The sequence below is a fragment of the Yeosuana aromativorans genome, assembly GCF_014646655.1.
Classification (GTDB): Bacteria; Bacteroidota; Bacteroidia; order Flavobacteriales; family Flavobacteriaceae; genus Yeosuana; species Yeosuana aromativorans.
Window position 1 is genome coordinate 460,724 of record NZ_BMNR01000001.1, and the last position, 57,671, is coordinate 518,394.

General features: G+C 36.0%; 49 protein-coding genes (2 of these 49 running past the window's edge). 13 read left to right on the top strand and 36 right to left on the bottom strand.

Annotated elements, in window-relative coordinates:
* On the bottom strand, positions 1 to 20 hold the 5' portion of the coding sequence (locus IEW94_RS01775) for an alpha/beta fold hydrolase (protein WP_188649548.1). Its footprint begins 751 nt before the window's first position; the window shows 20 of its 771 coding nt (coding positions 1-20); it begins with the start codon at positions 18 to 20; its stop codon lies off the left edge, out of view.
* Positions 20 to 733 (bottom strand): pyridoxine 5'-phosphate synthase, encoded by a 714-nt coding sequence (locus IEW94_RS01780; protein WP_188649549.1) that lies wholly within the window; start codon positions 731 to 733, stop codon positions 20 to 22. Before IEW94_RS01780 ends, IEW94_RS01775 begins: the two co-directional genes overlap by 1 nt.
* Before the next feature lie 89 nt (positions 734 to 822).
* Here IEW94_RS01780 and IEW94_RS01785 point away from each other — a divergent pair, with 89 nt between their 5' ends.
* The 8 genes from IEW94_RS01785 (at position 823) to murI (ending at position 9,160) form a co-directional block, all read left to right on the top strand.
* On the top strand, positions 823 to 1,482 hold the full coding sequence (locus IEW94_RS01785) for a CBS domain-containing protein (RefSeq protein WP_188649550.1): 660 nt from the start codon (positions 823 to 825) through the stop codon (positions 1,480 to 1,482).
* A 3-nt stretch (positions 1,483 to 1,485) separates the two neighbouring features.
* On the top strand, positions 1,486 to 2,370 hold the full coding sequence (locus IEW94_RS01790) for an NAD kinase (protein ID WP_188649551.1): 885 nt from the start codon (positions 1,486 to 1,488) through the stop codon (positions 2,368 to 2,370).
* Between the two features lie 100 nt (positions 2,371 to 2,470).
* A complete protein-coding gene (porG, locus tag IEW94_RS01795) occupies positions 2,471 to 3,157 on the top strand; it encodes a type IX secretion system protein PorG (protein WP_188649552.1) in 687 nt (228 codons plus the stop codon).
* Positions 3,158 to 3,160: 3 nt separating this feature from the next.
* Positions 3,161 to 3,901 carry an undecaprenyl pyrophosphate synthase gene (uppS, locus tag IEW94_RS01800; protein ID WP_188649553.1) on the top strand — a complete coding sequence of 247 codons (741 nt, stop codon included), beginning with the start codon at positions 3,161 to 3,163 and terminating at the stop codon, positions 3,899 to 3,901.
* Positions 3,837 to 6,488, top strand: coding sequence for an outer membrane protein assembly factor BamA (gene bamA, locus IEW94_RS01805; protein WP_229669416.1), 2,652 nt, complete (start codon positions 3,837 to 3,839; stop codon positions 6,486 to 6,488). Before uppS ends, bamA begins: the two co-directional genes overlap by 65 nt.
* 261 nt (positions 6,489 to 6,749) lie before the next feature.
* Positions 6,750 to 7,775, top strand: a complete 1,026-nt coding sequence (locus IEW94_RS01810) for an OmpH family outer membrane protein (protein WP_188649554.1) — start codon at positions 6,750 to 6,752, stop codon at positions 7,773 to 7,775.
* 29 nt (positions 7,776 to 7,804) lie between these two features.
* The gene (locus IEW94_RS01815; protein ID WP_188649555.1) at positions 7,805 to 8,311 is read left to right on the top strand and encodes an OmpH/Skp family outer membrane protein; all 507 of its coding nucleotides are present in this window, start codon (positions 7,805 to 7,807) and stop codon (positions 8,309 to 8,311) included.
* A gap of 69 nt (positions 8,312 to 8,380) precedes the next feature.
* Positions 8,381 to 9,160, top strand: coding sequence for a glutamate racemase (murI, locus tag IEW94_RS01820; RefSeq protein WP_188649556.1), 780 nt, complete (start codon positions 8,381 to 8,383; stop codon positions 9,158 to 9,160).
* A 12-nt stretch (positions 9,161 to 9,172) separates the two neighbouring features.
* Here the strand turns inward: murI and IEW94_RS01825 are convergent, their stop codons facing one another.
* From IEW94_RS01825 to IEW94_RS01835, 3 genes are read right to left on the bottom strand one after another with little or no spacing between them, the layout of a single operon-like run.
* Positions 9,173 to 10,261: an esterase-like activity of phytase family protein gene (locus tag IEW94_RS01825; protein ID WP_188649557.1), complete on the bottom strand. Its 1,089-nt coding sequence runs from the start codon at positions 10,259 to 10,261 to the stop codon at positions 9,173 to 9,175.
* Positions 10,254 to 10,766 (bottom strand): gamma carbonic anhydrase family protein, encoded by a 513-nt coding sequence (locus IEW94_RS01830; protein ID WP_188649558.1) that lies wholly within the window; start codon positions 10,764 to 10,766, stop codon positions 10,254 to 10,256. Before IEW94_RS01830 ends, IEW94_RS01825 begins: the two co-directional genes overlap by 8 nt.
* 4 nt (positions 10,767 to 10,770) lie before the next feature.
* Positions 10,771 to 11,772 carry a PorP/SprF family type IX secretion system membrane protein gene (locus IEW94_RS01835; protein WP_188649559.1) on the bottom strand — a complete coding sequence of 334 codons (1,002 nt, stop codon included), beginning with the start codon at positions 11,770 to 11,772 and terminating at the stop codon, positions 10,771 to 10,773.
* Positions 11,773 to 11,947: 175 nt separating this feature from the next.
* On the opposite strand from IEW94_RS01835, the gene IEW94_RS01840 reads away from it, so the two are divergent.
* The 4 genes from IEW94_RS01840 (at position 11,948) to IEW94_RS01855 (ending at position 16,290) form a co-directional block, all read left to right on the top strand.
* On the top strand, positions 11,948 to 12,850 hold the full coding sequence (locus IEW94_RS01840; RefSeq protein WP_188649560.1) for a NifU family protein: 903 nt from the start codon (positions 11,948 to 11,950) through the stop codon (positions 12,848 to 12,850).
* Positions 12,851 to 13,001: 151 nt separating this feature from the next.
* Entirely contained in the window at positions 13,002 to 15,038 is a 2,037-nt protein-coding gene (locus tag IEW94_RS01845) for a thioredoxin domain-containing protein (protein WP_188649561.1), read from the top strand.
* Positions 15,035 to 15,391 carry a DUF1304 domain-containing protein gene (locus tag IEW94_RS01850; RefSeq protein WP_188649562.1) on the top strand — a complete coding sequence of 119 codons (357 nt, stop codon included), beginning with the start codon at positions 15,035 to 15,037 and terminating at the stop codon, positions 15,389 to 15,391. The genes IEW94_RS01845 and IEW94_RS01850 overlap by 4 nt, the downstream gene beginning before the upstream one ends.
* An 89-nt stretch (positions 15,392 to 15,480) precedes the next feature.
* Entirely contained in the window at positions 15,481 to 16,290 is an 810-nt protein-coding gene (locus IEW94_RS01855) for a mechanosensitive ion channel family protein (RefSeq protein ID WP_188649563.1), read from the top strand.
* Here IEW94_RS01855 and tsaB read toward each other — a convergent pair.
* The 15 genes from tsaB to cyoE form a co-directional block, all read right to left on the bottom strand.
* The gene (tsaB, locus tag IEW94_RS01860) at positions 16,287 to 16,961 is read right to left on the bottom strand and encodes a tRNA (adenosine(37)-N6)-threonylcarbamoyltransferase complex dimerization subunit type 1 TsaB (protein ID WP_188649564.1); all 675 of its coding nucleotides are present in this window, start codon (positions 16,959 to 16,961) and stop codon (positions 16,287 to 16,289) included. The two genes, IEW94_RS01855 and tsaB, sit on opposite strands and share 4 nt — an antisense overlap.
* 11 nt (positions 16,962 to 16,972) lie before the next feature.
* Positions 16,973 to 18,250 (bottom strand): efflux RND transporter periplasmic adaptor subunit, encoded by a 1,278-nt coding sequence (locus IEW94_RS01865; protein WP_188649565.1) that lies wholly within the window; start codon positions 18,248 to 18,250, stop codon positions 16,973 to 16,975.
* Positions 18,251 to 18,256: 6 nt separating this feature from the next.
* Positions 18,257 to 19,588, bottom strand: coding sequence for a TolC family protein (locus IEW94_RS01870; RefSeq protein ID WP_188649566.1), 1,332 nt, complete (start codon positions 19,586 to 19,588; stop codon positions 18,257 to 18,259).
* Positions 19,589 to 19,689: 101 nt separating this feature from the next.
* Complete coding sequence (locus IEW94_RS01875) at positions 19,690 to 20,853, bottom strand: efflux RND transporter periplasmic adaptor subunit (RefSeq protein WP_188649567.1); 1,164 nt, start codon at positions 20,851 to 20,853, stop codon at positions 19,690 to 19,692.
* A 22-nt stretch (positions 20,854 to 20,875) separates the two neighbouring features.
* Positions 20,876 to 22,135, bottom strand: coding sequence for an ABC transporter permease (locus tag IEW94_RS01880; protein WP_188649568.1), 1,260 nt, complete (start codon positions 22,133 to 22,135; stop codon positions 20,876 to 20,878).
* Position 22,136: 1 nt separating this feature from the next.
* Positions 22,137 to 23,381 (bottom strand): ABC transporter permease, encoded by a 1,245-nt coding sequence (locus tag IEW94_RS01885; protein ID WP_188649569.1) that lies wholly within the window; start codon positions 23,379 to 23,381, stop codon positions 22,137 to 22,139.
* The gene (locus IEW94_RS01890; RefSeq protein ID WP_188649570.1) at positions 23,374 to 24,075 is read right to left on the bottom strand and encodes an ABC transporter ATP-binding protein; all 702 of its coding nucleotides are present in this window, start codon (positions 24,073 to 24,075) and stop codon (positions 23,374 to 23,376) included. The genes IEW94_RS01885 and IEW94_RS01890 overlap by 8 nt, the downstream gene beginning before the upstream one ends.
* Positions 24,076 to 24,208: 133 nt before the next feature.
* Positions 24,209 to 24,436: a CAMCR motif-containing small membrane protein gene (locus IEW94_RS01895; RefSeq protein WP_188649571.1), complete on the bottom strand. Its 228-nt coding sequence runs from the start codon at positions 24,434 to 24,436 to the stop codon at positions 24,209 to 24,211.
* Positions 24,429 to 24,974, bottom strand: a complete 546-nt coding sequence (locus IEW94_RS01900) for a DUF420 domain-containing protein (protein ID WP_188649572.1) — start codon at positions 24,972 to 24,974, stop codon at positions 24,429 to 24,431. Before IEW94_RS01900 ends, IEW94_RS01895 begins: the two co-directional genes overlap by 8 nt.
* Positions 24,974 to 25,714, bottom strand: a complete 741-nt coding sequence (locus IEW94_RS01905; RefSeq protein WP_188649573.1) for an SCO family protein — start codon at positions 25,712 to 25,714, stop codon at positions 24,974 to 24,976. The genes IEW94_RS01900 and IEW94_RS01905 overlap by 1 nt, the downstream gene beginning before the upstream one ends.
* Positions 25,701 to 26,423 (bottom strand): hypothetical protein, encoded by a 723-nt coding sequence (locus tag IEW94_RS01910; protein ID WP_188649574.1) that lies wholly within the window; start codon positions 26,421 to 26,423, stop codon positions 25,701 to 25,703. Before IEW94_RS01910 ends, IEW94_RS01905 begins: the two co-directional genes overlap by 14 nt.
* Before the next feature lie 105 nt (positions 26,424 to 26,528).
* Positions 26,529 to 26,909: a cytochrome C oxidase subunit IV family protein gene (locus IEW94_RS01915; RefSeq protein ID WP_188649575.1), complete on the bottom strand. Its 381-nt coding sequence runs from the start codon at positions 26,907 to 26,909 to the stop codon at positions 26,529 to 26,531.
* Positions 26,910 to 26,929: 20 nt separating this feature from the next.
* On the bottom strand, positions 26,930 to 27,910 hold the full coding sequence (locus IEW94_RS01920; RefSeq protein ID WP_188649576.1) for a cytochrome c oxidase subunit 3: 981 nt from the start codon (positions 27,908 to 27,910) through the stop codon (positions 26,930 to 26,932).
* A gap of 79 nt (positions 27,911 to 27,989) precedes the next feature.
* A complete protein-coding gene (locus IEW94_RS01925; protein ID WP_188649577.1) occupies positions 27,990 to 28,571 on the bottom strand; it encodes a cytochrome c oxidase subunit 3 in 582 nt (193 codons plus the stop codon).
* Positions 28,572 to 28,578: 7 nt separating this feature from the next.
* Positions 28,579 to 29,469, bottom strand: coding sequence for a heme o synthase (cyoE, locus tag IEW94_RS01930; protein WP_262890487.1), 891 nt, complete (start codon positions 29,467 to 29,469; stop codon positions 28,579 to 28,581).
* 148 nt (positions 29,470 to 29,617) lie between these two features.
* Between cyoE and IEW94_RS01935 the strand changes: the two genes are divergently transcribed.
* A complete protein-coding gene (locus IEW94_RS01935; protein ID WP_188649578.1) occupies positions 29,618 to 30,481 on the top strand; it encodes an MBL fold metallo-hydrolase in 864 nt (287 codons plus the stop codon).
* 2 nt (positions 30,482 to 30,483) lie between these two features.
* On the opposite strand, the gene IEW94_RS01940 is transcribed toward IEW94_RS01935, so the two are convergent.
* The 16 genes from IEW94_RS01940 to IEW94_RS02015 all read right to left on the bottom strand — a co-directional run.
* Positions 30,484 to 30,825 (bottom strand): DUF6970 domain-containing protein, encoded by a 342-nt coding sequence (locus IEW94_RS01940; protein ID WP_188649579.1) that lies wholly within the window; start codon positions 30,823 to 30,825, stop codon positions 30,484 to 30,486.
* A gap of 46 nt (positions 30,826 to 30,871) precedes the next feature.
* Entirely contained in the window at positions 30,872 to 32,971 is a 2,100-nt protein-coding gene (gene remB, locus IEW94_RS01945) for a gliding motility outer membrane protein RemB (protein WP_188649580.1), read from the bottom strand.
* 110 nt (positions 32,972 to 33,081) lie between these two features.
* Complete coding sequence (locus IEW94_RS01950) at positions 33,082 to 33,828, bottom strand: energy transducer TonB (protein ID WP_188649581.1); 747 nt, start codon at positions 33,826 to 33,828, stop codon at positions 33,082 to 33,084.
* Between the two features lie 179 nt (positions 33,829 to 34,007).
* Positions 34,008 to 34,730 carry an energy transducer TonB gene (locus IEW94_RS01955; protein ID WP_188649582.1) on the bottom strand — a complete coding sequence of 241 codons (723 nt, stop codon included), beginning with the start codon at positions 34,728 to 34,730 and terminating at the stop codon, positions 34,008 to 34,010.
* Between the two features lie 58 nt (positions 34,731 to 34,788).
* Positions 34,789 to 35,169 carry a VanZ family protein gene (locus IEW94_RS01960; RefSeq protein WP_229669417.1) on the bottom strand — a complete coding sequence of 127 codons (381 nt, stop codon included), beginning with the start codon at positions 35,167 to 35,169 and terminating at the stop codon, positions 34,789 to 34,791.
* Entirely contained in the window at positions 35,162 to 35,542 is a 381-nt protein-coding gene (gcvH, locus tag IEW94_RS01965; protein ID WP_188649583.1) for a glycine cleavage system protein GcvH, read from the bottom strand. Before gcvH ends, IEW94_RS01960 begins: the two co-directional genes overlap by 8 nt.
* 64 nt (positions 35,543 to 35,606) lie before the next feature.
* The gene (gene sov, locus IEW94_RS01970) at positions 35,607 to 42,881 is read right to left on the bottom strand and encodes a T9SS outer membrane translocon Sov/SprA (RefSeq protein ID WP_188649584.1); all 7,275 of its coding nucleotides are present in this window, start codon (positions 42,879 to 42,881) and stop codon (positions 35,607 to 35,609) included.
* 6 nt (positions 42,882 to 42,887) lie between these two features.
* Entirely contained in the window at positions 42,888 to 43,469 is a 582-nt protein-coding gene (ruvA, locus tag IEW94_RS01975) for a Holliday junction branch migration protein RuvA (RefSeq protein ID WP_188649585.1), read from the bottom strand.
* Between the two features lie 52 nt (positions 43,470 to 43,521).
* Positions 43,522 to 45,822: an NADP-dependent malic enzyme gene (locus IEW94_RS01980; protein WP_188649586.1), complete on the bottom strand. Its 2,301-nt coding sequence runs from the start codon at positions 45,820 to 45,822 to the stop codon at positions 43,522 to 43,524.
* A gap of 58 nt (positions 45,823 to 45,880) precedes the next feature.
* Entirely contained in the window at positions 45,881 to 46,804 is a 924-nt protein-coding gene (queG, locus tag IEW94_RS01985; RefSeq protein WP_188649587.1) for a tRNA epoxyqueuosine(34) reductase QueG, read from the bottom strand.
* A 39-nt stretch (positions 46,805 to 46,843) separates the two neighbouring features.
* Positions 46,844 to 47,866, bottom strand: coding sequence for a Holliday junction branch migration DNA helicase RuvB (gene ruvB / locus IEW94_RS01990; protein WP_188649588.1), 1,023 nt, complete (start codon positions 47,864 to 47,866; stop codon positions 46,844 to 46,846).
* 69 nt (positions 47,867 to 47,935) lie between these two features.
* Positions 47,936 to 49,822: an OmpA family protein gene (locus IEW94_RS01995; RefSeq protein WP_188649589.1), complete on the bottom strand. Its 1,887-nt coding sequence runs from the start codon at positions 49,820 to 49,822 to the stop codon at positions 47,936 to 47,938.
* Between the two features lie 18 nt (positions 49,823 to 49,840).
* Complete coding sequence (locus IEW94_RS02000) at positions 49,841 to 50,797, bottom strand: PorP/SprF family type IX secretion system membrane protein (protein WP_188649590.1); 957 nt, start codon at positions 50,795 to 50,797, stop codon at positions 49,841 to 49,843.
* A 28-nt stretch (positions 50,798 to 50,825) separates the two neighbouring features.
* Positions 50,826 to 55,514 (bottom strand): gliding motility-associated C-terminal domain-containing protein, encoded by a 4,689-nt coding sequence (locus IEW94_RS02005; protein WP_188649591.1) that lies wholly within the window; start codon positions 55,512 to 55,514, stop codon positions 50,826 to 50,828.
* A 211-nt stretch (positions 55,515 to 55,725) separates the two neighbouring features.
* A complete protein-coding gene (locus tag IEW94_RS02010; RefSeq protein ID WP_188649592.1) occupies positions 55,726 to 57,516 on the bottom strand; it encodes a cytochrome c oxidase subunit I in 1,791 nt (596 codons plus the stop codon).
* A gap of 29 nt (positions 57,517 to 57,545) precedes the next feature.
* Positions 57,546 to 57,671, bottom strand: partial view of a cytochrome c oxidase subunit II gene (locus IEW94_RS02015; RefSeq protein ID WP_188649593.1) — the 3' end only. The gene runs 942 nt beyond the window's last position; only the last 126 of its 1,068 coding nucleotides appear in the window; the start codon falls outside the window, past its right edge; its stop codon occupies positions 57,546 to 57,548.

Consider the following 57,671-nt stretch of genomic DNA (forward strand, 5'->3'; position numbering starts at 1 on the left):
ATATTTGACTGTAATACCATTATTTTAGTTTGTGTAAATACATTTGAATAACATTTTCCACACCTAAATACAAGCTTTCGGCAACCAAAGCATGCCCTATGGAGACCTCCAATAAACCTGGAATATGCTCTTTAAAAAACTGTATGTTATCTAAGGACAGATCATGTCCTGCATTAATCCCCAAACCTAGTTCATTGGCCAATTTTGCACATTCGGCATAGGGTTTAACGGCATCTTGGTTTCCTAACCCGTATTGATGAGCAAAGGCTTCGGTATATAACTCAATTCTATCGGTCCCTGTTTCCTTGGCACCATCAATTTGTTTTAAAATAGGATCTACAAAAATGGATGTTCTTATGCCGTTCTGTTTAAATTCCTTGATGACCTCTACCAAAAAATCTTTATGCTTGATGGTATCCCAACCTGCGTTACTGGTAATAGCATCAACGGCATCGGGTACCAAAGTCACTTGGGTTGGTTTAACATTCAAAACCAACTGCACAAAAGAATCAATGGGGTTTCCTTCTATATTGTATTCTGTATAAACCTCTGGCTTTAAATCATAGGCGTCCTGATATCGAATGTGCCGCTCATCGGGTCTTGGGTGTATGGTGACCCCTTGCGCACCAAAACGCTGCACATCTTTTGCAAACTGCACCACGTTAGGAACATCACCGCCTCTTGAATTTCTTAAGGTTGCAATCTTGTTTATGTTTACACTTAACTTTGTCATGAATCACTTTTTAATTCACAAAAATACAAAGTAGAACAGGCTTATGTCCTTTTTTTTTGATTAATTTTGTGTACGCTTAACGCTCAACTATGGATCTTGCATCATATATATTAAATGACATAAAACCGGTAAACATCAACAGTAAGATAAGCAACTTAATGGTGTTGTTTAACCAGTTAACCTTATCGCATATCCCAGTGAAAGATGAGCATGGTGTGTTTTTGGGATCGTTTTCTGAAACCGATGTCCATTGTTTTGAAGCCGATAGTCTTTTAAACGAATACAAATACGCTTTAGAAAATTTTTTTGTAAGGGACGATACCATGTGGCTGGACGTTCTTGAGGCATTTGCCAAAAACTCCACCAATATGATGCCCGTGTTAAATAACAAGAGCAAGTATTTGGGATATTATGAACTTAAAGACGTTATTGGCCTATTTAATGAAACACCTTTCTTTTTTGAAACCGGTGGTGTTTTAGTGGTTGAAAAAGGAATCAATGATTATTCATTTAGTGAAATAAGCCAGATTGTGGAATCCAACAACGGCAAACTATTGGGTGCTTTTGTATCAAAAATCACTACGGATATTGTTCAGGTTACACTTAAAATTGACAACACAGGTTTAAATAATATCATTCAGACATTTAGACGCTACAGCTACAATATCATTTCTGGGCATGAAGAGGATAGCTACATTGAAAGCCTGAAGGAACGTTCAGACTATTTGAACAAATATTTAAACATGTAAAGTATGAAGGTTGCCGTTTTTGGACGTTTTTATAATGAAACTACCACCATATCTGTTGAAACACTTTTCCAATGTTTGGCAGAAAAGCATGTTGATGCATATATTGAAACCGAATTTTACAACCTGATAATAAGCCGGTCTTCCAACAAAGACGCATACAAATCCTATAAAAAATTTGATGATTTAGATGCTTCCTTTGATTTACTGATAAGTGTGGGTGGCGACGGTACCATTTTAAGAGCCATTACTTTTGTAAAAGATTCTGGAATTCCAATCATTGGTATTAATACTGGCAGATTGGGTTTTTTGGCAACCATACAAGTTGATCAAATTGAAAAAGCCATCCAAAACATTATTGATGGCAAATATAGAATATCAGAGCGTAGTTTGTTATCCATAGAAACCACACCTTCAAATGCAGATATCACGTCGTTGAATTTTGCCTTGAATGAAATAGCGGTAAGCAGAAAAAACACCACGTCCATGATTACCGTAGAAACACTTCTTAATGGTGAGTACCTGAATTCTTACTGGAGTGACGGGCTAATCATTTCAACACCCACAGGTTCTACAGGTTATTCCTTGAGCTGTGGTGGCCCCGTGATAACGCCTGACGCCAATAGTTTTGCAATAACTCCTATTGCTCCGCATAATTTAAGTGCACGCCCTTTGATAATACCTGATGATACCGAAATTCAACTTAAGGTTATGGGTAGGGAGGACAGTCATTTAGTGTCCTTAGACTCCAGAATTGCAACTTTAGAAAATGGCACTATCATTAAAATCAAAAAAGCATCATTTAAAATTAAAATGATTGATCTTTTAAACGAAAGCTTTTTGGATACCCTTCGTAAAAAACTCCTTTGGGGAGAAGACAAACGCAATTAGGCAATAATTCACGCGTTTTTTTGTTTTTACACTAATTCAATTAGTTACTAATTGTATTCGCCAAATCTTATTTGTTATATTTGCAAACTTTTAAATATTTATGAGGTATCTAACCATAATTATAGTAAGCGTTTTAAGTGTATGTTCCAGCTACTCTCAAATTAATGAAATTGGGGTTTTTATTGGAGGCAGTAATTTTATAGGAGACGTTGGAGCTACTGATTATATCTCACCCAACCAACTAGCCATAGGTGGTATTTACAAATGGAACAGAAGCCCCAGACATTCTTACAGAGTTTCCTTGATATTTACAGATTTAAAAGGTTTAGACTCCAAATCTGACGATCCTAGACGAATTCAAAGAAATTATGATTTTTCAACCAAAATCACAGAATTTTCTGCTGGTATGGAATTTACATTTTTTGATTTTGACCTACATTCAGGAAAAAAAGTGGCAACACCTTATTTATACTCAGGAATAAGTGTGGCCCATCATGATGATTCCTATTTTTTAAATGGTGTACAAACCTCAGAAAACACCTCTAGTTGGGCCTTTGGAATCCCCATGGCTTTGGGTTTTAAAGCAAATTTTTTAGATAGTTTTGTATTGGGAATTGAAGTGGGTGCTCGCTACACATTTACTGATAATTTAGAAGGCAACTACCCGAAAGATTCAGCAAAACAACCTTACCGCTTTGGAAACCTCAACAACAATGATTGGTATATGTTTACAGGCATTACCTTAACATATACCTTTGGAGAAAACCCTTGTTATTGCGGTAATTAACATATGAGTTTAAAAGAGCACATACAAGAAAACAGGTTACCAAAACACATTGCCATCATTATGGACGGCAATGGCCGCTGGGCAAAAAAACAAGGAATGGCACGAACGTTTGGCCATGAAAACGGAGCTAAAGCCGTGCGTCAAGTTGTAGAAGGTTGTGCTGAAATAGGTATTGAAAACCTCACCTTGTATGCCTTTTCCACTGAAAACTGGAACAGACCAAAATTAGAAGTGCAAACACTTATGAGGCTTTTAATTTCTTCATTAAAAAAAGAAATTGCAACCTTGCACGATAACAATATTAAGCTTTGCACCATTGGGAATTTAGACACCTTACCAAAAAAAGTTCTTAAAGAATTGAATGAGGTAAAAGAAAAAACAAAGCACAATACCAGAATGACTTTGACAATTGCTTTAAGCTATGGTTCTAGAGAAGAATTGATAAACACCTTTAAAGAAATAAGCATTAAAGTTAAAAATAATATAATTTCGCCTGAAAAAATTGATGAATCAATTATTAATGAGCATCTTTACACGCAAAATTTACCAGACGTAGATTTACTTATACGAACCAGTGGGGAACAACGCATAAGTAACTTTTTACTTTGGCAAATTGCTTATGCAGAATTGTATTTTACAAGTACGCTTTGGCCAGATTTTAACAAGGAAGATTTGTATCATGCTATTATTGACTATCAAAAAAGAGAACGACGATTTGGGAAAACAAGTGAACAAATTAGATAATTTAGTACTATTGAAAACATATATTAAACACTGCTTAACCGCTTTAATCATCATCATAAGCAGTATTAATCTTCAAGCTCAAGAAATTACTTATAACACAGGTAAAAAATACGTTTTAGGAGACGTCACGGTCTCGGGAAATTCAAGTTTTAGCGACCAAACAATAGTAACCTATTCCGGTTTGAGCAAAGGAAAGGAAATGACCATTCCTGGTGAAGACATCAGCAATGCCATCAAAAAACTTTGGAATTCTAAATTGTTTAGTGACATAGAGATTTACATCACCAAAATTGAAGGCAATGTTGCATACCTTGAAATAAAACTTTCGGATTTACCAGAACTTAATGAAGTTAAAATCAATGGCGTTAAAAAAGGGAAGAAAGAGAGCATCATTAAGGACAATAAACTTACCAAAGGCACCAAGGTAACAGAAAACCTGATCACCACAACAAAAAACTTTTTGACCACCAAATACAAAAAAGATGGATTTTTAAACACAAAAGTTCATATCAACACCGTTCCAGTAGAAGACTCAATAAAAAAAGCAAGAGTCAATATGGTACTAAATATTGACAAAGGCGAAAAAGTTAAAATAAAGGATATTGACTTTATTGGCAATGACATTTTTAGTGATAAAAAGCTCAGAAAGAGCATGAAAAGCACCAAACAAATCAACCGTTTACGTATTTTTAAGCGCTCAAAATTTATTGATTCTGCTTATCAGGCCGACTTATCTAAAGTCATTGACAAATACAAAGAAAACGGCTATCGGGATGCACGAATATTATCAGATAGCATGATAATTAACAATGACAAGACCATTTCCCTTCAAATTAAAGTAAATGAAGGTGAAAAATATACCTTTGGCGATATTACTTTTATAGGGAATACGGTTTACAGTAACGAGTTTTTAAGTAGGTTGTTGCGTATTAAAAAAGGAGATACCTATAATGGTGTACTGCTTCAAAAACGTATTGCAGACAACACCAAACCAGATGCCGTAGACATTACCAACCTCTATCAAAATAATGGATACTTGTTCTCTCAGATAAATCCAGTTGAAGTCAGCGCGGATAACAATGTGATTGATATGGAAATACGTATTACCGAGGGGAAACCAGCGTATTTCAACAATGTATCTGTAGTTGGAAACGACAAAACCAATGACCATGTTATTTACAGGGAATTACGCACGCGCCCAGGCCAGCTATACAGTAAAGCCAATGTAGTCAGGACTGTACGTGAACTTGGTCAGTTAGGATTTTTTGACGCCCAGGAAATCTCTCCAAATTTCAACAATCCAAACCCTATGGAAGGAACCATAGATATGGAATATTCAGTAAAAGAAACGGGTTCCAGTCAAATAGAACTGCAAGGTGGTTATGGTGGCGGCGGCTTTATAGGTACACTTGGGTTATCATTTAATAACTTTTCCATAAAAAACATCTTCAATAAAGAAGCCTATAAACCAATCCCAATGGGTGATGGCCAAAAATTGGCATTGCGCTTACAGGCCAGCCGTTTTTACCAAACCTATAGTTTCTCGTTTTCTGAACCTTGGTTGGGCGGTAAACGTCCAGTACAGTTTTCAACATCAATTTCGCAAACCAAACAGTTTTTATATAACTACCAAACCAGAAATGCCGATAAATCAAAGAGTTTCAACATTACAGGTATCACAGTTGGTTTGGCAAAACGTTTAACGGTTCCTGATGATTATTTCACGCTTTCGCAAGCAGTAAGTTTCCAGATTTATGATTTAAAAAATTATAATACCGGACTGTTTACGTTTGGTAACGGAACTTCAAAAAACTTGGCTTATACCATTGGTCTTGGCAGGAACAATACCAGTGTAGACCCTATTTACCCTACAGGCGGATCTGACTTTAGTGTAACAGCAAAAATGACAATTCCCTATTCATTATTCAATAATGTTGATTACACCGCATTAAAAAACGAACGTGAGGACTTAGTTATAATCAGAGACGATGCCTCACAAACCAGCATAGACAGAACCAATGCCGCCAACAGAATTGGGGAAATAGACCAAGAGCGTTTTAAATGGCTGGAGTTCTACAAAATAAACTTTAAAGGAGCCTGGTATACACAAGTTGCAAAGAATTTGGTGTTAAGACCCAGTATAGAGTTTGGTTTCTTGGGCGCTTACAATAATGCTAGAGGTATTATTCCGTTTGAGCGATTTTTTGTAGGTGGTGATGGTATGGGAACCTACAGTCTGGATGGACGGGAATCCATTGCATTACGTGGTTACCCTAATCAGTCTTTATCCAGTCAAGATGGTGGAACCATTTACAATAAATTCTCATTAGAATTGCGCTACCCTATTACACTAAAAGCATCAGCTAAAATTTATGGATTGACCTTTTTGGAAGGTGGTAATTCTTATAACAATTTTAGGGATTATAACCCATTTGACATTAAAAGGTCTGCTGGTTTAGGAATTCGTATTTTTATGCCCGCATTTGGATTATTAGGTATTGATTTTGGTTATGGTTTTGACCCGCTTCCTGGCGAAACTGTTAAGCATGGTTGGGAAACACACTTTATTATTGGTCAACAATTTTAATTTTGGCACGATATTTTCTAATGATACATTGATGATTTGAAACCTGAATTGAAATTTTTAAGATTAAAATTCGTTAATTTTGAAATGAGCAATCTAAAGTTTTTCATAACAACAAAAATGTTTATTTTGCGAAAGACTTCTGACAGTCAAAATTAATGTGCTAATCAGATGAAAATACAATTCAAAAAAGGGGCAGAACTAAAAATAAAATCATCTGTCGTTTTAGAATTTATAGATAATAAATTAGAAAAAATTAAACAGATGAAAACGAACGTTCTTTTTTTACTGACAGTGGTATTTCTATCTGGAATTTTTACAACTCAAGCCCAAAGAGGCGTAAGAATTGCCTATATAGATACCGAATATATCTTGGAAAAGGTACCCGAGTATCAAGAAGCTACTGCCCAACTGGAAGATAAAGTTCAAAAATGGAAAAATGAAATTGAAGAACGGTTGGCAGGGATTGAACAAAAACGGAAAGATTTAAGCAACGAAAAAGCATTGTTGACCAAAGAACTTATTGAAGAACGTGAAGAAGATATTGCTTTTGAGGAAAAAGAAATTTTAGATTACCAGCAAAAGCGATTTGGACCCAATGGTGATTTAATGATTCAGAAAAAACAATTGATGCAACCCATTCAAGATCAAATTTTTGCAGCTGTGCAAGATATTGCGTCCAGCAGAAAATATGATTTTATATTTGATAAATCATCTGATGCTACCATGTTGTATTCTGCCAAGCAATACGATTTGAGCGAACAAATCTTAAGAGCTATTACAAGGGCATCAAAACGAAATCAAGTGCAATCAAAAGCAGAAAAGAAAGCTGCAGAAGGTGAAGATTTGATACCAGAGGTCAACGAAGAATTGGATGCACGCGAAAAAGCCTTAGAAGAAAAAAAGACCGAACGTGAAAGCGCTATTGAAAAACGCAGACAAGAAATATTAGCGGCTCGTGAAGCAAAGAAAAAAGAAGCTGAGGAAAAACGCCAACAAATATTGGCAGAACGTGAAAAAGCAAGACAAGAAAAACTAGCAGAACGAAATAAATCAGATGAAAGTCAAGAAGCGGTAACCAAAGAAACGGATTCAACTATAACCACTGCTAAAGAATCCGAAACTAAAACCCGGGAACAACTGATAGAAGAAAACAGGCAAAAAAAATTGGCTGAAAGAGAGGCTAGAAAAAAAGAACTAGAAGACAGAAAAAACAAAATATTGGAAGAGCGCAAAAAAGCGCTTGAAGAAAGACAAAAAGCTAGAGATAGCATAAACAATAACAATTAATAAACAATAACAGTTAATACTATTTAAAAATGAAACAATTAAAAACCATTTTATTAGCAACCGTATTATGCATTGCAACCGTAAGTTTTTCACAAGCGCAAAGTAAAGTTGCCCATATAAACACAGAAGAGCTTATTTCTGCCATGCCAGAATATAAAGCTGCCCAGACGCAACTGGAGACTTTAGGGAAAACCTATCAGGCTGATTTGCAAAACATGAGTTCAGAATTTCAGAAAAAAGTAAAACAATATGAAGCTGAAGCTCCTACAAAAACAGATGAAGAAAATGCAAAACGCGGACAAGAAGTTCAAGACATGCAACAAAACATCCGTGAGTACAACGCCACAGCACAACAAGATATGCAAAAGAAACAAGCAGATCTTTTAAAACCTATTACTGAAAAAGCTAGAGCAGCCATTTTAAAAGTTGGTAGAGCACAAGGCTTTGATTATGTTTTGGATACCGCTCAAGGTGTTACCATTCTTGCTGATGGCAAAAACCTGCTTGATGATGTAAAGAAAGAATTAGGCATCTAATTCATTTCAAAATAATTTAATTGATACAAAGCTGTCTTTTGCAAGACAGCTTTTTTATTTTTGTAGTATATGAGCACAAAACCCATTGGTATTTTTGATTCTGGTATTGGAGGCACTTCCATTTGGAGAGAAATACATAGTTTATTGCCTTATGAAAACACTATCTATTTGGCTGATAGTATCAATGCGCCTTATGGTTCAAAAAGCAAAGATAAAATCATCGATTTAAGCATTAAAAACACAGAATACTTATTACAACAAGATTGTAAGTTGATTGTTGTAGCCTGTAATACAGCCACTACCAATGCCATAAGTGTTCTCAGAAAAAATTATGATATTCCCTTTATTGGCATTGAACCGGCCATCAAACCAGCTGCCTTGAATTCCAAAACAAAAGCTATTGGTATTTTGGCCACCAAAGGCACACTTACCAGTGATTTGTTTTATACCACTACCAGTTTATACGCGCAAGGCCATACCGTAATTGAACAGGTTGGAGATGGTCTTGTTGAATTGATTGAAATGGGTAAGATTGATTCTGAAGAAATGTGTACGCTTTTAAAAACGTACCTAAAACCCATGCTGGAAGCCAATATAGATTATTTGGTATTGGGTTGTACACATTATCCATATTTGATGCCTTTATTGCTTGAATTATTACCTAAACACATCAAGATTATAGATTCTGGTCTGGCGGTAGCAAGACAAACAAAAGCTGTTTTAGAGAAACATAATTTATTGAATACAAGCCATTCTTCTGCAAAACATCAGTTTTATACCAATGGAAACCCTAAAATTCTTAAAGCTATTTTAGGCAATATGTTTGAAGTAGACTATTTAGATTTTTAATCTAATTTGTGGTTACTCTTCAATTTCAAGTAAAATAAATTGGTTTAACTGTTTTCCCAGTTTATTGAAATTGTTGTCAGATACCACAATCAAGGTTTGGTGACCATTTGGAAGTCTTGGTCCAAATGTTATGCCTTCAATGTTGTCAACGCTATGATTGGTCAATAGTGCTCTAATATCTTCAAAATCCAATAACAATTCTTTCTTGGCCGGAATAAAATCAACGTCTTTCAAACTTGCCATTTGCAATGTGTTTGTTGCATTTATGGCATCTGCTTTGAATAATTTAATTGTATTGCCTTGATCACCCAATCCACTGGAATAACTCCGCTCAATAATTAAAAAGATGCCTTTGTCATATTCCAACAAATCTGTGAGCCCATTAACCGAAAAATCCCCTAATGGTTTTTTTGCAACTGGATCCAAATAATAAGCAAACTGTCTTTTGGGTGATTCAGTCTTAGCATCAATAAATGTAATCCTAACGGGTGATTTTGTTTTAGCAACTTGAGGTTCTGGTCCATCTGCCTTAAGTGGCAGTTCCATACCTATCCAATAGCCTTTTTTATTAAAGCTATGGCACAAACCTTCTAGCGTAGCATTATGTCTTGGTTTTTGAAAACTATTAGCTTTAAAGGCTTCTGGTATTTTAAATCTGCTAATAACATTTCCCTGCAAATCAAAGGCTGTGAGTGATGGATCTTTTTGGTTATTTATATCACCTTCACTGGTTATCAACACCTGATTTGTATTAGAATCAAACCGTATGGATTCCATATCCAGAACATCTAAATTGTCATGCACTGTTACAGCTTTATCAATACTGATATTTGAAATTTGATTAGAATTAACCGTGATACTCGCTTCATAAAACCTTGGATTGTCCTCATCATCACAAACCAAATAATAGGTTCCATTATTATAATCAATGCCTGACAAGCCTCCTACTTGTACATTATTTACCGTTGTGTCTTCTGGTAAAATATATTCACTTAAGAATTTAACTTTTAAAGTATTGTGAGTATCTAAATAGCTACTCTTACAACCAAAAAAAGAAATGTTCAGTAAGAGAGCTAATACATATCTGATGGTGTTACTCATACCATTTGGAATATTTAATATAATTATCTGCAATACGATTGATTTCTCCTGAAATTAATTCCGGACTGATATCCTTTATCTTTTTTGCAGGAATTCCGGCGTAAATACTCCCCGATTCAACCCGTGTATTTTTAGTAACCACCGCTCCTGCAGCTATGATACTGTTGCTTTCTACTACACAATCATCCATGATGATACTACCCATACCAATTAAAACATTATCATGAATGGTACAACCATGAACAATGGCATTATGCCCAATGGATACATTATTGCCAATAGTTGTTGGTGAGGTTTTATAAGTTGCGTGAATAACAGCTCCATCTTGAACATTAACTTTATTGCCCATTTTTATATAGTGCACGTCTCCTCTAATAACGGCATTAAACCATACGCTGCATTGATTTCCCATGGTAACATCGCCAACAATAGTGGCATTTTCAGTTATATAACAGTCATCTGGAATTTGAGGAGCTATTCCGTTAATGGATTTTATAATAGGCATGGTATTAATTTACAGCAGGACACTTACAATCATACTTTTCTTTTCTACAATTAAAATTATAGCCAAGCGTTAATTGATGAAATCCGCCATTAGTAAATACAAGAGAGTTCATTTGATACGTGTACGTGTAGGCAAACATAAACTGATTATAGTTAACTCCCAAAAGTGGTGTTATCTGTCTCAATTTTTGGCTACTTACCCCAGAACCATCCAAGTATTGGGCGCCATCAAAACTGTTTCTATAGGAAACACCAGCCCAAATACTGCCAAAATCCATATCCTTATAAACTTTGCCATTTAAATCAATAGATGCTTCTTGTGTACCATCTTTATATTGGAACATTATAGATGGCTCATAGCTCCAATCACTCCCTAATTTTCCAAAAACACCTCCAACAGAAAACAAATACCGTCTTAAGTTACTGGTGATTTCAATATCGTTATTAACTCCAGAATTCTTCAAGAGGTTTTTAACCGTTGCATGGGCATAATAATCTAAATAATGATATGAAAATCCTAAGTCAACATTAAAATTGGTCTCGCTTTGAACTATCCCATCAATTATGGGATCCGACCCATCAAAAGGAAACGTTGTTTCATCCAGTTTATATTGAATAAACCCAGCGCTTATTCCGAAGGACAACATATTTAAATCGACTTCACTTCTAGAAAACATGATATGATGGGCATAGGTTACATAAGCCCCTGTTTGGGAATGATATCCGTTTTTATCAGAATAAACGATAGCACCGTAAGCAGATTGCGATTCCCCGAACCTACCGTTGAGACTCATAGTTAGAAGTTTTGGAGCATCTTCATGCCCAAACCACTGCTGCCTGGCCGTAAGTCTGACCTTGGCACAATTGGCAACACCTGCCATTGAAGGATGGATCAGGTAATAATTATCGGTTAGATAATCGGTATATATTGGTAGTCCTTCTTGCGAAATAGCCGATTGAAAAAACAAAAAGCCTACAACAATAAAAAACGTATTTTTAAAATCCATATACATATTAATCAAGAAAATTTTGTTCTATCAAAACGCCTTGACTCTTAAAAAATTACACATAAAAAAGATAAAGGGTTACTTTATCTTTTTCAACATTAAAATATATTCTACAAAACCCAAATATATGGATTAGTAAAGTTATCTTTTGTATTTTTACAAAAAATTAGCTGAAATGAATACTTTCAAGGTTTCTGTGCAAGAAACATCAAATAATACCATTGTTAAATTTGAAGTCAATCAAATTATAACAAACCATCAGAGTTATGAATTTAACAATATTGATGAAGCAAAATCGTCTCCATTGGCGCAACAATTATTCTATTTGCCATTTGTTAAAAAAGTGTATATTTCCTGGAATTTTATTGCGGTTGAACGTTACAATATTGTTGAATGGTCTGATGTTCAAGATGAAGTAGCAGAGCAGATTGAAGCCTACCTAAATGATGGCGGTTCTGTAATGGAAGCATCCGAAATAAAGAAAAAAACACCCGTAACCATATATGCTGAAAGTACCCCAAACCCAGCTGTCATCAAATTTGTTGCCAATAAAAAATTAGTGACTTCATTATTTGAATTCACGTCTATTGATGAAGCCAAACAATCGCCATTGGCAACAGAATTGTTCCATTTTCCGTTTGTGAAAAGTGTCTTTATTGACGAAAACTACGTATCAATCACAAAATTTGATGTTGCCGATTGGCAAGATATCACCATGGAACTTCGCGAATTCATCAGAAATTATATTGAAAATGGTAAGGATATTGTAACGGTTGATGCCCAACAAACTCTAAAACAAGCCGAGACACAAAAAGACGCCCATTATGAATCTCTTGATGATACGTCCAAAGAAATTGTAAACATTCTTGAGGAATACGTAAAACCAGCTGTAGCCAGTGACGGTGGCAATATTCAATTTATATCATATGACCCTGATAGCAAAAAAGTAAGTGTGATGTTGCAAGGCGCTTGTAGCGGATGCCCATCATCTACCTATACTTTAAAAAGTGGTATTGAAAACATGCTTAAAGAAATGCTCAAGGATAAGGTTGATATGGTTGAAGCTATTAACGGATAATCATTTAAAACTATTATAAATATCAATCAAAGCGTTCATTTTTGGGCGCTTTTTTTATCGCTGTAGTTTTGATTAACTTTGGTATATGAAGTCCTGTCTGTATATTCTACTTATTCTTTTATCAAACTGTATAGGTCATAACAAAAAAACCATGGAACACCAACATACCAACGAGCTTATTAATGAAACAAGCCCTTACCTACTACAACATGCCCATAACCCAGTAGACTGGCATGCTTGGAACCCAAAAACCTTAGAGCTTGCAAAGTCTCAAAATAAATTATTACTCATTAGTGTTGGCTACGCTGCTTGCCATTGGTGCCACGTTATGGAACATGAAAGCTTTGAGGATACGTTGGTAGCACAGGTAATGAACAAACATTTTATAAATGTAAAGGTTGACAGAGAAGAACGTCCCGATATTGACCAAGTGTATATGAATGCCGTGCAACTCATGACCGGTCGTGGCGGATGGCCTATGAACGTGATTGCCTTACCTGATGGTAGACCATTTTGGGGAGGCACCTACTTTAGAAAAGACCAGTGGATAAATGCCCTAAACCAAATTGCCGAATTATATGATAAGTCACCCGAAAAGATTTATGAGTACGCCACTAAATTAGAACAAGGCATTAAGTCTATGGATGTAGTAAGTTTTAATACATATAGTCCACTTTTTAAAACTGAATTTATAACAGAAGCCGTAAAAAATTGGTCCACAAAATTTGATTATAATGAGGGTGGAATGAACCGAACTCCAAAATTTATGATGCCCAACAATTATCATTTTTTGCTAAGGTATGCTTATCAAAATAACGATAAAAAGTTACAGGATTTCGTGAATCTCACGCTTACAAAAATGGCTCATGGCGGTGTGTTTGATCAAATTGGCGGCGGGTTTTCAAGGTATTCGGTAGATACCAAATGGCATGTTCCGCATTTTGAAAAAATGCTATATGATAATGGCCAATTAGTGAGTTTATATTCAGATGCCTACCTGATTACCAAAAACGATTTGTATAAGGATATTGTTACCCAAACATTGGAGTATATTAAACGTGACATGACTGCTGAAAACGGTGCCTTTTATTCGTCACTGGATGCCGATAGCAATAATGCAGAAGGCAAACTAGAGGAAGGCGCCTTTTATGTTTGGCAGAAAGATGAACTCAAAACCCTTTTGAAAGATGATTATAACTTGTTTTCTGATTATTATAATGTAAATGATTATGGCCTTTGGGAACATGATAATTATGTGCTTATTAGAAAAGACAATGACAATACCATTATTAAAAAATATGTACTGACCAAAGAGCAATTGACTGAAAAAATCAATGTCTGTAAAAAATTACTTTTAAAAGAACGCAATAAAAGAGAAAAACCAAGACTTGATGATAAAACCCTCACGTCATGGAATGCTATTATGCTCAAAGGCTATATTGATGCCTACAGAGTGTTTGGCACAAAAGATTATTTAGATACCGCTATAAAAAATGCCTACTTTATAATCACTGTTCAATTACGTGAAGATGGTGGTTTAAACCATAATTTCAAAAATGGGAAAAGCACCATTAATGGCTATCTTGAAGATTATGCAACAACTATTGATGCGTTTATGGCATTGTATGAAAACACCTTAAACGAAACTTGGCTTAAAACGGCAAGAGATTTGGCCAATTATGCCTTTGACCATTTTTTTGATGACACCAACCACATGTTTTACTTTACGTCAAACGAAGACGATACCTTGGTTACCCGAAACATGGAATACAGAGATAATGTCATTCCGGCAAGTAACTCCATCATGGCAAAAAACCTTTTCAAATTATCACATTATTTTGACAACGAGCATTTCAGAAAAACTGCCATGACCATGTTAAACAATGTAAAACCTGAAATTCAAGACTACGGTTCTGGATATTCCAATTGGTTGGATTTAATGCTCAATTACACTAATCCTTTTTATGAAATTGCCGTTGTTGGAACAAATGCTTCAGCAAAAATTTCAGAATTGAACAAAACATATATTCCCAATAAACTCATTGCTGGTAGTGTTTCAGAAAACAACTTACCATTATTGGAAAACAGATACAATCCTGATGAAACGCTTATTTATGTTTGTGAGAATAATGCTTGCAAACTGCCTGTTTCAGAAGTTGATGACGCTATTAAACTAATAACTCCATGATATTTTTAAAGACTTTTTTAATCACTTTGGTAGCTTTTGAGCACCTTTATTTCTTGTTATTGGAAATGTTTTTGTGGACCAAGCCCAAAGGCATCAAGGCTTTTGGTTTAAAATCCAAGGAATTTGCTGAGGAAACTAAAATCTTAGCAGCCAACCAAGGATTATACAATGGTTTTTTAGCGTCCGGATTGATTTATTCAATCGCAGTAAAAGACAATAACATAACTATCTTCTTCTTAATTTGTGTGATTATTGCGGGCATTTATGGTGCTTATTCTACCAAGAAAATACGCTTATTTTATGTACAGGCGCTTCCCGCAATTGTAGCATTGACAGTTACAATTCTATTCTAAAAGCCTATATTTTATTGAATTTATGCGGATTGCCTTTTGATACTGCCATATAGTTTTTAATTTTACAATTAATCAAAAAAATAAATAATATGAATTTAGAAAATTTTGACATACAAAAATGGATTGACCTAGCTATACAATACGGACTCAAAATTATTGGCGCCATTATAATTTGGATTATTGGCTCTTGGGTTATAGGCAGATTACTAAAGGCTGCAAAGAAAGTCATGAATAAAGGCAATTATGATGTAAGTCTTCAAAAGTTTTTGTTGAACTTAATAAAATGGACTTTAAAAGTTGTTTTAGTAATCGTAGTTCTTGGTACTGTAGGTGTTCAAACCACGTCGTTTGCAGCTATACTGGCATCGGTAGGTTTGGCAATAGGTTTAGCACTTCAAGGGTCTTTAGGTAATTTTGCCGGTGGGGTTTTGATTATGATATTCAAGCCGATAAAAATTGGCGACTACATTGAAGCCCAGGGTGAAAGCGGAACGGTAAAAGAAATAGGAATTTTTACAACAAAACTTACCACGCCCGATAATAAAGAAATTATTATCCCAAATGGCGCTCTTTCAAATGGCAATATTACCAATTACAGTGTAGAAGATACGCGACGTGTAGATTTTACGTTTGGCGTTGGTTATGATTCTGATATTAAGAAAACAAAAGAGGTTATCTTGAGCGTTATTGATGCGCATCCTTTGATTTTGAAAGATCCAGCAGCTGCCGTAAATGTATCAGAATTAGCAGATAGTTCCATCAACTTTTTTACGCGCGTTTGGGTTAAAAAAGAAGATTACTGGGCTGTAAAATTTGATGTTACCGAACAAACAAAAGAAGCGCTTGATAAGGCTGGTATTGAAATTCCATATCCTCATATTCAGCTTAAACAAGATTAGGATTTTGACTTTAAAGCAATAAAATCCTTTAAATAATACGGTTCAAAATAAGCGACATCTTCAAAGTCGCTTGTTTTGTATTTATGGGTTGCCAATATGCCCATTTCATTGGCTGATGGTAATTTGTCTTCAATAAATATGGCATTTGGGTGCGAGATTAAAGTTTTGGTTTTTTCAACACCATTACCAATAAAATACACCTTACCTTGGTCTAAATAGGAACTGTATGAAGACTCATTTAAAACCTCTGCTTCAGTTGTTCGTATGCAATTATAATTCTTAGAGTCAAAAATAGACGAATACACTTCCATGCGTCTGGCATCAAGCATAGCTACTATCACGCCATCATTTTGGTTTACTTGATGTGCCAAAGCTTCTAAAGTAGGAATGGAAATCAAAGGCTTATTTAAAGCAAAACAAAGCCCTTTTGCCGCTGATACGCCAATACGTAGACCTGTGTAAGATCCTGGTCCTTTACTCACGGCAATGGCATCCAATTGTGTTGGAGCTACAGTTGCTTCTTTTAAAACAGCATCTATGTATGCATGCAACCTTTCAGCATGTGAGTAATTTTTATCGTAATCTTCTTTTAAAACAATGGTTTTACCGTCTTTTGAAAGAGATACAGAACAATTGGTAGTTGCTGTTTCTATATTGAGTATTAAAGCCAAAATTTATTTTTCTACTTATTATCTTCTTGTTTCTTTATTTCAACTTTATCACCATCTTTTAACGTTTTGGTGATAACATTATAGGGCCCTGTAATAACTTCTTCTCCTTCTTTAAGCCCTGAAACAATTTCAATATTACTATCATCTTGAATACCTGTTTTTACAACACGCAGTTTGGCAACATCATTGTCTTTTACAAAAACGCATTCAAATTTTTCGTCATCAATTGAAGATGTTGTTGCAACATCCTTGGTTTTTGTTTTTGTAGTTGTTGTGTCTGTTTTGATTGTAATGGCACTGATTGGAACATTTATGGCATCTTTTCTAACATCAGTAAAAATATCAACGGTAGCGGTCATACCGGGTCTGAATGGTGAATAGCCATCAGGTTTTCCTTGCAATAAATCTTGGAATGAACTTTCTAAAATTCTGATTTTCACCTTAAAATTAGTAACCTGGTCTGCAGAACTTACTTGATCGGCAGAATTGGAAATCTCTGTAACCACGCCTTTAAATTCCTTTTTCAAATAGGCATCAACCTCAACTCTTGTTGAATCTCCAATGTGTACTTTAACAATATCGTTTTCATTGACGTCTACTTCAACTTCCATATTGGTGAGGTCTGCAACACGCATTATTTCAGTTCCAGCCATTTGCTGAGTTCCAACAACACGTTCTCCCAGTTCAACATCCAATTTAGAAATTGTTCCGGCCATTGGTGCATAAATAGTGGTTCTATTAAAATTATCAATAGCCTCGTTAACTGTTGCACTGGCACTTTTAACATTATAATATGCTGATTCTTTGTTAGCCAAGGCAATTTCATAACTTGATACAGCTTTATCCCAATCTGCCTTAGAAATAATGCCTTTTTCAAAAAGCTGCTTATTTCTTTCATAACTTGCTTTAGCTTCTTTTAACGTAGCTTCTGCTTGGCTTAAATTTGCTTTTACGTTTTGTAAAGTTGCTTGTGAGCGGTTAAGACTGGACTGATAGATGTCTGGATTGATACGAACCAGTAAATCGCCTTTCTTGACCTGTTGTCCTTCAATAATTGGTAATTCTATTATTTCTCCAGAGACTTCACTAGAAATTTTCACCTCAACCTCTGGTTGGATTTTTCCAGTTGCCGATACGGTTTCAATAATATCTGATCGTTCAATTTTTTGGGCTTCAATCTCTTTGTAATTACCACTCTTTCCAAACCATCCTGCTTTTTTTCCACCAATTAAAACAACCAGCAGAACAACTGTAATTGAGATGATGATAATAAGTGATTTTTTACTCATTTTAAATTAATTTAGTTCTGTAATGGGAATTCCAAAATAAAATTCCAAGACCTTAAGTTTAAATATATAATCATATTTAGTCCGTATCACATCACTCTGGGCAGCCTCATACCTGTTTTGTGACTGTCCGTAATCAAAAGCATTTAATAACCCAACATTATAGCGTTCTTTTGAATAACTAAAGGCTTCTTCCCTAGCACTTAATGTTTTTTGAGCAGCTTCATAAGCTTTTAAAGCGCCTCTTGCATCATTATAGGCTTGATAAACTTTGGTTTCTAAATCTAAATTGGCTTGTTCTTGCTGTGTTTTGGCACGTTCTAAATTTACTTTGTTTCGTTTAACATCATTTCGTAATGAAAAGCCATTAAAAATAGGAATGTTTAATCGCAAAGAAATATTATGTCTTTTGTTATCTGATATCTGTGTTTCAAAATCAGGTGTATCAAATAATCCTGATGTGAAATAATTTGAACTAAAACTGTAAGAACCTGTTAACGTTGGTTGCAAAGCTCCTTTAGCTATTTTTAAATTATCCTCTGCTATTTTTGTATTGGTTTCGGCTATTTTCACCTCATAGCGGGTCTCTTTGGCTTTTTCTATAATTGTACTGGGTGACTCTTTAAGAATATTGGTAAGTGGCACATCATAATTTAAATCCACAATATCAAAATGCTCATAATCTTCAATTAATAAGGTTTGTGCCAATTCAATTTTTGATATCAAAAGTGCATTTTCACTATCCACAATTTGTTGTTCTTGTGTAGCCAGTGTTGCTTGAATTTCAAGCACATCTCCTTTTGGTAAGGATCCGGCATCAACTAACTCCTGCGTACGCTTCAAGTCTTGTTTGGTAATTTCCAATTGTGATTTTAAAACCTTAAGCTGTTCTTTATTGAACAATATTTGTAAAAACGAATTGGCAACAAACAATGAAATATCATCTTTCATGTTGTCCAATTTATATTGATCTGCCAATATTTGCAAATTAGACCTATGTAACTGGTGCAAATTACGTTGCCCTTTATAAAGATCAAGGCTTGAACTTATGCCTCCTGAAAGATTTCTACTTTTTGAGGTTACGGTTATTGGCCCAGATGGACTTGTAATTTGATCTAAACCAATACTCCATGAATGGGACGCCGATGCATTTAAAGACGGCAGAAAATTACCAATTGCATCCTTTTTGTTGATTTCTGAAGTTTTCAAATCCATTTCACTTTGCTTGATGGAAATGTTATTCTCCAACGCATAATCCACACAAGCCCTAAGTGTCCATTTATGATCTTGGGCATATAGGCTAACTGTTGAAAGTAATAGTATAAAGATTGTTTTTTTCATCCGTTTGTATTCATTGTTTTTTATTGTCACATAAAATTCGCCAAGGCTTATTTCGTATGTAAAATATTGGTCTATGTAACCGTTAAAGTGTTACAGATAAATTAATTATTTTGTGCATAACTTGGAATTCCCTTGATTTGATTCCACACTTTTATCTTATCAGATTTAGAAATACCACCTTTAACTTCTACAAAGATACCATCACTTATGCCAAGTTGTAAATCACGACGTTCAAATTTTTGGTCACCTACCTCAACCTCAACATAAGGTTGTTTGGTCTTACGATCATATTGAACCAAGGCTTCCCTGATAGCCATGACATTTTCGGCTTTATCAAGAATAATAGATGCATTAGCGCTTAGGCCCGCTCTGATAAATGTAGAATCAATGGATTTAATACTGCCTTTAATTTCAAACTGAATGGCACCATTTTCTGCTTCTCCTTTTGGAGCTATGTAATCCAAAACGGCATCAAACTTTTGGTTTTCAATAGCACCAACCGTGATTTCAAGTGGCAAGCCTTCTTTGATTTTTCCAACCTCACTCTCATCTACTTTTCCTTCAAATATCATTTTTTTCACATCAGCCAAAGATGCAATTGAAGTCCCTTCATTAAAATTATTGGCTTCAATAACTTGGTTTCCTTCTTTTACAGGAACATCCAAAACCATTCCTGAAATGGTTGCCCGTACTTGGGTTTGAGCAATTTTGCCTAATCCGCTGGTTGTCCCTGTTTTTATGATATCATAATTTTGCGTTGCAGAAGTCAGATTGATTTGAGCTTGTTCCACGCTTTGTTTTGCCTGTAAATACGTGTTCTTGATACCCTCAAATTCATTTTCAGAAATAACCCCTTTATCAAAAAGTGCTTTTTGACGATTGTAATTAGACTCTTCTGTTTTAAAATTTATTTTTGCAGTTTCCAGTGCTGTTTTACTACTTGCTATATTATTCTTGGCACTAGTTAAGGATGATACATTTGGAATTACCCTAATTTGAGCTATTAAATCACCTGATTTGATATATTGTCCGGCTTCAATATAAATATCCTGAATAACTCCTGATACGTTTGGTTTTATGAGCACTTCTTCTTTTGGAACAATATTTCCAGTAGCCATGGTTTTTACAACAATAGTTTGCTCACTAGGCGATTCTGTGGCATAGGTTACTGGATCCTCTTGATTTTTTTGCCATAAATAAATTAAAGCCGTAGCAAAACATGCTACAATTACAACTAAAAGGATAACGGTTTTGGTTCTTTTCATTTTTATTCGGTGATTATTATGTTTATTCTATTCTTAATGCGTCAACTGGTTTCATTTTGGTAGCACTATTAGCAGGAATCAACCCTGCCAAAATACCTGAAACAACTAATATAATGAGTGCTGTAAAGACAACGCCCATACTTACACTTGGGTTTGAAAAATTATCAACAGGTCCACTTAAATCCAATAAGTAGTTCATCAGCCATATGATTCCGGCTGCAAATGAAATGCCTACCATGCCAGACATAATGGTCAATATAAGGCTCTCTTGAAGAATCTGTGCTTTTACCACAAAGGGTGTTGCTCCCAAGGCTCTTCTAATACCTATTTCCTTGGTACGTTCTTTAACTACAATTAGCATGATGTTGCTGATACCTATAATTCCAGACATGAGGATTAAGGACCCCACGAAATAGCCTACAAAAGTTAAAATGGCAAACAACCCATTAACCCTAGCATAATCTTCAGAAATATCATGATATCCAAATGCTGCATCGTCATCAGGATTAACCGTATGTCTTGTTTTTAGCACATTTAAAATCCTAGGCTTTAAACTGGTTATATTAACATCATCATAGGCGGTTATAGCCATCCATCCCACTTTATCACCAAAATTAAAAACTTGTCCAAAGGTTGTAAAAGGCGTAACAATGGTATTTACTTCTTCTTGTTGATCACCTCGGCTCTTGCTGTATTTAAAAATACCAATAACCATAAAATTGACGCCATTAATTTTAAGATAAGACCCTATAATCTCCTCGCCTTTTTTATACAGTGATTTTTCAACACCGGTACCTATGACACAAACCTTTCGCTTTTCAGTTAAATCTGATTCATTTATAAATCTTCCTTGGAGGATATCCATAGGATTTTGATTAATAATATCAGGCACGTGTGCCTCCACCTGAAAGGCGCCGGTTTCACTTCCCCTAGTTACGTTATTGGCACCCATATAACCTCCCAATCTATTTTGAGGTGACACATATTTGATTTCAGGAATTTGCTGTTTTATAGCTTCAACATCGTCTAAATCCAAATCAAAACGTCTGTTTTTTGGCAATCCCTTGTAGGGTATAGTGGTTCCTCTTACATACACAAAAGACGAGTTGGCCGCAAAATTACCAAAACTTGAAACCACTCCCTTTTGTAGCCCATTGGTAAGCGCCAACAATAGAACCAAAATAGCTATGCCCCAAAACACGCCAAATGCCGTCAAAAACGTTCTAAACTTATTGGCGTTTAGAGCTTCTAAAATCTCGTCCCATCTCTCTTTGTTAAACATATTATTCGTCTCTTAATGCTACTATAGGTTTAATTTTTGCAGCTCTGTATGCTGGGAAAAAGCCGGCAAAAGCACCTGCAATCACTAAAATAAATACCGTGGTCAATGCCGTATTAAAATCTACTTGTGGATATTTAATGAAATCATTTTTAACAAGTGGGCCAATGACTTCCAGTAAGCCCAACCCAAGAATGAGTCCAAACATACCTGAAAACATGGTTACAAAAATAGCCTCTTGTAAAATCATTCCAACAATTGATAATGGAACGGCTCCCAATGCTTTTCTGATACCAATTTCCTTGGTGCGTTCTTTAACAATAATCAGCATAATATTGCCAACACCCACTACTCCTGCTATGATAGTACCAATCCCAACAAACCAAAATATGAGTTTGATAACATCAACCAATGAAAAAATTTTCTGTGCCTCTTCAAGATTGTTATTAACCCGGATAGCTCCAATATCATTTGGTGCAACCGTATGCATTTGTTTTAATTGGTCTTCAATGGCCAATGTAATATTTTGGGAGAGTTCAACGCCTTTATCAAAGTTTTGAGGCATCTTTACGGTGTAGCTCATATTGTTGATTCTATCGGCACCGTTAAAGGATTTTTGAGCTGTAGTGAGGGGAATATATATTTGGCTTTCTTCATCTTCTCCTCCAGGATCATAATAAACACCTATTACTTTAAAATTTATTCCATAAATAGACACGTGCTTTCCAATAGGGTCTTCGCCTTTAAATAGATCTTGTTTGATCTTATTACCTATAACAGCTACCTTACTTGAATTGTTTAAGTCTGATTCATTTATAAATCGTCCTTCGCCGATGTCTGAATTTTCTATAAACTGATAATCTGGCAAAGAACCCCAAACCCTGTAGTTATTTGATTCTTTTCCATAGTTTACAAGCGCTCTCCAAATCATATAGTTTGCAGATTCATATTCCAGAAAATCTGCATAATCATTGGACAACTTATTAAAATCTTGATTTTTAAGTTGAATACGCCTTCCCGGGTTTAAACCCTTATACCCTTTTGTAGTTCTTCCGGCCCAAATACTGATCTTATTGGTTGCATCTCTTTCAAATTGAGATTTCACACCGTTTTGGATTCCAGAGCTAAAACCCAATAAAATAACCAAAATAAAAATACCAGACGCTACCGAAAGCCCTGTTAAAAACGTTTGTAATTTGTTTTTCCTTAACGTTTCAAATATTTCCTGCCAACGCTCAATATCAAACATATACCGAAGCTCTTACTTGTTGTACCGGGCTATCATCAATGATAACGCCATCTTTAAGGTGCACAATACGTTTGGTCATTTGTGCTATATCATGCTCATGGGTCACCATTAAAATGGTTTTTCCTTCATCATTAATGCCCTGTATTAATTCCATAACCTCTTGTGAGGTTTTAGAATCTAAGGCACCTGTTGGCTCATCGGCCAACAAGACTTTTGGGTTACTTGCTAGTGCCCTAGCTATGGCCACACGTTGTTTTTGTCCACCAGACAATTCGCTTGGCAAGTGATTTAACCAAGGTGTCAACCCAACTTTTTCAAGATAATACTCTGCTTTTTCTATGCGCTCTTTTCGTTTGATTCCTTGATAGTACAAGGGCATGGCGACATTATCCAAAGCCGATTTATAATTAATAAGATTAAAGGACTGGAAAATAAATCCTAAAAACTTGTTCCTGTAGTTTGCTGCAACTTTTTCGTTTAGGTTTTTAATGGGAACACCATCCAATACGTATGACCCTGAATCGGCTTCATCCAAAATACCAATAATGTTAAGCAAGGTTGATTTACCTGAGCCCGAAGAGCCCATGATAGAAACCATTTCGCCTTCTTTTACATTAAAGTTGATTCCTTTTAGAACATGAAGGGAATTGCTTCCCATATGGTAAGATTTATGCAAATCCTTGATTTGTATCATAGATAGATGGTTAATTCAGCAAAAATAGAGAAAACAGCGCCTATTTTATCCTAAGGAATTGTTAAGACTTACTAATTTTTCTTACTTAAGTAAGACTCCTAAAGCTCTAAAATGTTACAAAGAAAGTAATGTTTTAGCCTTTTTTTGTGTAGAAAAATTTCCTGTAAATAATGACACCAATGCCTGCAATAAGTATGTAAGGAATAGCCATTAAGTACACAATGCCATTATTGATACCAGCTGCAGCACTTTGCCCTTCTTCATTTTCAAGGACCGCTCGGCACATAGCACATTGTGCATCAGCAGGGATTGAGATGAACAGAACTAAAATTAATATGATATATACTTTGGTTTTAGACATAGTAAGGCGAAATCATGATGTAAACCACCACGCCAGAAATGGCAACATATAGCCACAATGGGAACGTGATTTTCGCTATTTTTTTATGCTTTTCAATATTGTTGGTAATGCCTCTTACGTAAGTAATCAATACAAAAGGAATGACAACAATAGACATTAAAATATGCGTTATTAAAATAGCAAAATACATGTACTTTAACAAGCCATCTCCTCCATATTTGGTAGAATCACTTGTCATATGGTACGCTACGTACATGACCAAAAAGGCTAATGACAATACAATGGCAAACTGCATCAAGCGTTTATGAAGATTGATTTTTTTATTTTTGATAGCCATAAAGGCCATTACCAAAACCAAAGCCGTAACGGCATTGATACAAGCATATATGGGTGGCAAAAAAGTCAATGGTTGAATATCAAACCCTAGCTCACGTAAGTTTACCCCAAACAAGATAGCTACTACAACGGGGATAGCTATGGATAGGATAAGTATCCATGTATTGTATTTCTTTTCGGTGGTTAAATTGGCTTGTGTCATTATTCTTTTAATAATTTAGCAATATCTTCTTTTAACATGGTTATCTCTTGTTCCATGCCTGTTTCATCTACTTGTTCGGCTTCGGAAATCATACCATTATAAAAAATTATGGGATTTCCTCCTACAACTCTTGATCGTATAAATCCTTTTTTATCAATAAGTGCAACATTACCGGAATGCTCAAATCCACCAACAACAGTTGAATCTTGGGCTGTATACAAATTAAATCCTTCGTTTGCCAATTTGTAAATGTCTTCTTGATTTCCTGTCATTAAATTCCAATTGGGATTTGTCACGCCATATTTTTGAGCGTATTCCTTTAAAACCTCTGGTGTATCATGCTCTGGGTTGATTGTAAATGAAGCGACCCCAAAATCATCATTCCCAATGAACTCATTTTGAATTTTAACAAGATTGGTATTCATTCTTGGGCAAATGGTTGGGCAGGTTGTGAAAAAGAATTCTATAACGTATACTTTCCCCTCATAATCCTTGTCCGTTATGGTTTTTCCATCTTGATTTACAAAACTGAAATGTGGCACCTTTTTTTTCTTACCATTGATTTCAATGTAGGCTAAATCTGATGGTGTTGCTTTTTTTCCCTTGACGTAATCCGTTCTGCTTTCATCTCTGGTTATATCATCATGATTGATTCTATCCATGATTTTGGGAATAAAATAGATTCCAAAAACCAAAATAATAAATGAAATGCCTATGTATGAATAATTACTTTTTTTCATCCTGTATATTTATATCGTTGGCTCTTCTTATTTCTGAATTAAAGTCGCCTTTTCTTTTTTGCCTGTACTCTGTAAACAAAATTCGCATGTCTTCACTCATTTTGTTCTGAATGTCATCCACCAAAATGCAATCATAGGAATTCAATCCGTAAACAGGTTTGTTTCTGGCTTTTTCATTGTCTTTTCTATCGTCAATGCGTCCACGTTGATTCAAATCCTTGTCTATGATAAAAACGGCTTTTGTTGCCATATCAGAATCTAGTGGCGTATTGCTCTTCAAACTATTAAAAACAGCTTGAACATCTTGTGGACTTCCATAAACAAAATGCCAAAACCGAGTGTCTTCATACGAACTGATTTCCGTTTTCAATCTTTCTGTTTCTACTTCAGTCCCTTTTGGAACCACCATAACAATTTGAAACTTTTTAAACCCTTTAAACTTATCATACACCAACTCTTTTAAATTTGAAGCGGCCAGATAATTATCCATTGGTTTGGCTCCAAGAAAACCAAGAACGGTTATATGATTCTTAAGGAGAATATCCTCACCTGTATCTGATGAAAACTGCTGCAAATCCATAACGTTTTCATTAACTATATCTATCGGTGTATAATTATGGGTAGCAGGGTACAGAAACAATAAAAACGTGACTGGCAACAAAAATAAAATCCCTAAAACTATATATCGTTTTGTTTTTGTATTATTCACTTACAGGGCTTATTTGTTAACATTAATAGAGTGCAAAAATAAAAAAAGGTGGTTTAATTAACCACCTTCAGTATATCTTTTAACACAGTATTATGGTGTTTGGTATTAAAAATCAAATTTAATGTAACCATTGTGATACACATCATGAATGTATCCGCCTTCTTGCAATAAGATAAATACCAAATATATGATCAAGAATACAGCCGTCCATACTACCATACGCTTTAAACTGGGCACTTCGTCCCTCATGTGCATAAAGTCCCAAGTGATATAGTAAGCCTTAACAATGGTCAAGATGATGAAAATCCAGTTAAGGGCTTTCATGCCTAAAAAGTGACCTGATAAAGATTCTGGTTTGTATATACCCAAGATAACCTCTACCGTTGTTATTATGGATAATAGAATTAAAACACCCCAAATTTTTTGAGTATTGGATTTAAACTTGATTAAACCTCTTAAAATTTCCAATTTATGTGCGTGTGCCATTTCTAATTATTTTATATCAATTAAACAAGGTAGAAGAATGTAAATACAAATACCCAAACTAAATCCACAAAGTGCCAATATAATCCAACTTTCTCAACCATTTCATAGCTTTTGCGTTTTTCATAAGTACCTAAAATAACATTAAAGAAAATAATGATATTGATGACGACCCCAGAAAATACGTGAAATCCATGGAAACCAGTAATGAAAAAGAAAAAGTCTGCAAACAGTGGAGAACCATATTCATTGTGATGCAAATTGGCTCCTTCTACAACTTGTGTTGCCTGAGATTTTAATTTATTTAGAGATTCTTCTCTTGACAAAACTGTTGGATGGCCATGCTCATTTAAAGCTTGTGTTCTCACTAAAATGTTGTCATGGCTTTCCAACCCATGGATAACATTTTCAATAGTGTAAGTAGGTGTTGTACCTTGAGCTTCAGAAACCAGTCCATTAACATCTTCATGCATGACGTTTTCTACAGGTGTGGCAACTACAAAATCTTTTAAGGCAACGCGTTCCCCATTGGTGTCAACAAACTGTAAAATATTACCACCCTTTGTTTGTACTGCTCCATAACTTCCCTTGATGAATGTTGACCATTCCCAAGCTTGAGACCCAACAAATATAAGACCACCTATAATGGTCAATAACATATAAATGGTAACTTTTGATTTCTTTAAGTGATGACCTGCATCAACAGCTAATACCATGGTTACAGATGACATAATCAATATAAATGTCATGAACGCCACATAAATCATGGGGTGTTCTTGACCGTGCAAAAATGGCACGTGGGTAAATACTTCATCGGCAATAGGCCAAGAATCTATAAACTTAAATCTTGAAAATCCGTAGGCTGCCAAAAACCCAGAGAATGTTAAGGCATCTGAAACAATGAAAAACCACATCATCATTTTACCATAACTTGCATGCAAAGGCTTGGTGCCTCCTCCCCAAGTTTTACCTTCTGTTCCAGTATTTACAACTGTTGTACTCATATTTATTGGTTGTTATTAAAAAAGTTGCACAAAAATAATCAATTTATTTATCTATGAAAATATCCAAGTCTAAAATTAATTATCTTACAAAATATAAAAATAAAAAGAGATATACCCAAAGTATATCAATAAAATGCCAGAATGTTGTTGCCAGTTCAAAACCAAGCATCTTGCTTCTATTGTATTTCTGCCTAAGGTGATTAAAAATTACTACCAATAAACAAATCAAACCTGCAACAACATGTAAAATATGCACCATGGCTATCAAATAGATATATGACATGGTAACATTACTTGTTGGCCCTGTAAAATTGTATCCTAGGTCAATAATTTGTTTAAATCCCAAAAACTGGCTGTATATAAACACCACTCCTAAAACCAAAGTAGCTAACAACCAAACCGTTGTTAAACTTCTATTATCTTTTTTTAAGGCGCTTTTTGCGAATATAAAAGTCAGGCTACTTACAAAAATAATAACTGTACTTATTACAAATTGATTGGGCAATTGAAAATCCTTTAACCAATCCGTTCTGGTACTGCTCACAATAAAAGCACTGGTCCAGGCCGCAAAAGACATAATAAGTGAGATGATACCAAACCATAGCATCATTTTTTTAGCTCTGATGGTTTTCTCTTTTTCCGTTCCTTGAGTTAAATCCATTTTTAAATTATCTTATAAATTTATCAATCACATAAACTATTTGAACAAGCGTGATGTACGAAACACTTGCCAACATAAGTTGTTTTGCGGCTTTTGTTGTCATTTTTTTAAACAACTGAACAGCGTAAAACAACATGCCCAGCCCCAAAACAAATACAATACAAGCTGATGGTATTGACAGATGTAGTTTCCCCGTAAACCCTAATACCGGCATGATGGATACCAATATGGTCCAAACCGTGTACATAATAACTTGAACAGCGGTACCTTTATCTTGTTTTCCTGTGGGCAACATATAAAATCCACCCTTTTTGTAATCATCAAATAAAAACCACCCAATGGACCAAAAATGGGGGAATTGCCAAAAAAACTGTAAGGCAAACAAGGTTCCTGGCTCAATTCCAAAATCATTAGTGGCCGCCACCCAACCTAACATAAATGGGATGGCCCCGGGGATGGCACCTACAAATACTGACAATGGTGTTTTGGTCTTTAATGGTGTGTAAACACTGGTATATAAAAAAATGGATATGGCCCCAAACATGGCCGTTTGCTTGTTGATGTTGTAAAGAATGATAATTCCCAACAAGGTGAAAACAGAAGCGATAATAAAAGCCGTGTTAACAGACATGCGGCCAGCAGGAATAGGTCTGTTTTTGGTACGATCCATCAAGGCATCCAAATCCTTTTCAATGATTTGGTTAAAAGCGTTGGAAGCGCCTACCATAAAATACCCGCCGAAAGCCAACAATATTAAGGTTTTAAAATCAACGGTGTCTACCCCTAACAAATAGCCAGCTAATGATGAAAACACAACGCTTAATGCCAATCGCATTTTGGTGATTTCCTTAAAATCTGAAATTACGGAACTTGCCGATAATGAATTAGAATAGTTCAATGTTACTTTTAATGGTGGCTTTTACAATGCGAGTGCAAAGATACTTTATTAATGAATTTCAGCAATGTTTTTTAAAGCTAAAATTTTGTTTTAACAATCTGAAATAAAAAGATTTCGTACTTTTAAATATCAATTAAACCAATCAAATATGAAAACCATCACATACTTTTGCTCCATTCTTGCTTTTTCAACGATCATCACTTCCTATTCACAAGATGTTGTTATTGAAACACAACAATTGTCAAAAAATGTGTATATGCTAACAGGGCAAGGTGGAAACATAGGTCTCTCAATAGGCGATGACGGCGTGTTTATGATTGATGATCAATTTGCAAGGTTAACTCCTCAAATTTTAGAAGCCATTAAAAAACTTAGTGATAAGCCCATCCAGTTTTTAGTGAACACCCATTGGCACGGCGATCATACCGGTGGCAATGAAAATATAGGCAAACAAGGTGTGACAATCATTGCGCAAGACAATGTGTATAAACGCCTGAGTGAAGCTACTCCTGAAACCCCAAAAATTGCTTTGCCAACCATTACGTTTAATGACAAGTTGCACATTCACATCAATGGTGAAGATGTGCTTGTTTTTCATGTTGACAATGCCCATACCGATGGTGATGCCTTGCTGTATTTTCCAGACAGCAATGTGTTACATACCGGAGACACGTTTTTTAGCGGACTCTATCCGTTTATCGATTTAGATTCTGGCGGAAGTGTTGACGGTTACATAGCAGCCGTAAAAAGAGCGTTGATGGTAGTGGATGATGATACTAAAATCATTCCCGGTCACGGTAAATTATCAAACAAAAAAGGATACGAATTTTTCTTGGGTATGCTTGAAGATTTGAAATCGAAAGTTTTAGCAGAAATTTCCAAAGGAAAAACCGAAGATGATGTTGCCGCAAACACAAGCTTAACCAAAACATATGATGATTTAGGTTACAGTTGGGCGTTTATAAATAGTGAACGGATACGAAGAACGTTTTATAAAGGCTTAAAACATTAATTTCACCTAGGGTCTACCCAAACGGTTTCAATAAATTTAGCATCCTCAAACTCCTCACAATCATTATATGGGCCGTCAAAACCCCCTAATGAACAAAGGGGCTCACAACTTGTAGAGATTACTGATGATTGTCCGTCTGGAAAGTTTTGAAAATTTAAAACGTAAACATAATCTCCTTTGTAAAGATATTTGTCAACACTGGCGCTTGGCGTTTGCTTATTGTTATTCTCTAAGAAATTGTCAATGTATGATTGAACACATTTTGGGTAATTGTTATTTAAATGATTGCTTTCACAGCCAATAGCTAACAAAACAACAGCAGCTCCAATTATTAATTTTAACATACGTGTTTTTATTTGATAGATGCAAATAAAGACAAATGGTTGCTTGCTAAAAATCAAAATACCAGTTAAACAAATCGGTTCGTAATCCGATGTTGAACCAAACGGTGTTGGACTTAAATGTTGTTGCTGTTTCTACCTCAGGGTTAAAATTCCTAAACGTGATGTCAGTAAATATCTTCAAGTTTGATGCAGGATTTATTAAATAACCGGCTTGCAAATTAGCATAAAAGGTGTTGGTTTTTATGCCTTGACCCACTGTAACGCCTGTATCAAACGGTCTGTCATTATAATTTCTATAAATATCGCCCCCATAACTAAAATTGTCGGTGCCATTATTGTAATCAAAACCTCTGACCCCAAAAATAAACTTGGCATTTCCAAACCAACGTTTGAAATGGTATCTTCCTATCACTATCGCTTCACTAAAATTGGAACCCCACAGGTGTGCCATGGATTGGTTTTCATTTCCATAATTTAGAATAATGGTGTTGTGCGAATAGGTATAAGGCCTCACCCTGTTATATTCAAATTGCAACAACAAATTATCCACTTTAAAGGCATCATAATATTTGATTCCCAATTGATAACCGAATTTGTTTTTCCAGCTTTTATCTCCCGCTTTTACATCACTTAATGAAAACTCATCCAAGATAAACTGACTGTATAGATTAATATTATCATTCCACTTGTATTTAGCAGAAGCACCAACCAGAGCATTGCCGGCTCCTTGCCCAGTTTCAAACTCAATGGCTCGGTAAAATATGATTGGATTCAGGTAGTTGATATCAAATCCTCTGTTATTGCTATTGGTCCATACTACAGATTCAAACAAACCTACATTAACCCGTTTGGAGACGTTCCAACTTAAATAATGATTGGCCATATATTTGGTTAAAAAAGCCCCATCAACCGTAGCTTCTGGCCTTACATCTTTTAACCACATCCAGGTATTTGTATATTTTATTTTCCAAAAGGTGGTATTGAGTTTTAAAAATGGATGCGGACTGGACACATCACTTAAAAACAAGGATCGATAACCATCACCAATAAAATTTTTACCATGACCAAACTGAATATTGATAAACTTGGCTGGCGCATAAGATAGATATGCTTCCGCTACTGGATAATCATACGAATCTGTCTTAAACCGTTTGCCAATTCCCCTACCGGGTACAATTGCAGGATCTGGGCCAAACGCCTTCAAACTTTCGGCGTAGTCATTGATATACTGTGCAAAGCGACCTTGGCTTTCAAAAACAGTTGCGTAAAAATTAAAGTGTTTACCCAAACCACCTTGCACCAACACGCCCCGAGTGTTATTGTAAGTGGTATTAAAATCAGCTTCAGTATCTTTTCCAACCTCTAAATCAAAAATAGGATCTATGGTAAACCAGTAGTCGTTCCCTTCCAATTGTACCAAATGTTCATTCCATAATTTCTTTCCTGCCCACGTATTTGTTTCCTTTTTTAAAGCGTCATTTTGAGCTTCAAAATCGTAATACTTGGAAACTTCATCATATACAAATGGTTTTGATGCTGTATGGCTATTGGTACCAATGAGGTTCATGCTTTTATCAAATCTAGAATAATCGGCATGGGTAAAGGGAATATTCAATTGACTTGAATACGCTTTATTTGTAAAGGTTTTCAGTGATTTGTTAACCTTATTAAATTCTGATTTTGCTTCTTTTTCAAGTATTGAAATTTCATTGTCATTTCTTAGGTCGGTTGTTTTTACCGGTTGATTAACAAAAGGAATTTTGATGGGTATAGAATATTGTTTAAATGTAGGATTTCCGTTGTACGTGCCCGGTTTAATTTTTGGGAACAAAGCAAATACGCGTTTGGCTTCTTCTTTTAGATCGTCATACATAGCATCCACATAAATAACCTTAAATTGACCTGTAGTATCCACTTCAAACAGCACCACCATTTCGCCTTTATAATTGTCATCCAATACCTTTTGGGGCACTTTAAAATTATCTGATACTAACTGAAAGACATGGTTGTCAAAACATTGTTGTTGTGATTCTAAGGACTGACTTTCGCAATCAGGAAAAACAGGTGGCTTTTCATAAAAAGCAACATTTTGCGAAAACAGGCTGTATTGAACTAAAAGTAGGAGTAGTACAATGAATTGCTTCATAGAATGATATAAGAATTGTTATAAAGCTGAAAGATACTATATTTTTGATAATGATATAAAAAAACCATTACCCTTTAAAGATAACGGTTTTACAAAATATTTTTTTAACTCTAATCCTGAACTTTAAAAATAATAGGCAAGGAGTAAATAACCCCAACGGGTTTATCTAGTTGTTTGCCCGGAACCATATCAGGAATTCTATTTATGACCCGCTCTGCCTCTTCATCCAATTTGGGATGTGTAGAACGCGCTCTAATATTTGTTACATGGCCCGTCTTATCAATTTTGAATACAACATTAATCCTTTGAATACCAGACAAACCATATTCTGGCGCAATGCTTCCATCAAAGTTTTTTTGTACTAGTTTCGAGATTTTTTCGGACATGCATTTTCTTCTTTCATCATTGTTTTTGGCTTCCTCACAACCCGGATAAATAGGAACTACTTCAACAAAATTGACTGATATATTTACTTCTTCATCTTTTTTAGGCACATTTACATCTTTAGGGTCGATAGGCTTATCAGAAGTTATATTTTGATCAGAACTTTCAATATCTAATGCATCTTTTATTTTCCAATCATTATCTACTATTTTAGGATTGGTCGTTAATATTACTTTCTTTCCAATTACCTTTTGTTTAATATCTGATTTTGGCTCATAAACCTTGTATTTATCAATTGAAACATCTGTGATGTTATCATCAGGAATTTTCATAACAATTTCCTTTGGAATTGTTGTTTCAACCTTCATCTCTAACAGACCATATACAGTCAATAGACAAACTATTAACCCTACTTGAAAGTAAATGGTTGTGCTTTTTTGTAAATTTGCATCATGCTTTTGCGGTTTTTTCACGATTCTCCCATTTTGCCGAATGGGTTCGTGAGTTTTCTTTGGATTACTCATAATATTTTTAGATTAAATGTTAATATTATGCTAAAATCACAATAAGCATACCAAAAAAGAAATCCCGTTACAAATTTTGTAACGGGATTTTATATTTAAGGTTTCTTTTGTTAAAGGACCTATTATTATTAATCTTGAACCTGGAATATAATAGGTAAAGAATATGGAACAGTTACAGCTTTACCTCGTTGTTTACCAGGCTTCATTTTAGGAAGCAATCCAATAACCCTGGCAGCTTCTTTTTCTAATCCTGGGTGTGGAGCTCTGGCCCTAATACCTGTGATGTTTCCTGTTTTGTCTATTTTAAAAATAACGTTAATACGTTGTCTTCCGCTTAATCCTAATTCTCCTGCCAATTCTGTGTTGAATTTTTTATTGACAAAATCAGAGATTTTTTCAGACATACATTTTTTCTTGGCATCGTTACCTTTTTCGTTTTCACAACCTGGAAAAACAGGTACATTTTCAATAACTGCAAACGGAACTTCAATATCTTCTTCTACTTCTTCCACTTGCACATCCTCTACTTTAGCAATTTCAGTTTCTTGATCAGCCTCAGTTGATTCTATAACGGTTTCCTCCACATCTTGTTCGTCCTCAACAACCTCAATAACTTCTGGTGCTGCTGGTGGCGGTGGCGGTGGTGGCGGTGTTTGTAATTGTTCTGTGATTGGGATTTCCTCGTCATCAAGTTCATCCATATTTACTTGACCTATGTCAATATTTGATTTATCATAGGTTTTGTGGTTAATCGCATAATTTGTAAGAAACAACATTAAAGCTAAACCAATCAAGAAATACAGTGAACTGTTACGTCCAACATCTGCTTTAGGATTTTTCTTAGGTTCCATAATTTATCTGTTTTGTAGATTGCTAAAATAACTATTTATTTATCAAAAAAACAAGTCTTCATATTTTTTTAATAAGATTTCTGTTTTTGAAATATATTATCAGTGATACAAACAATGCTCCTAAAGTGTCTGCAAAAACATCCTTTATATCTGACTGTCTGCTAACTGTAAAACTTCCTTGAAGTATCTCAATAATTATACCAAAGGACACAGAAATCAAAAAAGCATTAATAATACTTTTTGTTTTATTTAACTTGAATTGATATACCAACGTAACATACCATAACAATGCCAAGACTAAAAAAGAAAAAAAATGAAATATTTTATCTGCATTTTTGATATGGACTTCCTCAACAATACCATCAATTTGTATGAGACAAATGGTGGCTAATGCCAGGGAATATAGAATGGTTATAACAAGCGAATAAGTTTTAAGCACCTATCAGGTTTTTATAATCATCAGCTGATAAAAGCACATCCACTTGCGATAGATCTGAGCATTTAACCTTTATCATCCAACCTTCACCATAAGGATCACTGTTTACTTTTTCAGGTTCGTCCTCTAAAGTCTCGTTAAACTCAATGATTTCTCCAGCTAGTGGTAAAAATAAATCTGATACCGTTTTTACGGCTTCAACCGTTCCAAAAATTTCTTCAGCTTCAAGGGTTTCATCAAGAGTTTCAACCTCAACATAAACAATGTCGCCCAATTCACTTTGTGCAAAATCGGTAATGCCAATAGTGGCGATGTCGCCATCAATTTTAACCCACTCGTGGTCTTTTGTGTATTTTAATCCAGCCGGTATATTCATTTTGTTTTTATATTAGTTTTTGCAAATGTATTTATTCAAATTCTCAATTCAAACACTTAATTTGTTAATTCCCGAAATTATATCGAATTGTAAATCCAGACCGTATGGTTGTTTGTGGAAATGCAGTTGAAATAGCATATTTTGAGAACGAATAATCAAAGTAAAAAATACCCGTTAGGTTTTTGCTAAAGGCATAATCAGCTGAATATTTTAAGCCCCAAATGGTTTGCCCAGAGGTAACCTGATTATTTTCTAAATCTAAATATCTTATGATGGTTTTATTATCTCGTACCGAAATATCGGCCTTCATATTTAAGTCACTGACAATTCGTTTCTGTGGCCCTGCCAGTTGAGAGCGTATTCTCAAATCCTTAATTCTATAACCTAATCCAATTGTATATTCTTTGCCTTGAATTTCAGTCATCAAATTATTGTCAAAACTTAATGACAACAGTCTATCTTTTTTAATCTCGGCAAGGATTTTTACAGAGTTTTTCATTTCAAAGTCAACCCGTATAAGCGGACTGAACATTTCCGCTAAGTTGATATTGCTGTATAAATTCTCGTTTTTGTAATTTCCAGATTGGTCAATGACATCATTGGGCTGAGAAGCGTAGTCAACGCTGTAATCAATATCAGAATAATCCAAATTGGATCTAAACTGATTAATCGTGTAAGTTGAACGATAACCATGCGTTAATGAGAAGCGTTTAAAATTCTTTTTAAACCAAGCAAATTTCATTAATCCAGTATATTTAATGTCCCAGTTAGGAATGGGCACATCCCTAAAGGCACTTAGTTTTACTTTATTGACATCAGCACCTGTGTAGGCCGCTAAAAAGGCTGGTATTAGCACAGCTTGGTTGTTTTTCCCAAAGCCTTTTGGGAAACCATCAGCTCCAATATTATCGGGATTGTTTAAATCAACTCCTCTATCTTGTGCCAAGCGTTGGGCTATTTTTAATCGGTTTGCCCTAAACTCGTTAAAAGCATCTGATGTTTTTTCATCACTTTTTCCAAATGCTGTTTTAATCAAAACCGTGGAAATATTGAAATTACCAAATGTATTTGGCGTTAACGATTCATATTCATACTCACCACCAACACTGTTAACCCTATAGTTTTCATTATAGTTTTCATAATAGGCTCTGTTACCAATAAGGTCAATTTTCAAATCATTTACAGGCTCCAAGTTAGCAGATACGTCCAATTGTTTGGTATGCGTTTCAGTATATTGCTGGTTAAATTCAGGGAATACCGTCAACCATCCATTTCTGGCTGCTAAATACCTGATATCACTTTGACTTCCAAAAGTATAACCTAAAGTAGGCTTAAGAGTTCCTATAAAACCAGGTGTTGGCAAATACCCTGGCAAAAAGGTTCCGTTATTTTCTGAATAATTAAACTGGATGCGCTTAATGCTTGTTAGAACATCAATACCCGCATTCAAAATTTTGGTAACACCTTTGCTTTTTCGTTTTACCTGAGCGCTCTTATTTTGATTTGCATCCGAAGGACTTCCTGGAGGCGCTCCTGTAGTTCTTGATCTTACGGTTGTTACTGGTTTTTTGGTAAGGCCAATATATTTGTAGAACCTATTCATGTCCAAGGTGGTGTTCAGATTATGGGTATTGGCATTTTGAATGTTGTTTCCTAAATCATAAGTTTGACCATCCAACTCCAAGTTACCGTATAAATCTGAACCTTTTTGCCATTGGAAATCACTACTGTATTGATAAGTGGCACTTAAGAAATTAAACGTTGGTATTTTATTTATGGGCAGTTCATACGTAACTCCTAGCTGTTGGTTTTGGCGGTTTGGATCTCCAAAATCAAAAAATCCGTTCCAAATGTCCAACGTTGGGTCTTGCTCACCATTGATGATATTATCTTTAAAATAATTACGAACAATATTATTATTAGCTGCTGTAAAGTTTACTTGAAGTGCTTTTGTTAGATTGTAATTAATGGTATACTGAAAATCAAACATGTAATTTCTTCTGAATAATTCCTCAAGCCCAATATTGTTTCCTCCCAACTCAACTTCCCTGAATTTTTGACTATTGAATTGTCTGTTGATATTTGAATTAACCGTAAAACTGGTCGGTAATAAATTAAAATTAAAATCTTTCAAAATTTTCCAGTATTTCCCGGTAAACAGCGAATCGTTTTTCTTGAACGGTTCTACCGTTATTGGGTTAAAATTATAGGCGTAATTGGCCCCAACGCGCACTGTTTTGTTAACAGATTTTTCTATCTCAAAATCCCTGTGTTCTTCCTTGTTGTAAGAATAATTAAGTGTTAGGTTTTCCACATCATAAAAACGAGGTGTTTTTTCAGTTGTGCGGTTTTTTCTAACGCCAATAAAATTAATGCTCTGTCTTTTGGTGTAATCTTCAGACTGTTGCTTTATCTGTTCTTTTTCTGCATTGGAATTAGCTGCGGCTAATCTGGAATCCAAGGTAAGATCTTTATAGTACTGATCATATTTTGGTGTGACCAGCTCTTCACTCTGACCATAATTAAACGGTATTTGTACACCCCATTTTTTTGGCAACAATTGACCAACATTAACATTAGTAACCACGTCATATTGTTGAACATCCTCCAAACTCCGTTGGCTTGGCCCTTGTTCAATAGAACCAAAACCAGAGGTGCTCTGTCTGCCCGTTGCACTGATGTTCATGAAATCGGCCATATTAGCATCCATGCTCAAGATAGCAGCCCAACCGCCTTGATTATCCAAATCGGATAGTCGTAATTCATTAAACCAAACCTTGGCACAAAGATCATTTCTATTGGTTGCATTTTTAACACCAACCATCAATGTTCTAATATCTCCAAAGTTAGGATTCCCTTTAATAGCCACTCGTTGTACCTTTTTATAACCTGCTGAAGTAGGATCTATTGGATAATTTTTAAACCCATCACTAAATCCGTTAGAATCAACTAGAGGTTCTTCATTGAGCACACCATCTATAACATCATAATATGTAGGATCCTCATTATTTAATGACATAGTTGAAATACCCAGAGCTTTAATTTTTCCTAATATTTCTATTGGCAAATTAATCTCATTTATTATTGGCCAAATTTCAGGAGTCTCGGTTTTTGTAACCTGTAAAGGCACCTCAATTTGATAATAATTTTGCGTCAAATCATTTCCCATGCGGATGAAAGCCACCAAATCTCCCTGTCCTAGACTATTCCCTCCATCTTGTTGTTCTGCATGTAAAAACATTCTTAAGCGTTTGTACTGACGCATGTCTACATTTATATTTTTATAAACCCCTCTAGAATCTTTTGTTTCTAAATTACATACGTTAACCACTAAAGATTGTTCATTTTGTCTCACAACCGTGTTATTATTATATAACTGTTCTGGTTTTATACCAGGAGGCGGCTCATAACTACCTTCATTTTCAATAGTTCCTATTACCCCTACAGAAAAATCTGTTAATGGGTCTTTAGCATCAGCTTCTGTTTCCTTATCCAAAGCCTTAGTATAGCGCCTCCAATCACTTCGCACCAAGTCCATGGTTCCAAAACGGAAGACTGTACTTTGGGTAAAGTCTTTCAAGTAAACCCTTGCAAACCGCACCGATCTTAAATCGGTTATTCCCCCAATTGTGTCAGTAGCTTTAGTAACTGGTATTCTAATTTGATACCATCTTACATCTGCTTTGCTTCCGTTAGGCAATGACCTTGGTCTAACTTTAATGTCTGTTATAAACTCTTTCAAAGTACTTCCACTAGGGACATCTTCTACATTATTAATTTCTGGCAAGTTCTGTCTGTTGATATCTAATTCATATTCAAAATAACTATCAATCGTGTTCATGGTATTATCACGGTTGATATCTTCAACGTCTGGCTGCGTATTGGCACCTCTATCGGTATTTGAAAACGTATCAGGGGTGTTGCCTTCTACACCATTATATTTTTTGTAACGTTCAAATATATCGCCATCAGCATTTAAAAAATACGTGTAATCATCATTCGCAGGGTCTGGTCCAAAATTAGATCCAAAGACAGCTATTTCTTCAGCATCACTATAACCATCATACCCAACATCTTGATTTTTTCGCTCTTGTCCAGCGGTATCAAAGGCATACACCAAAGATTGGTTTTGAGGGACAACCGTTCCCCAAGCGGTTACTGGCAATAAATCTTTATTGCCATCTTTTGGCAATCCATTCTCATAGAGTTTTCTACCGTCTTTAATAATATCTTCGGAAATATTCCCTAAATCAAATACCAATTTACCTCCTGGATTGGACGGATTATCTTGAAATGGGTCTTGCAACCAAAATTCAATATACTCTACATTGGCTTGCTCTAAATCGGTTGATGTTAATTGGCGCGTAATCCCCGCCCAACTTTCTTGAGGATTATCTATAATACCATCGGCAGCATCGGGTTGAAAATTATAAGGCCCACGTTCTGAAGGGAAATAGGCTAAATCCAACGTATTAAGCACTGAGTTTTGGCCTTGCACCAAATCGCGTTCGGGAAATAATTCATTAATGAATACACGACTAGTATACAGGTTTGACATATCATCATCTGAAATGCCATTAGGCCGTTGGCTACTGTAAAAAATTGGGTCAATAGTATACCAGTTCAAACGGGCACGTTGATAGCCGTTTTGAATACCATTATCATCCTCATTAGGGTTTCCTGGTGTATTAAGACCAACCGGTCTACTTGACAAAAACCAAGATTGTTGTGATTTTAAATCAATGGCATTTTGTGAGCCTTCAAAATCATCAATATACGAGGTGGCCTCACCATTAAAATTGGTTCCTTTGGGTGCTCCCGGTGCTAGATAGGCAAACTCGCCCCGTAATGATAAATTGGATTCTACATCCGTGTCAATATTAGGAAGTTTGTTGGCCAACCTAGTTAAAAAAGGTACTTTGGTTGAATAGTTACCATTGATTCCGAAGATGGTATTGTTTATGGGTTCTGTTCCGTAATTTGCTTTTTGTGTGATAGGTCGTTCATTCAGGTTCAGCAATGTAGCACCTAAAAGGAAATTATCATTGAATTTATGCTCCACATTAATACCTGTAAAGCGTTTGGTTTGTTGACCAAAAACAGCATTGTTTTCTGTGGATACTTGAATAGGTGTGTTTGACGCTTTTAGTGCCGGATCTAAAATCTGCACACGTCCTAATTGATAGTTGACCGTATAATCCACACCCTCAACCAATACACGTCCTCCAGCCGTTACCTTAACAGAGCCTCTGGGAACATTAAAGGCACCAATGGGAATCCCGTCACCACTCGCTGATTTATAGCGCCCTTTTATTAAGAACTTGTTTTTTTCAACGGCTTCTAAAGCGGCTGTTTTGGTGCTTTTATATAGCACATCATAAACGTATTTCTTCTGGTTGTCATTATAGGTAGCGTCATCATTATAATCCTCACTAGAGTTCAACGATAATTTTTTAAACAGATAATTACCAAATGGTTCCACACTTGTGAAAATGATTTTTCCGTTTTGAGGAATCACGGTAATGCCAGGATAGAAATCAAAGAATCCATCTCCATTGGTTTGTGGATCATTATTAAAATTTAATTTATCTAAATTAAATACTCTCAATAATGGGGTTTCATTTAATGGCTTTTCGTTTGGACCAGGTGTTGGAAACGGTGTACTTCCAACAGGGTTGATATAATTTAACGGCGATGATTCATTATAAAAGATGTTCAATTTGAAATCATCAGGGCTCAACTGATACGCTCCCGTATCGTAAATGTTTTTCATCATCAAATCCCAAACCGGTTGATTGACATTGGTAATGCTGCTTTTTAATAATTTCAAAACCAAATTACTGTTCACCACATTGGTCACTTGGCCTGAGGTGTTAGTTGTTACATTAGTGGCATCAACGCCATCATTTGCAAATTCACCTACTTGATATACTTGCCCACCAACCGTAAATTGAAATGCCACAGCTAATACCTCATCATTGTTTAACCGCTGATTCAAGGAAATATATCCTAAATCTTTGTTTAAGGTATATTCCTGACCTTCAATTAACTTTCTGGCATTTTCCAATTTGGCATAATCAAAACCTTCTTTTACATTAGGTACCGTAATACCAGATTGTACGGTAGCCACATCACGAATAGCATTGGTTAATTGCGAGCCAGAACCGCCAATATTAGTTGGGTCAAAATCATTGTTACCGTTATCTGGATAGGCACCTGGTCCCGTATTAACAAATCCTGGTGGTGGTGTTTGTAATCCTATAACTTGTGACTCACCTAAATCTTGCAACGCAACAACATTCCTAATATTATCGGTTTTATTGCTTCTGTTGGTTACCCAAACTTCAACTCTTGTGATTTGCAACCCGCCATTGTTTAAGAACGGATAGGTAGCTAAGGCTTTATCATAATTATCCCTAAAGTACTGTGATAAAAAGAAATGCCTGTTTTCATCATAATCCCTTATATAGAGTTCAAATTCCTCTACAGTACCACCGCCTTGTGCCACAACCGTATTGGCTTGAGATTTCTGTTCGGAAAACACCCCAGTTACCGTTGTTTTACCAAATTGCAATTGTGCCTTGACACCAAAAAGACTTTGGGCACCAGTTATTAAAGAACTGTTCAATGGCATACTAACGTTACCGACTTCTATTTTTTGAATGATGTCGTCTTCGGTAGGCGTGTACTCTAATTTAATGAGGTTTTGAAAATCAAATGTGGACTGTGTATCATAATTGGCCGTTACTTGAAGCCGTGTTCCTACTTTTCCAAGTAAGCTTAAACTGATTCGCTGGTTAAAATCAAACGTAAAATTACTACGGTTTCTTGGTGAAAATGATGGATTATCTTGTTTTGAAAAAAGCACGCCCAAATCCATTTCAACAGATCCTTGCGGCACAATATCAATATTGTTACCTCCAAAAATAGATTCAAACAAACCCGATTTCACATAAAATCCTGGCAGCAAGTTTTTTTGCTGGTCTTCGGCGCCTTCCTTTTTACCATCAAAGGCATCGATTTTTTGTTTGTAATAGGATCTTAAATTCTCCCTTGCAACCAAATCTTGAAACTCTTTTGGAGTCAATATTATTGGATAATTGATATTGAAACCGCCTACTTTTTCAGTATAAATATATCGGTCTGTAATGGGGTCGTATGTGTATTTAGATTGAATACTATTGGGATTTGGTATTTTTATTTTACCCAAACTAAATCCGGTTGCGGTTGAATCTTGAGCAGGTTCTTGAGACCAGACGGTAACTGTAAAAAGAAAAACAATGACTAAAAATAAGTACTTATTAATTAATTTATAGAATGTTGGTTTATTTGTATTCAAAATCAATTATAAATTTTTTAGAGCTTGCTTAATAATAGTCTCAACAGAAGCATCTGGTTGCGACATCATGATTTTATCCACAACCCGTTCAGCTTGTTTCTTCACAAAACCCAAAACTTCTAATGCAGATAACGCCTCATCTTTATTGGTATTGCCTTTTGAAACAGAAACTTCATCAATATCATAAATCTTCAATATTTTATCTTTCAGATCAATAATGACACGTTGAGCGGTTTTAGCCCCTATCCCTTTTATGGATTGAATTAAAGCGACATCACCAGTTGCAATTCCTTCCCGCACTTGTTTTGGTGTTAATGAAGATAACATGGTACGTGCTATACTGGCTCCAATACCACTAACAGAAATCAGCAATCTAAATATCTCTCGTTCTGCCAATGATGAAAACCCATAAAGTGTATGAGAATCTTCTTTAACTTGAAGATGGGTGTATAATTTTAAATGTTCGTTGTCAGGAATTTGTGAAAACGTATGCAGTGAAATATTAAGCATGTAGCCAACGCCATTACATTCAATAACAACATCTGTTGGATTTTTTTCAATAAGCTTTCCTTGTATATGCGTTATCATCAAACAATATTAGTTAACCCCTCAAAAATAATAAAATAATCGACAAACGGTATTACTTAGCAGCACCCTTTTCTTGTTCCCATTTTTCTTTGTACTGCGCATCAACTACAGCAACAGCTGTCATGTTAACAATTTCATCTACACTGGCTCCTAATTGCAGGATATGAACAGGTTTACGCATACCCATCATAATAGGTCCAATTGATTCTGCTTCATTCAACTCTTTTAAAAGTTTATAGGTAATATTAGCTGAGTCGAGATTAGGGAAAATCAACGCATTGACTTTTCTGCCAACCAATTTTGAAAATGGGAATCGTTCCCGGAGCATTTCATCATTCAGGGCAAAATCCGTTTGCAATTCACCATCAACAATCATATCTGGATAATGTCTATGCAAAAAAGCAACAGCTTCACGCACTTTGGATGCCCGTTCGTTATTTGATGATCCAAAGTTAGAATAGGAAATCATGGCCATAACGGCTTCCATACCAAACATTTTAATCACTTTGGATGTCATTTGAGCTATTTTTGCCAAATCTTTTGCTGTAGGATCAATGTTTATGGATGTATCACTTAAAAACATGGGGCCCCGTTTGGTCATCATAATATTGGTAGTTGCCACTCGGGTAGCACCTTTGGCCAAACCAATTAATTCCAACATAGGTTTTACCACAGACGGATAGTTTCTGGAATACCCAGATATTAAGGCATCGGCATCTCCTTCATTAACCATCATAGCTGCAAAATAGTTACGCTCACGCATCAAACGTTGTGCTGCATAATAAGTCACGCCCCTACGTTTGCGTTGTTGCCAATATACTTTAGCATATTTGTTTTTTCGTCCATCTTCTTTTTCAGATTTAGGATCGATAATGGTAACGTCTGCAGAGTCAAATTCAATTTCTGCCATCAACCTTTTTATGGTTTCTCTTCGGCCTAACAAAATAGGTTTGGCTATACCTTCATCATGCACTATTTGCGCCGCTTTAAGAACCGATAATTGGTCACCTTCAGCAAATACCACGCGTTTTGGATCCATTTTGGCCCTGTTCATCAATAGTCTCACAATTTTATTGTCAGACCCCATGCGCTCAAGTAGAGAATCTTTGTATTTTTCCCAATCAGTTATATGTTCTTTAGCCACACCACTTTCCATAGCTGCTTTAGCTACGGCTGGTGGCACCTCAGCTATCAATCGTGGGTCAAACGGTTTTGGAATGATATAATCCCTACCAAATGTTAACCTTGTTTCACCATAGGCAATATTAACCTGCTCAGGAACAGGTTCTTTGGCTAACTTAGCCAAAGCCCTAACGGCGGCCATTTTCATGGCTTCGTTGATTTTTGTGGCTCTAACATCTAAAGCGCCTCTGAATATATAGGGGAATCCCAAGACATTATTAACTTGATTAGGATGGTCACTGCGCCCTGTTGCCATAATGATGTCCTTACGAGTAGCAATGGCTTTATGATAATCAATTTCTGGATTTGGATTGGCCATAGCAAACACAATCGGGTTTTTGGCCATGGCTTTCAACATCTCTGGAGTTACAACATCAGCTTTTGACAAGCCGATGAACACATCAGCTCCTTTCATGGCCTCTTCCAGCGTGTTTATATTTCTAGCAGTCGAGAATTCGGCTTTTTCATCAGATAGATTTTCGCGGTCATTTCTTATAACACCTTTACTATCCAGCATAACAACATTCTCCCGCTTGGCTCCACAAGCTTGGTACAAACGTGTACATGAAATAGCCGCAGCTCCGGCCCCATTTACCACTATTTTTACTTTTTCAATTTTCTTTTTTGCCAGCTCTAATGCATTGAGCAATGCAGCAGCCGAAATAATGGCCGTTCCATGTTGATCGTCATGCATAACGGGTATGTCCAGTTCTTCTTTTAACCGCTTTTCTATTTCAAAAGCTTCAGGTGCTTTGATGTCTTCTAAGTTAATCCCTCCAAATGTGGGAGAAATATTTTTAACCGTTTGAATAAACTCCTCTACATTCTCAGTACCAACCTCAATATCAAATACATCAATATCAGCAAAAATCTTGAACAACAAACCTTTACCTTCCATCACTGGTTTTCCGGCTTCTGGACCAATATTCCCCAGTCCTAAAACGGCGGTTCCATTTGAAATAACAGCCACTAAATTACCTTTAGCGGTGTATTTATAAACATTATTGATATCTTTTTCAATTTCTAAGCAAGGCTCGGCAACACCCGGGGAATAGGCTAATGATAAATCTCTTTGTGTTGCGTATTTCTTTGTTGGAACAACCTTAATCTTCCCTGGAGTGGGCTTGGCATGATATATTAGTGCCTCTCTCCTTTTGCTTTGCTTACTCATTGTGTATTAATTTAAAAAAATCGTAATAACAAAGATAAGAATCTCGCTACGGAATACACTATTCTTTTAGGAAATTGATGTTTCTTTTTAAGCCAGAAAATTTAGTGCGTTTTACAGCTGAATTTTTGAACACTTTTTTAAATACATCCTCAGTGATTTCTTCCCAATCTTTTTTGGTTATGGACAATAATTCTGGGTGTGGATTAAACAATGGTTCGTTATGTGATTTTGAAAACCGGTTCCATGGGCACACGTCTTGGCACACATCGCAACCAAACATCCAATCATCCATTTTACCTTTGAATTCTGAGGGAATATTGTTTTTTAATTCAATGGTTAAATAGGAAATACATTTACTGCCATCAACCACATAAGGTTCCACAATGGCTTGGGTTGGACATGCATCAATACAGGCAGTGCAGGTTCCACAATGGTCGGTGGTTGGTAAATCATAATCTAGTTCCAAATCCACGATGAGTTCTGCAATAAAATAAAACGAACCGACTTGTTGCGTTAATAAATTACTGTTCTTTCCAATCCAACCCAAACCACTTTTTGCCGCCCAAGCCTTATCCAATACGGGAGCCGAATCAACAAAGGCTCGCCCGTGAACATCTCCTATTTCTTCATTTATGAAATTCAGTAACGTTTTAAGTTTATCCTTAATAACATAATGATAATCGGTTCCGTATGCATACTTGGATAGTTTATAACTATTAGGCGTTTGCTCTTGGCTTGGATAATAATTAAGTAATAAAGAGATCACACTTTTAGAGCCCTCGACCAATTTTGTGGGATCCAAGCGTTTGTCAAAATGGTTTTCCATGTAGCGCATCTCTCCATGCTTGTTTTTATTGAGCCAACTTTCAAGTCTTGGTGCTTCTTCCTCAAGAAACTGCGCCTTACTAATGCCACATGACAAAAAACCGAGGCGTTTGGCTTCGGTTTTGATAAGTTGTGTATGTTTCTGTTTATTTCCCATGTTTATGAGATTCTGAAACAAGTTCAGAATGACAACAGTTTAAAACAAACCCCCTTGAATATTCCCTTTTATCTTGCCCAAGTGCTTATAAGCTAACTCAGTTACTTCACGACCACGAGGGGTTCGCATAATAAATCCTTGCTGAATTAAAAAGGGTTCATACACCTCTTCAATGGTTTCTGAACTTTCACTCACTGCCGTGGCAATGGTGGTAATGCCCACTGGGCCACCTTTAAATTTGTCTATGATGGTCGATAGGATCTTGTTGTCCATTTCATCCAATCCATGGGCATCAACATTGAGAGCCTTTAAGGCAAACTTGGCTATTTTGATGTCAATTTTTCCATCCCCTTTTATTTGGGCAAAATCACGAACACGTCGCAACAGAGCGTTGGCAATTCTTGGTGTCCCTCTACTGCGTCCAGCTATTTCAATAGCAGCTTCCATAGTAATGGGAACATCTAAAATAGAGGCGCTTCTCTGTAAAATGGATGTCAACAATTCGGTGCTGTAATATTGTAATCGGCTTTGAATACCAAATCGTGCACGCATGGGCGATGTTAATAACCCCGAACGTGTTGTGGCACCAATCAATGTAAAGGGATTTAAATTGATTTGAACAGAGCGCGCATTAGGCCCAGATTCTATCATGATATCAATCTTGTAATCTTCCATAGCGGAATACAAATACTCCTCAACAATGGGGCTTAACCGATGGATTTCGTCAATAAACAAAACATCACGCTCTTCAAGATTTGTGAGTAACCCAGCTAAATCGCCTGGTTTGTCCAATACAGGACCTGAGGTAACTTTAATGCCAACATTCAGTTCATTGGCCAGAATATGTGCCAAGGTGGTTTTACCCAGTCCCGGAGGGCCATGAAACAAGGTGTGGTCAAGGGCTTCTTTCCGTAAATTGGCAGCTTGAACAAAAATTTGAAGGTTTTCCAACACTTGATCTTGACCAGTAAAATCATCAAAAGTCAAGGGTCTTAACTTTCTTTCCACATCAATATCTTCTGGAGAAAAATGCTCGTTGGATGGATCTAGGTTTTCATTCATAACAAACAAATATAAAGAAAAAGCCTTTCTAAAAACAGAAAGGCTTTTCAATATTAATAAGATTTGTTTTTAATTTAAAATAGTGAACTCACAGCGTCTGTTGATATCATATTCCTCATCGGTACAAATACCTTCTTTAACACAATTGTTAAGTGGCTGCATTTCACCATAACCGATACTTTTTAAACGCTTTCTATCAATGCCTTGGCTAACCAAATACTCTAAGGTTGCCGCGGCTCTTCGTTTTGAAAGCTCTAAATTATATTGGTCTGGTCCGCGGGCATCAGTATGGGCAGACACCTCAATTTCCATAGACGGATATTTGTTCATTAAATCAACCAAAACATCTAACGTTCTAGCGGCATCATCCCGGATATTGGATTTATCAAAATCAAAATAAATTTTATCCAATTCCACCTGTACATCACCTTTTTCATTCTCTTTCACACGTTCTTCAGCATCAGCAAAAGATTCCAAAGACAAATAAATATTATGCTGTATTTTACCATTGCTATCGGTAGAAAATTCCACATCTTGTGGAATATACGCCTTGCGTGTTCCTCTCACTTTGTACTTTTTGTTAGGCTCAATTTTAAATAAATAATGAGCTGAATCTCCAACAATGGTATCTTGTATGACATTGCCTGCTTCATTGAACAAGGTGACTAGTGAACCAACCAGTAATTCTTTGCTGTTTTTATCTTGAACAATACCTTCTACTTGATATTTTGTCAATATGTTTTCTTCTCTGGTAAAGCTAAGTAGCCTATCATGACCCGATCTGTTTGATGACACAAAACCTTTGTCGTCTTTTTCCCTGATCACAAAGGCAAAATCATCCAAAGGGCTGTTTATGGAGCTTCCAAGGTTTACCGGTGTGTCAAAATTGCCGTTAACCATATTGCTTCTAAATACGTCCAACCCACCAAAGCCTTCATGACCATTTGATGAAAAATACAACACATTATAATCACTTATAAACGGGAATTGTTCTCTATGTTTGGTGTTTATTACAGGACCTAGATTTTCTGGTTCACCATAAGTACCATCATCATTAATGGCCACTTTATAAATATCAAAACTTCCTAAAGTACCCGGCATATCACTGGCAAAATAAAGCGTTTTCTCATCTTTGCTTAAAGCTGGATGTTCTGTACTATATGAATTTGATGTGAACGGCAATGCTGTAACATTTGTCCAATTGCCATCAACCAGCTCTGCTTTGTAAATCTTGATTTGGGCAATTTTATCATCATTGGTTCTTTTTCGGATAGTATTGGTCCGGTTAAAATACATGGTTTTACCATCTTTTGTGAATACAGCATTACTTTCATGGGCATCTGTATTAATAGCATCCGAAAATGGTGTGATGTCCTGTAACGTGCCATCATTAGCCATTGTTGCAGAATACAAATCCAGACACGGTAAATTATTCCAAGCATAGGTTGGTCTTTCCGTATTTCTTGTTGATGCAAATGCCACTTTATCATCTCCGTAGAAAGACAAGCCAAAGTCACTAAAAGAATTTTCTGTTTCTACCTGTTTCAAATTGAAATTGTGTGGCGTTGTATTTTTATTTTTTTCAATAAAGGTAGGTGTGTTTATGTCTCTATTATAATAAATACTTAAATATTTATCGGCATCTTTATAGTTTTCAACTCCTTTTAATGCTTGGGCATATCTAAAATAATATTCAAGATCAAGCGAATCTCCATAAGTTATAAATAACTCTCGATAGTTTTTTATGGCCTTTTGAAGATTGGCATTGTAATAATAACTGTCTGCCAAATTTTGAAGCACTTCTTGTGTGTGCTCTTTGGTTTCATAAATTTCGGCCGCTTGATTGTACGCTCTCATCTCAAAAAGCTTATCAGCTCTTTTAAGGGTTCCTTGTTGTGCCAATGCCATTCCTCCAAATAATAAAAGGCTTGCAAGTATGTATGTTTTTGTTTTCATAATTGTAATCATTTAAAATTAGAAGAATCTTGGTGAACGGTCATAGCCGCCTTTAAATCCAAATAAATCGACATTAAACAAAATGAATATTTCATGTGATCCCGAACTGTAGCTTGATAAGTTGGATGTTGTATAATCATAGGCATAACCAATTCTTAAGTCTGGCGTTACCCTAAAATTCACCAAGGCGCTAAGGGCATCACCCAATCTGTATCCTAAACCTGCTTCCAGTTTTTCATGGATCAGCACGTTAGCCGTAATATCCAAAGCCATCGGTGCCCCTTTGACGGCTTTAGCCATAAAAGCTGGTTTGAGTTTAAGATCTTCATTGATATCAAAAACATAACCTCCTGTAAGGAAATAATGTATGTTTTGAACCCCTGTAGCTTTAATGCCGTTTTCATCTTCAAGATGTTTGGTTGACAACATATTTGGGGCCGATAATCCTACATAATAATGATCGGAGAAGTAAAAAGCTCCTATTCCTAAATTAGGGAATGCTTTACTGATATTTTCATTGAAGGCAAAATCTGTACTTCTATCTCCAGATTGCAAATTAAATCCATCAAAATTGGCATCAAAAAACGTAAACCCTGCTTTTAAGCCCAATGACAATTTACTTTCCAAACCAACGGGCAATACATACGCAAAATCTGCGTACATATTGTTTTCCTTAACAATATCTCCAATGTTATCATTGGTAAACGATATGCCTAATTCAATTTTTTCATTGACAGGCGTATGAGCAAAAAAGGTTCCTGTTTTTGGGGCGCCTTCTACTCCAACCCATTGCGACCTGTAAAGGCCTCCTAAGTTTAATATCCCTTGGTCTGCCGTAGCGTAGGCCGGGTTAATGACACTCATATTGTACATATACTGTGTAAATTGAGGGTCTTGTTGAGCAAAGCCTTGTAGAGACACAAGTGTCAAACTTAACAAAGCAGCTATTTTATGATATATATTTAAAGTTTTCATTGTTCTTAAATTTTAATTTATCTATCAATTATCTGCTTAAGTATAAGCGACCTTGTTTTGGTTTGTTTTGTCCATCATTATAATTGAATATATAGAAATAAACTCCTACAGGCAATTTACCATTGCCTAAGCTTCCCGATTGATTGGAGGTTCCATCAAAACGAGGACTTGAAGCGGTTCCTTTATAAACCACAGTACCGTATCGGTTAAATATTTCTATTTCAAAATTAGGATACAGAATATCCAAGTTGTTATAATCAAACGTATCGTTGACACCGTCACCATTTGGAGAGAATCCATCTGGCAAGGCTATTTTACCACATGATGTCAAATCTGGTGTAACCGCTAAACGGATACTACTTTCACAACCAGTGGTTGCATCATACAATGCTGCATAATAGGTTGCGGCATTGACTAGAGCTGTACCACTTGATACTGTTGAACCATTTGTTGCAGAATCATACCAAACCACATTGTTTTGATTAGAATCATATTCTGAAATGTTCAGTGTTAAATCCATTATGGTAGGACTGTCATTGATACATAATTCCAGATTGGAATTACTTAATGTTGGTGTTGGTGTATCATGAATGGTAACATCAACTTGAACACTTTGAGAGGACTCACATCCGGAACTGTTTGTTTGTGTTGCAAAATAATCTTCTCCATCGGTTAACGCGTCTGTTGAACTTAAAGCGGTTGCCAAGGTAGAATCTGTATACCACGTTACGGTTCCTGACGCTGTTATTGTTGCATCTAAATCGGCAACCGTTGGATTATCAACCATACAGAATTCAGGACTAGCATCAACAATGGTTGGTGCCGAACTATCATTAACCGTTACCGTTATTTGAGCACTGGAATCTGGTGAACACGGCGATACCGCTGTAACTGTATAGGTATAAATACCACTGGTATCAACTGTTGGATCAAACATGCTGGTACCACTAGCCAATACTGGAGACCAAGTGCCTCCACTTTGTGCATCTGCACTTAAAAATGTGGCTAAATCTACGTTTCCATCAATCACGCAAATTGAAACGGCATTATCACTTCCTGCATTGGGTGCTTGTGTAACTGTTACATCAACATTACTTGTAAACGTTCCACATGCATTGGTTAATGTGTACGTATAGGTTCCTGAAGCATCAACCAACGGATCAAAAACCCCAGTACCACTAGCCATCGCTGGTGACCAAGTACCTCCTGAATCTGCACTTCCTAGAAGTGAAAATAAATCAGTAGTTCCATTATTACTGCACACATCCAACGTGGCATCCGTTCCTGCATTTAACGGAGCTTCAACTATGACCGTAATGATTGTGCTATCATCAGAACATGGAGCAGAAGCCGCTACATAATAAGTAAATTGATATGTGCCTGGCGTTACTGCTGTTGCATCAAAAATATTACCTGTTAAAGCACCTGTGGCATCTGTATCTTGCCAAACACCACCAGTATCTTGAGTGCCATCTAATCCTGTATTTAAATCTACTGCACTATCAGAGCTACAAACACTTATAGGTAACGGATTTCCCGCATTTGGTGTTTGATGGATGATGGCAATCACTTCAAATCGTGTTGAAGATTCACACCCTGAGATTGCGTCTGTTTGTGTTGCGTAATAGGTTTCACCATCAACCAAACTCGCTGTTCCGGCCAAAGGAGAACCTCCTGAAGCTTCATCATACCATTGTATTGAGGTTCCGGTTGCTGAAAGATCTGAAATAGTAGCACTATCACAAACCTCTTGTGGAGTTGAAGCTGTTGGAGCTGGTGTATCATTGATAACAATACTGACTGTTACCAACACATCATCACAAGAACCAATAGCTGCTACATCATACGTAAAATTATAAGTTCCAGAAGTAAGGCCGTCAATAGTAACCAAGTTACCATTTAATGCACCTGTTGAATCATCATCTGACCAAGTTCCCGTTTGATCTTCTCCTGTTAACAAGTCAAACAAGTCAACTGTTTGTCCCGTTGTTATGGAAGCCATACAAAATTCCATAGGTGCATTTGCAGTGCCCGATTCTGGTGCATCTTCTACGGTAACAACTACTGTAGAACTATTTGAACAACCATTCACGTCTGTTATGCTATATGTAAAATGGTACGAGCCAATTGTTAAAGTTGATAAATCTACATCACTTCCTGAAAGTGCTCCGGTACTGTCATCGTCTGTCCAAGTTCCTCCAGAATCTTCACCTGAAAGTTGTCCAAACAAATCCAGTGGTGAATTGGCAACCAAATCATTTTCACAAAATACTGCGGTTGTTGGGGTACCCGTATTTGGTTGAGGGTTTACTATAATTTGAACGGTTACATCTACATCTGAACAACTTCCAATATCTGGAACTGAATAGGTATAATTATAGGTTCCGCTGGTTAATCCTGAAATATCAATTGGATTGGTTACTGTTGCTCCCGATGTATCTGGGCCCGCATACCAAGTTCCGTTCATGTCTTGTGTTCCATCCAATAATGCAAATAAATCAAATGGGGAATTAGCTGTTACGTTTTCTTCGCAAACTTCAAATGGCGCAAGGGCATTACCCGAATCTGGCGCGTCCTCAACTGTAACAACAACGGTTGAACTGTTTGAACAGCCATTTACATCCGTTATGCTGTATGTGAAGTTATAGGTGCCAATTGTTAAAGCCGTCAAATCTACATCACTTCCAGTTAAAGCTCCAGTTGTATTATCATCTGTCCAGGTTCCTCCGGAATCCTCTCCTGAGAGTTGGGCAAAGAGATCCAATGGCGAATTGGCCGCCAAATCATTTTCACAAAATGTAGCTGGTGATGGAATACCTGTATTAGGTAGTGGATTTATGGTAACACTTACTGTAACCAACACATCATCACAACTTCCTATCGCATCCACATCATACGTGAAATTATATGTACCTGCTATCAATCCAGATAAATCTATTGGATTTGTAACGGTAGATCCAGAAGTATCAGTTCCTGCATACCAAGTTCCTGTTTGGTCTGCACCAGTCAATAAATCAAATAAATCATAGCTTGTTGGTGCACTTCCTTCGCAAAACTCTGGGAAAGTGCTCACAGGCGTTCCAGATTCTGGAGACGGTTCTACTGTTATGGTTATGGTTTCAGTATCTGAACAAGATCCATTATCGATAGTATAATTATAAGAATATGGGCTGCCAGCAACGGTAAAACTTGAAATATCTAAAGAGTTTGATATTGTTGTATTGCTTGCATCAGTCCAGGTTCCACTGTTATTATCTTGGGATCCATCCAAAGCATTAAACAAATCAAATGGAGAATTGTCTAATAAATCATTTTCACAGAAAACTTGGTTGACCGCATTTCCTGCATTAGGATCTGGTAAAACAACTACTTGAACAGTAGTTGATTCTTCAGGACAAGGATTTGGTGATAAATTCTGAGTATAGGTGAAATTATAAGTACCAATGCCAAGTGCGGACACATCAATAGGTGATGTAACAACAGGATCTGTACTTAGTGTCCCTTGGGTCCATTGTCCATTGGCATCTTCATTATCAATTAATGAAAATAAATCAAATGAAGTTGGCGCAGTTGACTCACAATAAGTTGCAGGATTTGATGCCGATGGTGTCCCTGAAGTAAATGTTTGGTAAATAGTAATCGACACATTTGAACTGCTTTCGGGACAAGCTCCATTGGATGGAACCGTATATGTAAAGGTATAAACACCTGCAGTAGTTAAAGTAGAAATATTAACAGTTCCCTGATATCCATTGGTTGTCGCTAAAGGACCTGACCAAGTTCCTGTTATATCTGGTGTTCCTCCTAATTCATTAAACAAATCAAAGGCACTTGTAGGTACACTATCTGAACAATAATCTAAACTTGCTGAAGTTCCTGGATCATTAGGATCATCAATGATAACTGTAACAGGAATTGCATGACTATCACAAAACACATCATCAATTTGAACATAATACGTGTTACCATCAATTAATGGGGTAGATAATGGCAATGCTGGAGGAATTGGATTTCCACCACCATCAACATTTTGATACCAGCTAACAGAAGATGATGTCCCTGTGTCTAAATCGCCTATAGTTGCATTGGCATCAGAACAGAATAGCTGTGGACTTGTTGGTGTTGGGTCGGCCGGTGAGCTAAAAATAGCTGTGGTTCCAATCTCTATCTGACTTTTACATCCTAGATTATCAACAAAAACTATAAAATAGTTGTTGGCTCCAGAAGGTAAAGGGTCTGAATTACTCGCCAAACTTGTTAAATTATAATCATTATAAACTTCAACTGAACCTCCAGGTGGAATGCTGCTAAACAAAGCATCATTAATATAGGTCTGAACTGTAGGATTCTCATTACTGCAATAAATGGCGTCTAAGTTTTGACCAGATTTGTTAACCTGAAAGTCTACCACTATAGAACCTCTTGTTGCACAAGAACCGGCATTGTCGTCAGCATAAAAAGTTCCCTCATAAACTAATTGGGAAGGACTCATTGCACTACCTCCGGTTAAAGAATTATACCAGACAATACCACCACCAGTATCAGTTGCATAATCATTACTTAAATCAGCAAACGTGTAACCAGATGCATCACAAATTGATGGGGTAGGATCATTAATTGTTGGGCATTGAGCATTTGCAGAAAATGCCGCCCAAATAAATACAAAACTATAAGTAACACAAGTTAATGCATACCTAATAAGGGATTTTGTTTTCATAGATTTGGTTTATTAGTTATGTTAGTTTTTATGCAAAAAATCACAATTACAAGTCATTATAATTTCAGACATTTTTTCTAACAGAGCGCAATTTAACGATTTTTTTTGTATTTCATCGATTTTTTTAAATTTTTTTCGAAAATACTTACAAGGCATAAAAAAAGAGCCCATTTTTTTAAATGGGCTCTTTTTATATAAGGTGTATTTTTATTTAATGCTGAAGCTCTTCTTCTCCTTCTTTTAAAGGAATGTTTTGAGGTACAAAGTCATCTTCATGTCCAGGCTTACTATAGTCATAAGACCAACGATATACATGCGGAATTTCTCCTGGCCAGTTGCCATGAATATGTTTAACAGGTGCAGTCCATTCCAGTGTTGTTGACTTCCAAGGATTTTGAGGTGCTTTCTTCCCAAAGAAAATACTGCTAAAAAAGTTATATAAATAAATAATTTGAACAGCTCCACCAATCAAAGCAAATATGGTAATTATAACATTCACATTAGCTAAATCGTCAAATAGCGGAAAATTTGTGTTGGTATAATAACGTCTTGGTAAACCTGCCATTCCAATAAAATGCATAGGAAAGAATACACCGTACGCACATATTGCTGTTACCCAGAAATGAATATAACCCAAGTTCTTATTCAACATGCGACCAAACATCTTAGGATACCAATGATAAATTCCTGCAAACATACCGTAAAGAGCCGATATACCCATTACTAAATGGAAGTGAGCTACTACAAAGTATGTATCATGTACATTAATATCTAAAGCACTATCACCAAGTATAATTCCTGTTAAACCACCTGTGATAAATGTTGATACAAAACCAATAGCAAACAACATGGCCGGGTTCATTTGTAAATTTCCTTTCCATAAGGTTGTAATCCAGTTAAACGCTTTTACAGCTGAAGGAATGGCAATCAACAAGGTTGTGAATGTAAATACAGATCCTAGGAATGGATTCATACCTGACACAAACATGTGGTGACCCCAAACTATTGTTGATAAAAAGGCAATGGCCAAAATGGAAGCTATCATGGCGCGATAGCCAAAAATTGGTTTACGAGAGTTTGTTGCCATAATCTCTGACACCAATCCCATTGCTGGCAAAATAACAATGTAAACCTCTGGATGGCCTAAGAACCAGAATAAATGCTCGAACAATACAGGTGAACCACCATGATAATGTAATACTTCACCTTGAATAAATATATCTGATAAGAAGAATGAGGTTCCAAAACTTCTATCCATGATCAATAATAGGGCCGCCGATAATAAAACCGGGAATGAAATGACTCCAATGACTGCTGTGATAAAGAACGTCCAGATAGTTAATGGAAGTCTTGTCATAGACATGCCTTTAGTACGTAAGTTTAAAACCGTAACAATATAGTTTAACGATCCCATTAGTGATGATGCAATGAAAATAGCCATAGAGACTAACCACAAAGTCATTCCTAAACCTGAACCACCTTGAGCCATTGGTAAGGCGCTTAAAGGAGGATAAATGGTCCATCCAGCAGCGGCTGGTCCGGCCTCAACAAACAATGAGATAACCATGACAACACTTGATAAGAAAAACAACCAATAGGAAATCATGTTTAAAAATCCTGATGCCATATCACGTGCACCAATTTGCAACGGTATTAATAAGTTACTAAAAGTACCACTCAATCCGGCTGTTAGCACAAAGAAAACCATTATGGTTCCATGTATGGTTACCAATGCTAAATAAATATCCGAACTCATAACACCATCTGGTGCCCATTTGCCCAATACGGCTTCAAACAGAACATTAGGTTGCTCTGGCCATGCTAATTGCATACGGAACATCATAGACATAAATACACCTATAACTCCCATGATAGTACCGGTAATAAGGTACTGCTTAGCAATCATCTTATGATCCTGACTAAAGATATATTTAGTTACAAAGGTTTCTTTGTGATGATGTCCGTGGTCTTCGTGAGCGTGAGTATCTTCGTGTGCTGACATAATCTTATATCGTATTTATCTTTTTAAATTTAATTAATTAGAGAGTTTTTGAAAACTTTTTGTTCCTTCATCCAAGCATCAAATTCTTCTTGACTTTCAACTACTATTTTCATTTGCATATTGTAATGTGATTTACCACAAATTTTATTACATAA

What these genes read in the sequence shown, in the direction of transcription:
- IEW94_RS01940 (WP_188649579.1), bottom strand. Translation starts at nt 30,825, where the DNA reads ATGTTAAAATTAATAATTGGAGCTGCTGTTGTTTTGTTAGCTATTGGC.
- queG (WP_188649587.1), bottom strand. Translation starts at nt 46,804, where the DNA reads ATGGGAAATAAACAGAAACATACACAACTTATCAAAACCGAAGCCAAA.
- IEW94_RS01920 (WP_188649576.1), bottom strand. Translation starts at nt 27,910, where the DNA reads ATGAGTACAACAGTTGTAAATACTGGAACAGAAGGTAAAACTTGGGGA.
- murI (WP_188649556.1), top strand. Translation starts at nt 8,381, where the DNA reads ATGAGCACAAAACCCATTGGTATTTTTGATTCTGGTATTGGAGGCACT.
- IEW94_RS01935 (WP_188649578.1), top strand. Translation starts at nt 29,618, where the DNA reads ATGAAAACCATCACATACTTTTGCTCCATTCTTGCTTTTTCAACGATC.
- IEW94_RS01895 (WP_188649571.1), bottom strand. Translation starts at nt 24,436, where the DNA reads ATGTCTAAAACCAAAGTATATATCATATTAATTTTAGTTCTGTTCATC.
- IEW94_RS01840 (WP_188649560.1), top strand. Translation starts at nt 11,948, where the DNA reads ATGAATACTTTCAAGGTTTCTGTGCAAGAAACATCAAATAATACCATT.
- ruvA (WP_188649585.1), bottom strand. Translation starts at nt 43,469, where the DNA reads ATGATAACGCATATACAAGGAAAGCTTATTGAAAAAAATCCAACAGAT.
- IEW94_RS01850 (WP_188649562.1), top strand. Translation starts at nt 15,035, where the DNA reads ATGATATTTTTAAAGACTTTTTTAATCACTTTGGTAGCTTTTGAGCAC.
- remB (WP_188649580.1), bottom strand. Translation starts at nt 32,971, where the DNA reads ATGAAGCAATTCATTGTACTACTCCTACTTTTAGTTCAATACAGCCTG.
- IEW94_RS01785 (WP_188649550.1), top strand. Translation starts at nt 823, where the DNA reads ATGGATCTTGCATCATATATATTAAATGACATAAAACCGGTAAACATC.
- IEW94_RS01900 (WP_188649572.1), bottom strand. Translation starts at nt 24,974, where the DNA reads ATGACACAAGCCAATTTAACCACCGAAAAGAAATACAATACATGGATA.
- uppS (WP_188649553.1), top strand. Translation starts at nt 3,161, where the DNA reads ATGAGTTTAAAAGAGCACATACAAGAAAACAGGTTACCAAAACACATT.
- porG (WP_188649552.1), top strand. Translation starts at nt 2,471, where the DNA reads ATGAGGTATCTAACCATAATTATAGTAAGCGTTTTAAGTGTATGTTCC.
- IEW94_RS01915 (WP_188649575.1), bottom strand. Translation starts at nt 26,909, where the DNA reads ATGGCACACGCACATAAATTGGAAATTTTAAGAGGTTTAATCAAGTTT.
- IEW94_RS01835 (WP_188649559.1), bottom strand. Translation starts at nt 11,772, where the DNA reads ATGGATTTTAAAAATACGTTTTTTATTGTTGTAGGCTTTTTGTTTTTT.
- IEW94_RS01825 (WP_188649557.1), bottom strand. Translation starts at nt 10,261, where the DNA reads ATGAGTAACACCATCAGATATGTATTAGCTCTCTTACTGAACATTTCT.
- IEW94_RS01855 (WP_188649563.1), top strand. Translation starts at nt 15,481, where the DNA reads ATGAATTTAGAAAATTTTGACATACAAAAATGGATTGACCTAGCTATA.
- IEW94_RS02005 (WP_188649591.1), bottom strand. Translation starts at nt 55,514, where the DNA reads ATGAAAACAAAATCCCTTATTAGGTATGCATTAACTTGTGTTACTTAT.
- IEW94_RS01815 (WP_188649555.1), top strand. Translation starts at nt 7,805, where the DNA reads ATGAAACAATTAAAAACCATTTTATTAGCAACCGTATTATGCATTGCA.
- IEW94_RS01845 (WP_188649561.1), top strand. Translation starts at nt 13,002, where the DNA reads ATGGAACACCAACATACCAACGAGCTTATTAATGAAACAAGCCCTTAC.
- IEW94_RS01925 (WP_188649577.1), bottom strand. Translation starts at nt 28,571, where the DNA reads ATGGATTTAACTCAAGGAACGGAAAAAGAGAAAACCATCAGAGCTAAA.
- IEW94_RS01905 (WP_188649573.1), bottom strand. Translation starts at nt 25,714, where the DNA reads ATGAAAAAAAGTAATTATTCATACATAGGCATTTCATTTATTATTTTG.
- IEW94_RS01870 (WP_188649566.1), bottom strand. Translation starts at nt 19,588, where the DNA reads ATGAAAAAAACAATCTTTATACTATTACTTTCAACAGTTAGCCTATAT.
- IEW94_RS01955 (WP_188649582.1), bottom strand. Translation starts at nt 34,730, where the DNA reads ATGGAACCTAAGAAAAATCCTAAAGCAGATGTTGGACGTAACAGTTCA.
- IEW94_RS01790 (WP_188649551.1), top strand. Translation starts at nt 1,486, where the DNA reads ATGAAGGTTGCCGTTTTTGGACGTTTTTATAATGAAACTACCACCATA.
- gcvH (WP_188649583.1), bottom strand. Translation starts at nt 35,542, where the DNA reads ATGAATATACCGGCTGGATTAAAATACACAAAAGACCACGAGTGGGTT.
- IEW94_RS02010 (WP_188649592.1), bottom strand. Translation starts at nt 57,516, where the DNA reads ATGTCAGCACACGAAGATACTCACGCTCACGAAGACCACGGACATCAT.
- IEW94_RS01880 (WP_188649568.1), bottom strand. Translation starts at nt 22,135, where the DNA reads ATGTTTAACAAAGAGAGATGGGACGAGATTTTAGAAGCTCTAAACGCC.
- IEW94_RS01995 (WP_188649589.1), bottom strand. Translation starts at nt 49,822, where the DNA reads ATGAAAACAAAAACATACATACTTGCAAGCCTTTTATTATTTGGAGGA.
- IEW94_RS01830 (WP_188649558.1), bottom strand. Translation starts at nt 10,766, where the DNA reads ATGCCTATTATAAAATCCATTAACGGAATAGCTCCTCAAATTCCAGAT.
- IEW94_RS01780 (WP_188649549.1), bottom strand. Translation starts at nt 733, where the DNA reads ATGACAAAGTTAAGTGTAAACATAAACAAGATTGCAACCTTAAGAAAT.
- ruvB (WP_188649588.1), bottom strand. Translation starts at nt 47,866, where the DNA reads ATGAATGAAAACCTAGATCCATCCAACGAGCATTTTTCTCCAGAAGAT.
- IEW94_RS01875 (WP_188649567.1), bottom strand. Translation starts at nt 20,853, where the DNA reads ATGAAAAGAACCAAAACCGTTATCCTTTTAGTTGTAATTGTAGCATGT.
- IEW94_RS01810 (WP_188649554.1), top strand. Translation starts at nt 6,750, where the DNA reads ATGAAAACGAACGTTCTTTTTTTACTGACAGTGGTATTTCTATCTGGA.
- IEW94_RS02000 (WP_188649590.1), bottom strand. Translation starts at nt 50,797, where the DNA reads ATGAAAACTTTAAATATATATCATAAAATAGCTGCTTTGTTAAGTTTG.
- IEW94_RS01890 (WP_188649570.1), bottom strand. Translation starts at nt 24,075, where the DNA reads ATGATACAAATCAAGGATTTGCATAAATCTTACCATATGGGAAGCAAT.
- IEW94_RS01865 (WP_188649565.1), bottom strand. Translation starts at nt 18,250, where the DNA reads ATGAGTAAAAAATCACTTATTATCATCATCTCAATTACAGTTGTTCTG.
- IEW94_RS01980 (WP_188649586.1), bottom strand. Translation starts at nt 45,822, where the DNA reads ATGAGTAAGCAAAGCAAAAGGAGAGAGGCACTAATATATCATGCCAAG.
- bamA (WP_229669416.1), top strand. Translation starts at nt 3,837, where the DNA reads ATGCTATTATTGACTATCAAAAAAGAGAACGACGATTTGGGAAAACAA.
- IEW94_RS01885 (WP_188649569.1), bottom strand. Translation starts at nt 23,381, where the DNA reads ATGTTTGATATTGAGCGTTGGCAGGAAATATTTGAAACGTTAAGGAAA.